The 56,439-nt window shown below is 66.7% G+C and carries 54 protein-coding genes and 1 tRNA gene (2 of these 55 cut by a window edge); 10 read left to right on the top strand and 45 right to left on the bottom strand.

Features of this window, described 5'->3' with window-relative positions; translation table 11 throughout:
* A protein-coding gene (locus tag AB4Y91_RS04800; protein WP_441417362.1) for an N-acetylglucosamine-6-phosphate deacetylase crosses the window boundary here: on the top strand, positions 1-887 show its 3' portion. 343 nt of this gene lie to the left of the window's left edge; the window shows 887 of its 1,230 coding nt (coding positions 344-1,230); the start codon falls outside the window, past its left edge; the stop codon is at positions 885-887.
* A 303-nt stretch (positions 888-1,190) separates the two neighbouring features.
* Positions 1,191-1,394 carry a cold-shock protein gene (locus AB4Y91_RS04795; RefSeq protein WP_011692441.1) on the top strand — a complete coding sequence of 68 codons (204 nt, stop codon included), beginning with the start codon at positions 1,191-1,193 and terminating at the stop codon, positions 1,392-1,394.
* A 154-nt stretch (positions 1,395-1,548) separates the two neighbouring features.
* Here AB4Y91_RS04795 and AB4Y91_RS04790 read toward each other — a convergent pair whose 3' ends face one another.
* The 26 genes from AB4Y91_RS04790 to argS form a co-directional block, all read right to left on the bottom strand.
* The gene (locus AB4Y91_RS04790; protein ID WP_441417361.1) at positions 1,549-4,056 is read right to left on the bottom strand and encodes a bifunctional lysylphosphatidylglycerol flippase/synthetase MprF; all 2,508 of its coding nucleotides are present in this window, start codon (positions 4,054-4,056) and stop codon (positions 1,549-1,551) included.
* The gene (locus tag AB4Y91_RS04785; protein WP_441417360.1) at positions 4,038-5,387 is read right to left on the bottom strand and encodes an alpha/beta hydrolase; all 1,350 of its coding nucleotides are present in this window, start codon (positions 5,385-5,387) and stop codon (positions 4,038-4,040) included. Before AB4Y91_RS04785 ends, AB4Y91_RS04790 begins: the two co-directional genes overlap by 19 nt.
* A gap of 5 nt (positions 5,388-5,392) precedes the next feature.
* Positions 5,393-5,824, bottom strand: coding sequence for a DUF2550 domain-containing protein (locus tag AB4Y91_RS04780; protein ID WP_441417359.1), 432 nt, complete (start codon positions 5,822-5,824; stop codon positions 5,393-5,395).
* Between the two features lie 10 nt (positions 5,825-5,834).
* A complete protein-coding gene (locus AB4Y91_RS04775; RefSeq protein ID WP_104172348.1) occupies positions 5,835-6,119 on the bottom strand; it encodes a F0F1 ATP synthase subunit epsilon in 285 nt (94 codons plus the stop codon).
* A gap of 1 nt (position 6,120) precedes the next feature.
* The gene (gene atpD, locus AB4Y91_RS04770; RefSeq protein ID WP_138768903.1) at positions 6,121-7,575 is read right to left on the bottom strand and encodes a F0F1 ATP synthase subunit beta; all 1,455 of its coding nucleotides are present in this window, start codon (positions 7,573-7,575) and stop codon (positions 6,121-6,123) included.
* A gap of 82 nt (positions 7,576-7,657) precedes the next feature.
* Positions 7,658-8,551 carry a F0F1 ATP synthase subunit gamma gene (locus AB4Y91_RS04765; protein ID WP_441417358.1) on the bottom strand — a complete coding sequence of 298 codons (894 nt, stop codon included), beginning with the start codon at positions 8,549-8,551 and terminating at the stop codon, positions 7,658-7,660.
* Positions 8,552-8,627: 76 nt separating this feature from the next.
* A complete protein-coding gene (gene atpA / locus AB4Y91_RS04760) occupies positions 8,628-10,265 on the bottom strand; it encodes a F0F1 ATP synthase subunit alpha (RefSeq protein WP_441417357.1) in 1,638 nt (545 codons plus the stop codon).
* A gap of 87 nt (positions 10,266-10,352) precedes the next feature.
* Complete coding sequence (locus tag AB4Y91_RS04755) at positions 10,353-11,177, bottom strand: F0F1 ATP synthase subunit delta (protein ID WP_441417356.1); 825 nt, start codon at positions 11,175-11,177, stop codon at positions 10,353-10,355.
* The gene (locus tag AB4Y91_RS04750) at positions 11,177-11,728 is read right to left on the bottom strand and encodes a F0F1 ATP synthase subunit B (RefSeq protein WP_175322873.1); all 552 of its coding nucleotides are present in this window, start codon (positions 11,726-11,728) and stop codon (positions 11,177-11,179) included. Before AB4Y91_RS04750 ends, AB4Y91_RS04755 begins: the two co-directional genes overlap by 1 nt.
* A gap of 53 nt (positions 11,729-11,781) precedes the next feature.
* Positions 11,782-12,000 carry an ATP synthase F0 subunit C gene (gene atpE / locus AB4Y91_RS04745; protein WP_003804776.1) on the bottom strand — a complete coding sequence of 73 codons (219 nt, stop codon included), beginning with the start codon at positions 11,998-12,000 and terminating at the stop codon, positions 11,782-11,784.
* Positions 12,001-12,080: 80 nt separating this feature from the next.
* Complete coding sequence (gene atpB, locus AB4Y91_RS04740; protein WP_175322872.1) at positions 12,081-12,881, bottom strand: F0F1 ATP synthase subunit A; 801 nt, start codon at positions 12,879-12,881, stop codon at positions 12,081-12,083.
* A gap of 91 nt (positions 12,882-12,972) precedes the next feature.
* Positions 12,973-13,326, bottom strand: a complete 354-nt coding sequence (locus AB4Y91_RS04735) for a hypothetical protein (protein ID WP_441417355.1) — start codon at positions 13,324-13,326, stop codon at positions 12,973-12,975.
* Positions 13,310-13,804, bottom strand: a complete 495-nt coding sequence (locus tag AB4Y91_RS04730; protein ID WP_441417354.1) for a hypothetical protein — start codon at positions 13,802-13,804, stop codon at positions 13,310-13,312. Before AB4Y91_RS04730 ends, AB4Y91_RS04735 begins: the two co-directional genes overlap by 17 nt.
* Positions 13,805-13,884: 80 nt before the next feature.
* The gene (locus tag AB4Y91_RS04725; RefSeq protein ID WP_441417353.1) at positions 13,885-14,910 is read right to left on the bottom strand and encodes an MraY family glycosyltransferase; all 1,026 of its coding nucleotides are present in this window, start codon (positions 14,908-14,910) and stop codon (positions 13,885-13,887) included.
* Positions 14,907-16,775: a polysaccharide biosynthesis protein gene (locus AB4Y91_RS04720; protein WP_441417352.1), complete on the bottom strand. Its 1,869-nt coding sequence runs from the start codon at positions 16,773-16,775 to the stop codon at positions 14,907-14,909. The genes AB4Y91_RS04725 and AB4Y91_RS04720 overlap by 4 nt, the downstream gene beginning before the upstream one ends.
* 101 nt (positions 16,776-16,876) lie before the next feature.
* The gene (locus AB4Y91_RS04715) at positions 16,877-17,851 is read right to left on the bottom strand and encodes a glycosyltransferase (RefSeq protein ID WP_441417351.1); all 975 of its coding nucleotides are present in this window, start codon (positions 17,849-17,851) and stop codon (positions 16,877-16,879) included.
* A 6-nt stretch (positions 17,852-17,857) separates the two neighbouring features.
* A complete protein-coding gene (locus AB4Y91_RS04710) occupies positions 17,858-18,766 on the bottom strand; it encodes a glycosyltransferase (protein WP_441417350.1) in 909 nt (302 codons plus the stop codon).
* A gap of 1 nt (position 18,767) precedes the next feature.
* Entirely contained in the window at positions 18,768-19,559 is a 792-nt protein-coding gene (locus tag AB4Y91_RS04705) for an L-threonylcarbamoyladenylate synthase (protein ID WP_441417349.1), read from the bottom strand.
* Positions 19,556-20,467, bottom strand: coding sequence for a peptide chain release factor N(5)-glutamine methyltransferase (gene prmC, locus AB4Y91_RS04700; RefSeq protein WP_441417348.1), 912 nt, complete (start codon positions 20,465-20,467; stop codon positions 19,556-19,558). The genes AB4Y91_RS04705 and prmC overlap by 4 nt, the downstream gene beginning before the upstream one ends.
* 34 nt (positions 20,468-20,501) lie before the next feature.
* Positions 20,502-21,575, bottom strand: coding sequence for a peptide chain release factor 1 (prfA, locus tag AB4Y91_RS04695; RefSeq protein ID WP_441417347.1), 1,074 nt, complete (start codon positions 21,573-21,575; stop codon positions 20,502-20,504).
* A 233-nt stretch (positions 21,576-21,808) separates the two neighbouring features.
* Positions 21,809-23,920: a transcription termination factor Rho gene (gene rho, locus AB4Y91_RS04690; protein WP_441417346.1), complete on the bottom strand. Its 2,112-nt coding sequence runs from the start codon at positions 23,918-23,920 to the stop codon at positions 21,809-21,811.
* Between the two features lie 309 nt (positions 23,921-24,229).
* A complete protein-coding gene (gene thrB, locus AB4Y91_RS04685; RefSeq protein ID WP_441417345.1) occupies positions 24,230-25,216 on the bottom strand; it encodes a homoserine kinase in 987 nt (328 codons plus the stop codon).
* Between the two features lie 2 nt (positions 25,217-25,218).
* Entirely contained in the window at positions 25,219-26,325 is a 1,107-nt protein-coding gene (gene thrC, locus AB4Y91_RS04680) for a threonine synthase (protein WP_441417344.1), read from the bottom strand.
* Positions 26,326-27,642 (bottom strand): homoserine dehydrogenase, encoded by a 1,317-nt coding sequence (locus AB4Y91_RS04675; RefSeq protein WP_441417343.1) that lies wholly within the window; start codon positions 27,640-27,642, stop codon positions 26,326-26,328.
* On the bottom strand, positions 27,643-29,109 hold the full coding sequence (gene lysA / locus AB4Y91_RS04670; protein ID WP_441417342.1) for a diaminopimelate decarboxylase: 1,467 nt from the start codon (positions 29,107-29,109) through the stop codon (positions 27,643-27,645). It lies immediately after the preceding gene.
* 5 nt (positions 29,110-29,114) lie between these two features.
* The gene (gene argS, locus AB4Y91_RS04665; protein ID WP_441417341.1) at positions 29,115-30,779 is read right to left on the bottom strand and encodes an arginine--tRNA ligase; all 1,665 of its coding nucleotides are present in this window, start codon (positions 30,777-30,779) and stop codon (positions 29,115-29,117) included.
* Between the two features lie 170 nt (positions 30,780-30,949).
* Here argS and AB4Y91_RS04660 point away from each other — a divergent pair.
* Positions 30,950-31,022 (top strand) — tRNA-Arg (locus AB4Y91_RS04660).
* Between the two features lie 58 nt (positions 31,023-31,080).
* On the opposite strand, the gene AB4Y91_RS04655 is transcribed toward AB4Y91_RS04660, so the two are convergent.
* Positions 31,081-31,686: a cysteine hydrolase gene (locus AB4Y91_RS04655; RefSeq protein ID WP_441417340.1), complete on the bottom strand. Its 606-nt coding sequence runs from the start codon at positions 31,684-31,686 to the stop codon at positions 31,081-31,083.
* Positions 31,687-31,797: 111 nt separating this feature from the next.
* Positions 31,798-32,775, bottom strand: a complete 978-nt coding sequence (locus AB4Y91_RS04650; protein WP_441417339.1) for a cation diffusion facilitator family transporter — start codon at positions 32,773-32,775, stop codon at positions 31,798-31,800.
* A gap of 138 nt (positions 32,776-32,913) precedes the next feature.
* Between AB4Y91_RS04650 and AB4Y91_RS04645 the strand changes: the two genes are divergently transcribed.
* Together AB4Y91_RS04645 and AB4Y91_RS04640 are read left to right on the top strand one after the other, a co-directional pair.
* The gene (locus AB4Y91_RS04645) at positions 32,914-33,960 is read left to right on the top strand and encodes a M4 family metallopeptidase (protein ID WP_441417338.1); all 1,047 of its coding nucleotides are present in this window, start codon (positions 32,914-32,916) and stop codon (positions 33,958-33,960) included.
* A 39-nt stretch (positions 33,961-33,999) separates the two neighbouring features.
* The gene (locus AB4Y91_RS04640) at positions 34,000-34,353 is read left to right on the top strand and encodes a protealysin inhibitor emfourin (RefSeq protein WP_441417337.1); all 354 of its coding nucleotides are present in this window, start codon (positions 34,000-34,002) and stop codon (positions 34,351-34,353) included.
* On the opposite strand, the gene AB4Y91_RS04635 is transcribed toward AB4Y91_RS04640, so the two are convergent.
* Positions 34,350-35,315, bottom strand: a complete 966-nt coding sequence (locus AB4Y91_RS04635; protein ID WP_441417336.1) for a GlxA family transcriptional regulator — start codon at positions 35,313-35,315, stop codon at positions 34,350-34,352. The two genes, AB4Y91_RS04640 and AB4Y91_RS04635, sit on opposite strands and share 4 nt — an antisense overlap.
* An 81-nt stretch (positions 35,316-35,396) precedes the next feature.
* Here AB4Y91_RS04635 and AB4Y91_RS04630 point away from each other — a divergent pair, with 81 nt between their 5' ends.
* Positions 35,397-35,564, top strand: coding sequence for a hypothetical protein (locus AB4Y91_RS04630; RefSeq protein ID WP_175322851.1), 168 nt, complete (start codon positions 35,397-35,399; stop codon positions 35,562-35,564).
* Positions 35,565-35,652: 88 nt separating this feature from the next.
* Positions 35,653-39,660, top strand: a complete 4,008-nt coding sequence (gene hrpA, locus AB4Y91_RS04625) for an ATP-dependent RNA helicase HrpA (protein WP_441417335.1) — start codon at positions 35,653-35,655, stop codon at positions 39,658-39,660.
* Between the two features lie 40 nt (positions 39,661-39,700).
* On the opposite strand, the gene AB4Y91_RS04620 is transcribed toward hrpA, so the two are convergent.
* From AB4Y91_RS04620 to AB4Y91_RS04605, 4 genes are all read right to left on the bottom strand, one after another.
* Positions 39,701-40,129, bottom strand: a complete 429-nt coding sequence (locus AB4Y91_RS04620) for an HIT family protein (protein WP_441417334.1) — start codon at positions 40,127-40,129, stop codon at positions 39,701-39,703.
* Positions 40,126-41,286, bottom strand: coding sequence for an NAD(P)-dependent alcohol dehydrogenase (locus tag AB4Y91_RS04615; protein ID WP_441417333.1), 1,161 nt, complete (start codon positions 41,284-41,286; stop codon positions 40,126-40,128). The genes AB4Y91_RS04620 and AB4Y91_RS04615 overlap by 4 nt, the downstream gene beginning before the upstream one ends.
* Before the next feature lie 85 nt (positions 41,287-41,371).
* Positions 41,372-42,457 carry a CU044_5270 family protein gene (locus AB4Y91_RS04610; RefSeq protein ID WP_441417332.1) on the bottom strand — a complete coding sequence of 362 codons (1,086 nt, stop codon included), beginning with the start codon at positions 42,455-42,457 and terminating at the stop codon, positions 41,372-41,374.
* The gene (locus AB4Y91_RS04605; RefSeq protein WP_441417331.1) at positions 42,454-42,981 is read right to left on the bottom strand and encodes an RNA polymerase sigma factor; all 528 of its coding nucleotides are present in this window, start codon (positions 42,979-42,981) and stop codon (positions 42,454-42,456) included. Before AB4Y91_RS04605 ends, AB4Y91_RS04610 begins: the two co-directional genes overlap by 4 nt.
* A 208-nt stretch (positions 42,982-43,189) precedes the next feature.
* Here AB4Y91_RS04605 and AB4Y91_RS04600 point away from each other — a divergent pair, with 208 nt between their 5' ends.
* Complete coding sequence (locus AB4Y91_RS04600) at positions 43,190-44,581, top strand: HNH endonuclease (protein WP_441417330.1); 1,392 nt, start codon at positions 43,190-43,192, stop codon at positions 44,579-44,581.
* A 580-nt stretch (positions 44,582-45,161) separates the two neighbouring features.
* Here the strand turns inward: AB4Y91_RS04600 and AB4Y91_RS04595 are convergent.
* From AB4Y91_RS04595 to AB4Y91_RS04575, 5 genes are all read right to left on the bottom strand, one after another.
* Positions 45,162-45,458: a hypothetical protein gene (locus tag AB4Y91_RS04595; protein WP_441417329.1), complete on the bottom strand. Its 297-nt coding sequence runs from the start codon at positions 45,456-45,458 to the stop codon at positions 45,162-45,164.
* Positions 45,459-45,492: 34 nt separating this feature from the next.
* The gene (locus AB4Y91_RS04590; protein WP_441417328.1) at positions 45,493-46,161 is read right to left on the bottom strand and encodes a hypothetical protein; all 669 of its coding nucleotides are present in this window, start codon (positions 46,159-46,161) and stop codon (positions 45,493-45,495) included.
* Positions 46,158-46,754 (bottom strand): RNA polymerase sigma factor, encoded by a 597-nt coding sequence (locus AB4Y91_RS04585; protein WP_441417327.1) that lies wholly within the window; start codon positions 46,752-46,754, stop codon positions 46,158-46,160. The genes AB4Y91_RS04590 and AB4Y91_RS04585 overlap by 4 nt, the downstream gene beginning before the upstream one ends.
* A 297-nt stretch (positions 46,755-47,051) precedes the next feature.
* Positions 47,052-47,363 (bottom strand): hypothetical protein, encoded by a 312-nt coding sequence (locus tag AB4Y91_RS04580; protein ID WP_441417326.1) that lies wholly within the window; start codon positions 47,361-47,363, stop codon positions 47,052-47,054.
* 208 nt (positions 47,364-47,571) lie between these two features.
* On the bottom strand, positions 47,572-48,462 hold the full coding sequence (locus AB4Y91_RS04575; RefSeq protein ID WP_441417325.1) for a sulfurtransferase: 891 nt from the start codon (positions 48,460-48,462) through the stop codon (positions 47,572-47,574).
* A 48-nt stretch (positions 48,463-48,510) separates the two neighbouring features.
* Between AB4Y91_RS04575 and AB4Y91_RS04570 the strand changes: the two genes are divergently transcribed.
* A complete protein-coding gene (locus AB4Y91_RS04570) occupies positions 48,511-49,605 on the top strand; it encodes a PLP-dependent cysteine synthase family protein (RefSeq protein ID WP_441417324.1) in 1,095 nt (364 codons plus the stop codon).
* Between the two features lie 13 nt (positions 49,606-49,618).
* On the opposite strand, the gene AB4Y91_RS04565 is transcribed toward AB4Y91_RS04570, so the two are convergent.
* Positions 49,619-50,275 (bottom strand): MBL fold metallo-hydrolase, encoded by a 657-nt coding sequence (locus AB4Y91_RS04565; RefSeq protein ID WP_441417323.1) that lies wholly within the window; start codon positions 50,273-50,275, stop codon positions 49,619-49,621.
* Positions 50,276-50,381: 106 nt separating this feature from the next.
* Here AB4Y91_RS04565 and AB4Y91_RS04560 point away from each other — a divergent pair, with 106 nt between their 5' ends.
* Positions 50,382-50,879 (top strand): Fur family transcriptional regulator, encoded by a 498-nt coding sequence (locus AB4Y91_RS04560; protein WP_441417858.1) that lies wholly within the window; start codon positions 50,382-50,384, stop codon positions 50,877-50,879.
* A 70-nt stretch (positions 50,880-50,949) separates the two neighbouring features.
* Here the strand turns inward: AB4Y91_RS04560 and AB4Y91_RS04555 are convergent, their stop codons facing one another.
* The 6 genes from AB4Y91_RS04555 to AB4Y91_RS04530 form a co-directional block, all read right to left on the bottom strand.
* The gene (locus AB4Y91_RS04555) at positions 50,950-51,828 is read right to left on the bottom strand and encodes a metal ABC transporter permease (protein ID WP_441417322.1); all 879 of its coding nucleotides are present in this window, start codon (positions 51,826-51,828) and stop codon (positions 50,950-50,952) included.
* Positions 51,829-52,644, bottom strand: a complete 816-nt coding sequence (locus tag AB4Y91_RS04550; protein ID WP_441417321.1) for a metal ABC transporter ATP-binding protein — start codon at positions 52,642-52,644, stop codon at positions 51,829-51,831. It lies immediately after the preceding gene.
* 64 nt (positions 52,645-52,708) lie between these two features.
* Entirely contained in the window at positions 52,709-53,626 is a 918-nt protein-coding gene (locus tag AB4Y91_RS04545; RefSeq protein WP_441417320.1) for a metal ABC transporter solute-binding protein, Zn/Mn family, read from the bottom strand.
* Positions 53,627-53,731: 105 nt separating this feature from the next.
* Complete coding sequence (locus AB4Y91_RS04540) at positions 53,732-54,793, bottom strand: hemolysin family protein (protein ID WP_441417319.1); 1,062 nt, start codon at positions 54,791-54,793, stop codon at positions 53,732-53,734.
* Positions 54,790-56,151, bottom strand: coding sequence for a hemolysin family protein (locus AB4Y91_RS04535; protein WP_441417318.1), 1,362 nt, complete (start codon positions 56,149-56,151; stop codon positions 54,790-54,792). The genes AB4Y91_RS04540 and AB4Y91_RS04535 overlap by 4 nt, the downstream gene beginning before the upstream one ends.
* A gap of 266 nt (positions 56,152-56,417) precedes the next feature.
* On the bottom strand, positions 56,418-56,439 hold the 3' portion of the coding sequence (locus tag AB4Y91_RS04530) for a GuaB1 family IMP dehydrogenase-related protein (protein WP_441417317.1). It continues 1,451 nt past the right edge of the window; the window shows 22 of its 1,473 coding nt (coding positions 1,452-1,473); its start codon lies off the right edge, out of view — the gene reads right to left on this strand; its stop codon occupies positions 56,418-56,420.

Genomic DNA, 56,439 nt, shown 5'->3' with positions numbered 1-56,439 from the left:
CGCTGCTGCACGGAATCGCCCTGCTCGCCGGACTGAGCGAGGAGGGCCTGCTGGCCGGAATCCATCTGGAGGGCCCCTTCCTCGCCGCGGCACGGTGCGGTGCGCAGGACCCGGACTTCCTGCGCGATCCCGATCCGGGACTCCTCGCCGAGCTGGTAGCCGCCGCACGCGGCACCCTCGCCACGATGAGCTTCGCCCCCGAGCTTTCCGGAGCGGACGGACTCGTCCCGATGCTGGCCGGGCACGGCGTGGTCCCCTCGCTGGGCCATACCGACTGCGACGACGCCACCGCCGCGGCGTCGCTCCGCTCGGCCGCGGCGGCACTGCGCACCTCGTCGTCCGTGCGCGGCACGCGGCCCACGGTGACCCACCTGTTCAACGGCATGCCGCCCCTGCATCACCGGGCACCGGGCCCTGTCTCCGCGTGCCTGCGCAGCGCCGCATCCGGCGAGGCCGTGCTTGAACTGATCGCCGACGGCACGCACCTGGACCCGGCCATGGTCGCCACGGTGTTCCAACTGGCCGGCGCCGCCAACATCGCGCTGGTGACCGATTCGATGGCCGCCGCCGGCCTGCCCGACGGCGCGTACAGCCTGGGCCGCTCCGCCGTCACCGTCTCGGCCGGCGTCGCCCGCCTCGACCCCGGCGGCGCCCTCGCCGGCGGCACCGCCACGCTGCTCGACGTCGTCCGCCGCACCGTCGCCGGCGGTGTGCCGCTGCCCGACGCCGTCCGCTCGGCCACGGCGGTCCCCGCCGCGGTCCTCGGGCTCGGCGCTGAACTGGGCTCCCTGCGCGGCGGGCTTCGGGCCGACGCCGTCGTCCTCAATTCCGGACTCGGCCTTTACCGCGTAATGCGCTGCGGGGAATGGCTGGCACCGCTTTCCTAATGTGTCTTTCGGCGCAGCGGCGGTTCCGAACGCTTTCTGCGGCCGGGATCTCGTTCATGAACTCTTTACATAAAATTTCTGGAATTATGCGCCGGGCCCGTTGACCTGACGCAGGCGGCATGAAATTCTTGTACCAGTCTTTGTGTAGGTGTTTTTCATGCTCGCAAGACATGTTGCGAGCGTGAAGCTCCTGCCGCCAAGGCCCGGTCAATCCGGGCGGAAGCCAAGGTTCTTCTCGCAGAGTGACCAAGCCCGGTGCAAAGTGCGCCGGACTTCTTCAAGATCCACAATGAGGAGAATTAAATGGCACAGGGAACCGTCAAGTGGTTTAACGCTGAAAAGGGCTTCGGCTTCATCACCCCGGATGACTCCGATGGCGATGTCTTCGTTCACTACTCCGAGATCCAGACCGGCGGATTCAAGACCCTCGACGAGAACCAGCGCGTTCAGTTCGAGATCGGCCAGGGCGCCAAGGGCCCCCAGGCTACCGGCGTCACGCTGGTCTAATCTCTCCGGCAATACTGCTTCCGGCAGTACCGCTGCACGAATGATCCCCGGCATTATTGCCGGGGATCATTTCTTTGCGTTTGACCCCTCCGGCGGCAGCATTGTTTGGGGGGATTCCCCTAAACGGCAGGCGGATAATGGCGCCGGCTCCGAATTAGCGCACCAGCGTGCGGAGCAGACGCGCACTCTGGCGGACTGAAAGGTCGGGAAGGTAAGCGCGGCTCAAAGCGCGCCCCATCGCCGGCAGCTGCAACGGATCCTGGTAGTACAGGTAGAGCGTGCGGTAATCCGGTTTGAATCGCGATTTGAACGTGGCCAGGGAACGGAATCCGTAAGCCGGTTCCAGCGCACGGCCCACCACGTCCAGAATTCCGGCGAGCCCCTCGCTGTCGCGCGGCCCTCCGTCGACGTCTCCCCGCGCCTCCTCCCTGGCGAGCGGGGAGCCGGAGAGCGAGATCACTTCCACCGAGTCCCGCAGCTCCAGCACGGCAGAGGCGATCAGGAACTCCATCACGCCGGGGAAGGCGTCACCGCGGCGGCGCATGACGTCCAGCGTCCAGCTCACCACCCGTCCGCCGTCGTAAACCGGCAGCCAGCTGGTGACCCCGTGCACGCGGTCCTCGGCGTCCACGGCAACGCAGCACAGCACTTCTTCGTCTTCGAGCTCGTCGAGGCTGCCCAGCGTGAATCCCATCTCCGGGACCGACTTGCCGGCCGCCCACTCTTCTGAGACCTCGCTCAACTGGGCACGCAGCGAAGGGGAGAATTCCCGATAACGGCCCCAGACCGCACGGACGCCGGTCTTGGCCGCCCGGTTCAGCGCCGTCCGGACGTTTTGCCATTCCTTGCCTTTGAACTCCAGTTCGCGGACCGCCAGTCGGGTCTCCAGCGCCACCGCAACCCTGCGGAAGCCGCGGCCCTGAAGCAGGGGCCACAGCTCGTCCGTGCAGGAATAGAAGCACGGGATCAGCGCATGCTCGGTGCAGTAGGACAGGAACAGCGCGGCAGTTTCCTCGCGGTGCGATGCCGGGCCGAAAGGTCCCGCCACCGTCAGCGCGACATTGCCGTGCTGCTGGTAGGCCACTCCCCCGCGGCCCTCGGGTGCAAACCAGTACGTGTTGGGTGCCCAGAGCGCCATCCAGGACAGCGAGTCGCCGCCTTGCCGGATGAGGCCGCGGGCCCTTTCCCGGTCCTCGGCCCCCGCATCCGTGCCGTGGTGTCGGCGCAGCAGCACCAGCCAGACCCCGGCCAGCGCCACGACCCAGAAGATGATGCCGGAGGAGGCGAACAGGAAAGCCTCGGCCGCGTTGCGGTTCTGGAACACGCGGTTGTAGATGCCGGGAATGGGCAGCGGCAGGTACTGCCGGGCGAGCTCCGCGGCGAGTCCCAGCCAGCCGCCGTCGCGCTCCAACCCGCCCGAGGCAAACCATGCGGCGCCATAGCCCCCGGCGAGCACCAGGAAGGTCCCCGCCACCGTCAGCGCGAGGATGCGGCGGGCCCGCCGCGTGGTTTCCACCCGGAACAGGCGCCGGTTGGCGAACAGCAGCAGCACCAGGCCCAGCGGCACTGCCACGAGTGGCAGGACGTGGACAAAGCCGGAACCCATTACGGCCGTGTGCGGCCGGCCGGGATAGTGCGGAATCCGGGCAAACAGGGCCAGGTAAACGGCTGCCAGGGCGGTAACACCCAGCTGCACCAGGATCGCGATCCGCAGTGCGAGCCGGCGCCCGTGCCGCATGCCGTCGGCGCAAATCAGCAGCAGCACCACCGGCACCACGGCCAGGGCCAGGCCGAGGGGTCCGGCGTACCCCTCCCGCCCGGCGCTGAGGCAGGTGATGTCGACGCCGCCTCCGCAGTTCTGCTCCAGCTGGTTCAGCGTGGGCAGCGGATTCAGCACCACGTCCCGCAGCAGGGCCAGCGGCCCGGTGGGGCTTCGCACCGCGGCCGTGATGATGGGGCCCACGGCGAAAATCGCCACCGTCAGCGCCAGGAGGTTGCGGGTCTCCCGGCCGGTGGAGCGGTGGCGGTGGAGCGTCCCCTTGTCTCCCTGGATCCACCAGCCGGCCATGAGTCCGGACAGGGCGCCGGACAGGCCCACCACCGTTTCCGCGTGCCCCACATACAAAACGAGCAACAGGGACCCGGAGACGACGGCGGTCCGCAGCCGCCGCTGCCACAGCGCCGGCAGGAGGGCGCCGGCCGCGAGCGCGACGGCAAGGATAGCCGCGTACGGGCCGATCAGCCGGTCCCCGGCCATCGGGCCGAGCCAGCCGTCGCCCGCAAAGAGAGCGAGTTGGGTGACGAGCAGGAACAGCGTCACCGCGGCGAACTGCCCGGCAAAGAAGAATACGGCTGTGCGCAGGGTTCCGAGCTGCCGTTCGGCGAGGCCCAGCAGCCCCAGAACCATCAGCGATGCCGCGAGGTAGGCCAGGGGGTTGGTCGCGAAGAACAGCGAGCTGAACATGGTCCACCACAGTCCGCCCTGCAACCCGGGGGCACTTACCGAGGCCGCCTCAAGCAGTGCTTCCGGCGGGCCGGTCAGGAAACTGCCGGTAGCTGCGCCGACTCCCAGGAACGCCGCCAGAAAGGCCAGCGAGAAGGGAATCCCCTGCAGGTAACGCCCGATCCGGCGAATGGCGTTCCTCACTTCTTGATCCCCCATCGCGGGGCCAGGAAGTCGAGGCCGGCGGACAGTCCCTTGGCAGCGACCGTCCAGGAATGGCCCGTGCGTGGAATCACCTGCTCGTCGACGGAGAACCCGGCCGAGCGGGCGGCACCAGCCAGCACGCCCATGTACTCGATGAACTCGGGATCCCGCTCGCCGGCTCCGAAGTAGAGGGCGTTGCCGTCAAAGCGGCGCTGCTGCATGAGGTGCAGCGGCGTCTGCCGTTCGAAGGCCGCGGTGTCGCCGCCGAACGACGCCTCGATGGTCTTATGCCGCTCCTTGGCGAGGGCGGGCTCCTGCTCGCTCGAAAACGCCAGTGCCGCGCTGTAAACGTCAGGGTGCCGGGTCGCCATTTGGACGGCGCAGGTGGCGCCGAAGGAGAACCCTCCGGCCGCCCACTTCCGCGGATCCGGGTCCACATTGAACGTCGCGCGGATCCAGCCGGGCACATCCTCGGCAAGGAAGGTGTCCGCCTGCGCGATTTGGCTGTCCATGCAGAGGACGTTGCCGTTGGGGGTGCCGTTGGGATCGACCACGATGACCACGGGGGCCACTCCGTGGTGGGCTGACGCGAAGCGGTCCATCCGGCTCCGCAGGGCGCCGCCGGTGACCCAGTCGGCAGGGCTTCCGGGCTGGCCGGAGAAGAGCACCAGCACAGGAAGTGCCGGGCGCGGTGAGGCCTGGTAGGCGGGCGGCAGATAAACGTAGGCATCCCGGCTGCGGAAGCCGGACACGGTGCCCGGGATAGAGGCCTTGCGGACAAGGCCGCCCGCGGGAAGGGTTGCCCGCGGTGTCCACCCGGCCAGGCCGACGGTGGCGGGCTCCCCGGCCTGGCGCTGGAGTCCGGCTTCCAGAGCCGGGATCCGTGCGACGGCGGTCCCGGTGAGGTCGCTCACGGTGTGGTTCAGCCCGAAGTAGGCGTTGATCTGGATCGCCGAAAGCGCGAGCACACCGGCAAAGGCGGCCGCGGCTGCCGTCACGGCCACCCTGCGGCGGCGGGCCGGACGTGGACGGGACCGCCACACGGTCCAGCCACGGTGGAGCGCCAGCAGCAGCGCGGTGACGGCCGGGACGGACCAGGCGAGGACCTCGGGCGGGAGCACGTCCGGAAAGAGAGCGAAGGGGTAAACGAGGAGCCAGTGAACGCCGAGCACCAGCGCGAGGGAAAGTAGGAGGGCAGCAGGCGGCACGGCCCAAGCCTTGCGACCGGGCGCGCGCTTCCAGCCGCTGTGCGGCCGGATCAGGTACAGCATCCCAACAACCCCGGCGGCGCACGCGGCCCATAGGACCGGGCCGTCGTCGATCCGGATGCCCTCGGCGAAACCCACCTGGACTAGCGCCAGGTGCCGACGCCGATGACCGGACCGGCCTCAAGCCACGAGGAGAGGCCGGTGTAGGCATCGAATCTCATCGCGAGCAGCACGTCGCGGCCCTCGTAGCGCAGTTCGACGATCACGGTTTCCGGCTGCACCTTGACGAGTTCGACTTCGGTGGGCTCGCGGCGCCCCAGCAGCTCAAGGGAGCTGCGGCGGAAGGTATGTTTCGGCCGCACGCTCAGCGAGGCAAGCCGGAACCATTCCAGGTCGTTGTCCTGATAACGACAAACCCCCATCTGCCAGCTGTTTCCAGCAATGCAGATAGAGGCGTCCACCGTGCCCAGGGCGCGCCGCAGATTGAAGCGGCGCACCCCGGAAAGGCACAGTGCAAAGACCAGCAACGCAAACACGGTTGCCAGGACGATGAACGGAAAACCAGTAACGTTCATCAAGGTCGGGCTAGCGGATCCCCGCAGTAGCCGCGTCGCCCATTTGGGCGTTGTCAGCAACAATGACGACCCTGTTGTTGTCGACGGAGAAGAACCCGCCGTCGACAACTACAGCAATGCGGTCACCGGACACCGGCTCAATCGCCAGTTCACCTTCGGCCAGAATCGCCAGCAGGGGCGAGTGGCCGGGCAGGATTCCGATTTCACCATCGCTGGTGCGGGCCTTGACCATCTTGGCCGCTCCGGACCACACGAAGTGGTCCGCTGCGACAATCTCAACCTCAAGCTCAGCCATATTACTTGGTCTGTTCCTGGATCTTGGCCCACTGGCGCTCGACGTCGTCCAGGCCGCCGACGTTGAAGAACGCCTGCTCTGCGATGTGGTCGAGGTCGCCGTCGCAGATCGCCGTGAAGCCTTCAACGGTGTCCTTGATGGACACGGTGGAGCCTTCGACGCCGGTGAACTGCTTCGCCGTGTAGGTGTTCTGCGAGAGGAACTGCTGGATACGGCGTGCACGCGACACGACGATCTTGTCCTCTTCGGAGAGCTCATCGACGCCGAGGATGGCGATGATGTCCTGGAGTTCCTTGTTCTTCTGCAGGATCTGCTTGACCCGGACGGCCGTGTTGTAGTGGTCGTGTCCGATGTACTGCGGATCCAGGATGCGCGAGGTCGACGTCAGCGGGTCAACGGCCGGGTACAGACCACGGGAAGCGATTTCACGGGAAAGTTCCGTGGTCGCGTCGAGGTGTGCGAAGGTCGTGGCCGGGGCCGGGTCGGTGTAGTCATCTGCGGGAACGTAGATGGCCTGCATCGAGGTGATGGAGTGGCCCTTGGTGGACGTGATGCGCTCCTGGAGCAGGCCCATCTCGTCAGCCAGGTTGGGCTGGTAGCCCACGGCCGAAGGCATGCGGCCGAGGAGGGTGGAAACCTCGGAACCTGCCTGGGTGAAGCGGAAGATGTTGTCGATGAAGAGCAGCACGTCCTGGTTCTGCACATCGCGGAAGTACTCCGCCATGGTCAGCGCGGACAGGGCCACGCGCAGACGCGTTCCCGGCGGCTCATCCATCTGGCCGAAGACAAGCGCGGTGTCCTTGAGGACGCCGGCCTCTTCCATTTCGACCCAGAGGTCGTTGCCTTCACGGGTACGCTCGCCAACACCGGCGAACACCGAGGTGCCACCGAAGTTGCGGGCAACACGGGTGATCATTTCCTGGATCAGCACGGTCTTGCCGACGCCGGCACCGCCGAACAGGCCAATCTTGCCACCCTTGATGTACGGGGTGAGAAGGTCGATCACCTTAATGCCGGTTTCCAGCATCTCGGTGGAGCCCTCGAGGGTCGCGAAGGCGGGTGCCTTGCGGTGGATCGGCCAGCGTTCGCTGATCTGCAGCTCGGACTCGGTCACGTCCAGGGGCTGGCCCAGCACGTTGAAGATGTGGCCCTTGACGCCGTCGCCGACGGGGACGGAGATCGGGGCACCGGTGTCAACCACGTTGGTGCCGCGGACCAGGCCGTCGGTTGCCTGCAGGGAGATGGCGCGGATGAGGTTGTCGCCGAGGTGCAGCGCAACTTCGAAGGTGATGGTCTTGGTCTCACCGTTGAGAGTAATCTCCGTGGTGAGTGCGTTGTAAATCGAGGGGATTGCGTCAGCCGGGAATTCGACGTCGACAACCGGGCCGATAACACGTGCAATACGGCCGGTGGCACCGGACGTTGCGGCTACGTGTTCGGTAGCAGTGGCAGTCATCTCTCTCACTTCACTCAGTAGATGGCGTGGGCGGTTAAGTTTGTTCTTTGGTGCAGGTAAAGCTGGGTCCGGACCGGGCGGGCTAGGACGCGTTCAACGCGTCGGCGCCTGCCACGATTTCGGAAAGCTCCTGCGTAATCTCAGCCTGGCGGGCAGTGTTGCGCAGACGCGTGTACTTCTTGATGAGGTCCGTGGCGTTGTCGCCGGCGGATTTCATCGCCCGCTGGCGGGCTGCGAGCTCGGAAGCTGCTGCCTGCAACATTGCGGCGAAGATACGAGACTCGATGTAGCGCGGCAGCAGGGCATCGAGAACCTGCTCAGCTTCCGGCTCGAATTCGTAAAGCGGCAGGAGCTCCGACTCGGAGGCGGCCTGCTCTTCGACGACCTCGAGCGGGAGCAGGCGGATAACCGTCGGCTCCTGCGTCACCATGGACTTGAAGCGGGTGTAAACGACGTGGATCTCGTCGACGCCGCCCTCTTCGTAGGCCGTAGCGAAGTCTGCCAGCAATGCTTCGCCGACTTCCCGCGCCGTCTCGAACTGCGGTGCGTCCGTGTTGCCGGTCCACACCCGCTCGTAGGGGCGGTTACGGAAGTCGAAGTATGCCTGTGCCTTGCGGCCCATGACGTACGTCTTGACTTCCTTGCCTTCCTCGTGGAGCAACTCGGTGAGGCCTTCGGCCTGCTTGAGCACGGTTGCCGAGTAGGACCCTGCAAGGCCGCGGTCGGAGGTGATGACCAGGACGGCGGCGCGGCGGATCTGCTCCGGCTCGGTAACCAGCGGGTGGTCGATTTCGCTCTGGCTTGCGACAGCAGAAACGGCACGCGTGATCGCGTTTGCGTAAGGCAGTGAAGCCGCTACGCGTGCGCGGGCCTTGCCGATGCGCGAGGTAGCGATCAGTTCCATCGCCTTGAAGATCTTGCGCATCGACGTCGTCGAGCTGATCTTCTGGCGGTAGACCCGGATCTGGGCTCCCATACTTATCCTTTCCTAAGATCCCGGTGGCCGGGACTGCCGGAACCCGCTGGGGTTCCGGCAGTCCCTGCCAGCGAAACTAGCGCTTCTGCTTGACGATTTTTTCCTGGTCGACCTTGTCCTCGTCGATCGGGGCGTACTCCTCGTGCCCTGCACCGACCAGGAGGCTGTCGCCCTCGCCGAAGAAGCCCTTCTTGAAGTCCACGATCGCGGTCTTCAGCGCCTCTGCCGTGTCATCGTCCATGACGTTGGTCTGGGCCAGCGTCGTCAGGATGGAGGACTTGTGCTTGAGGTGCTCCAGGAACTCGGTCTCGAAGCGGTTGATGTCTTCAACCGGAACGTCGTCGAGGTAGCCGTTGGTGCCGGCCCAGATGGAGACAACCTGGTCCTCGACCGGGAACGGCGAGTACTGGCCCTGCTTGAGCAGTTCCATCAGGCGGGCGCCGCGGGTCAGCTGCTGGCGGGAAGCCGCGTCGAGGTCCGACGCGAACATCGCAAATGCCTGCATGTCGCGGTACTGGGCGAGTTCCAGCTTCAAGGTACCGGAGACCTTCTTCATGGACTTCACCTGTGCGGCGCCACCCACGCGGGACACGGAGACACCCACGTCGACGGCGGGACGCTGGTTGGCGTTGAAGAGGTCCGACTGCAGGAAGATCTGGCCGTCGGTGATGGAGATGACGTTGGTCGGGATGTAGGCGGACACGTCGTTCGCCTTCGTCTCGATCAGCGGCAGCCCGGTCATCGAACCTGCGCCCAGCTCGTCGGAAAGCTTGGCACAACGCTCAAGCAGACGGGAGTGCAAGTAGAAGACGTCGCCCGGGTAGGCTTCGCGTCCCGGCGGGCGGCGCAGCAGCAGCGACACCGCACGGTAGGCCTCAGCCTGCTTGGAGAGGTCATCGAACACGATGAGGACGTGCTTGCCACCGTACATCCAGTGCTGGCCGATGGCCGAGCCGGCGTACGGTGCCAGGTACTTGAATCCGGCGGGGTCGGACGCGGGGGAAGCCACGATGGTCGTGTACTCCAGTGCGCCGTTGTCCTCGAGCGTCTGGCGGACAGCCGCGATCGTGGACGCCTTCTGGCCGATGGCTACGTAGATGCAGCGCACCTGCTTGGTGACATCGCCGGAAGCCCAGTTGGCCTTCTGGTTGATGATCGTATCGATGGCGATGGCCGACTTGCCGGTCTGGCGGTCGCCAATGATCAGCTGACGCTGGCCGCGGCCGATCGGGATCATGGCGTCGATAGCCTTCAGACCGGTCTGCATCGGCTCGTGGACCGACTTGCGCTGGGTCACGCCGGGCGCCTGGAGTTCCAGGGCACGGGTGGTTTCGGCCTTGATCTCGCCAAGGTCGTCGATGGGCTGGCCCAGGGGGTCAACCACGCGGCCGAGGAAGGCGTCGCCAACCGGAACGGACAAAACCTGTCCGGTGCGGTGGACTTCCTGGCCCTCTTCGATGCCGGTGAAGTCACCGAGGACGATGACACCGATCTCGCGGACGTCGAGGTTCTGGGCCAGGCCCAGCGTGCCGTCTTCGAAGCGAAGCAGCTCGTTCGCCATGACCGAGGGAAGGCCCTCAACACGGGCGATGCCGTCACCTGCGGTCGTTACACGGCCAACCTCTACGCGCTCTGCGTTTCCGGGTTCGTAGGACGCCGCGAACTCGTTCAACGCAATACGGACGTCGTCGGCGTTGATGGTCAATTCGGCCATCTGCAGTCCCTGCTCTCCTGTTTTCGTGATCATCGTTGCTCACGATGACCGGGGTTTCTTGTCGGTAAGTTGTGCTTGTCCGGCTAACTAAGCAATCTGACGCTGGAGCTGGCCCAGACGGGCGAGAACCGAAGCGTCAACCACTTCGTCGCCGATCTGGATCCGCAGGCCACCAATCAGTGCCGGGTCAACGTTCATGTTGATCTTGAGCTCACGGCCGTACAGGGCGTTGAGCCCTGCCTGCAGACGGCTGGTCTGGGTCTCCGTCAGCGGACGGGTGACGCTGACGGTAGCAATCCAGCGCTGCTGGCGCTTGGCCGCAAGCTCGGCAAAACGGCTGACGAGCTTGGTGACCTTGAGGCCGCGGGGCTGCGAAACTGCCTGTCCGATGAGGACTTTCGCTTCCACGCTGGCGCGGGGCACGAGCTTTTCGGCGAGGGCAACCTTGGCAGCCTGGCTCGCCTGCGGCTCGGACAGAGCACGCTGCACCTCGTGGCTGGAATCGACGGCCTGGTTGAAGGAGAACAGATCGTTCTCCAGCGCTTCCAGTCCGCCAATGCCCGAGGCAGAGACGGCCGACTTGTTTTCAGCAACGGCAATTACCACCGAAGCGGCAAGAGTCTCGAGTGCATCGCCGATGTCACGAGCCGACGCCCAACGTGAGCTGGCCAGCCCGCTTGCGATCTCCACAGCATCAGCGGAGACTTTGCCGCTGAAGAGCTGCTTGACCAGCGCCGACTTTTCGTCACCGCTGCGGGACGGGTCAGTCAGGGCACGGCGCAAGCCAGCCGAGCTGTCCACCGTTCCCAGGATTCCGAAGAGTTCCGTAGCCAACTGCAGCGACGCGTTGGGAAGCTTGGCTTCCAACGCGACGAGTGCCGCGGTCAGCGATTCGCTCGATACACCTGCCATTACTTAGCTGCACCTGCGTTCTGGTTCTCCAGATCTGCCAGGAAACGGTCAACCACACGGGCCGAACGCGCGTCATCGCTGAGCGCCTCGCCGACGATGCGGCCTGCCAGCGTGGTAGCCAGCGTGCCGACCTCGGCGCGGAGCGACACAACGGCCGCCTGGCGCTCGGACTCGATCTGCGCGTGTGCCTGGGCGGTGATGCGGGCAGACTCAGCAGCTGCCTTCTCCTTCAGATCCGCCAGGATCTGGGCGCCTTCGGCGCGGGCTTCCTCGCGGATGCGGTTGGCCTCGGTGCGGGCGTCGGTGAGCTGCTGCTTGTACTCTTCGAGTGCTGCAGAAGCCTCTGCCTGCGCCTTTTCGGCCTTGGCGATGCCGCCTTCAATGGCCTCGGCGCGCTCTGCGAAATTCTTCTCGAACATCGGGACGACGTACTTAGTCACGATGAACAGGAGGACAGCAAAGCCCACGAGGACGACAAACATTTCCCAGATATTGGGAACGAGGGGGTTGGTTTCGCCCTCGGTGGCGGCTGAGATGATCAGCTGCTTCATATTTCACCCGTCCTTATCTACTCGGTTCTGGATGTTCGCTGGGTTCTGAAGGTTTACTTGAGAACGAATGCGAAGACCAGGCCGAGGATGGCGAGGGCTTCAGTCAGCGCAAGGCCGAGGAATGCGATCGGCTGCAGGACGCGCTGTGCTTCCGGCTGACGTGCCACACCGTTGATGTAAGCAGCGAACACGAGACCCACACCGATACCACCGCCGATGGCGGAGAGGCCGTAGCCGATGAGGTTGAGGGAGCCGTTGATGGAGCCTTCCATTTTTCTTCCTTTCAAGATGCCACCCGTGTGGCAGGTTGTTTGGGTTGCTTCATCCCCGCGAGGGGAAGTTTGTGGGTGCCTTAGTGGCTGTCGGCGTGCAGTGCGCCTTCGATGTAGATCGCGGTCAGCAGCGTGAAGACGTACGCCTGCAGCGCCATGATCAGCGCCTCCAGCATGTACATCGCAATCGAGCCGGCCAGGACAAGCACGGAGGCGCCCTTCAGCAGGACGTTCTCCTGCATGACGAGGAACTCGATGCCGGAACCGGCGATCATCACGATCAGGTGGCCGGCCAGCATGGTGGCGAACAGACGGAGGCTGTGCGTGACAGGCCGGACCAGGAAGTTGGAGATGATCTCGATCGGGATAACGATCGGAAGGATGTAGATGGGTACGCCGCTCGGCACGGTGGCCAGCTTGAAGTACTTCAGGCCGTTCTTCTTGACGCCGATGGCGATCCAGGTGATGTACACGATCGCTGCCAGCACGTAGGCGCCGCCGACGTGCGAGAAGCTCGGCAGCTGGATCACGGGGATCGCGCCGTAGATGTTGTTCACGAGGATGAAGAAGAAGAGGCTGAAGAGCAGCGGGACGTACTTCATGAAGTCTTTGCCGCCGATGATGTCCTTGGCGATGCCGTTGCGGACGAAGCCGTAGGCTGCCTCGCCTGCGAACTGCAGCTTGCCGGGAACGAGCTGCTGCTTACGCGCAGCAATCACAAAGAATGTGGCGATAATGACGACCGAGAGGATCACCAGCAGCATCTGCTTGGAGAATCCTTCGGCTTGACCCCAGGGCAGGATAGCCGGCAGGTGCAATTGTTCAATTCCAGGAGGAGTGAACTCTCCTGAATCTTGGGCCGGGAGCGCAAGCGCGATCAACGCGTTTCCTCTCTGCAGTGTCCATCATTGGGCGTTGGGCGGGGAGCGGCCGCATTTCTGTCAGCCATTCCCCCTGTGAAATTTTTTGGCATTACTGTTCCGCGTCCTTCGACGGGCCACCTGCAGCGCCGTCTCCGCCAGCCGAATTCCGGTGACTGGTGAGACCGTGCATATGAGAAAGATAGAACCCTCCCGCAGCTCCAAGCAGGGCGCCTGCGAGCACAATCCAGCGGGTTCCCCACAGATTATCCAGACCCCACCCTATCAAACTCCAGACGATGATTCCGCCAACAATGTAGCTAAAGACGGCTATTCCGGCGTTGTATCCGCCGTCGTTGCCGTCCTGCGAGACACCGGGGGCGCCACCTGTGGTTTTGGGGGTCCGGGCCTGGTTTTTGGGAAGGTTCTTACCTTCGTTGTTGCCTGCATCATCGCGGCTGGGCATGGGTGCCGCCTTCCTGCGGGTCAGGGTCGTTGTAGATTTGCAGCCGTGCCTTGCCGAACCCGATGATCTCCGCCGCCTGCCAGGCGACCACGCAGACGACGGCGCCGATCAGGAACCAGCGTTCGTGCAGCCAGGCCGGCGCTCCGAGGACAAAGAGCACCACGGCGAAGCCGACCACTTTCACGAAGTAGGTGGCAACGAACATGCCGATGGCTCCGGACGGGTTGTTGCGGCCGACAAAATGTCCGATCGCCAGGCTGATCGCGAAGAACGCCATCACCAGCGCGCCGCCGAAGAGGCTGGACAAGGCACCGTAGCCGCCGTTGAAGGCGAAGGCCAGGACCGCGGTCAGCAGCAGGGCCGCCCCCGCCGCCGCCGAACTGAGGGCCAGCAGCTTCAGCCACAGCGACCTGGTGGGACCGGAGCCGCCAACGGAGCCGCTGCCGGACGTGCGTCCGGACTCGGCGTTGGAGCTCATGGGATCCCAATCGTCGCAGGGGGTAAGGGCAGGAACGCGGCGACAAGCCGCCCCTGAATTCTACACGAGATAGAACAGGGCTAGGCCACCGGGATGCGGGTGACCTTGGGACGGTGCCGGAACCGACGGATCAGGTCCGGCGAGACCAGATACAGTCCGAGCACCAGCAGGCTGCCGGCCACGCAGAGGGCGACGACGGGCAGCGGGGCCGTGGCGGCGACGAAACCGAGGACGATGACGGCGATGGTGCAGACCGTGACCACGGCTGCCGCCTGCAGGTGGGAGAAGCCGACGTCGGTGAGCCGCTGGTAAACGTGCTCGCGGTGGGACGCGTACCAGCGCTCCCCCGCCTTGATCCGGCGCAGCAGGGTATAGCCGGTGTCCGCGGCATAGACCAGGATCGGCGAGAGGACGTATTCGACGTAGACGCCGCTTAGGAAGCCCGCCACGGCGAGGGCCGCGATCGAGGCGCCGAGGAGATAGCTGCCGACGTCGCCCAGGAACACCGAACCACGGCCGAGGTTCCAGGGCAGGAAGCCAAGGAAGGCCATCGCGAGCACCGTGCCCCCGGCGGTTAGCCAGGGCTGTCCGGCCAGCATGCCGGCCAGCGCGTAGGCGCCGCCAGCGGTGACGCCGTGCAGGCCGGAGATCCCGTTGATCCCGTCCATGAAGTTCGCGATGTTGACGTAGGCCGCGATTGCCACGGCAGCCAGCGGCAGCCACCAGAACGACTGCGACGTCAGGACGATCAGCGCAGCGGAGCCGGCGGCACCGATTCCCAGCTGGGCGGCGGCGCGTGCCCCGATGGACAGACCGCGCAGATCCTCGATCCAGCCCACGGCGGCACTGGCCGCAATGATCCCCAGCACCACCGCGAAAACCGAACGGTCCACGGTGACGAGGTTTAGGAGCACCGCGGCGAGGTAGCCGACGGCGGTGGCCAGGGCGGCAGCCATCCCCATCCCCCGGATGGTCGCTTTATGGTGGGAGGAGCGGGCGGAGGGAATGTCGACGACGCCCATCCGGACCAGCCACGGTTTCACCGCGAAGGGAAGCAGCAGGCTGGCCAGCAGGGTGATTCCGGCCAGGATGGCGAGCGGCATCATGACGCGACCCGGATCGAGCCCGCTTCATCGGCCTCGTCGTCCGGGATGTCGGCGATGTTAATGCCCTGCTCGGCCTCGCAGCGGGCCAGCCAGACGTTCAGGTCCAGCTTGGCCGGATCCTGCTCGGTGGCCTTGGTGTGCGAAATCTTCGGGTGCAGGGGACGCTGGTCCAGTTCGCCGGTGCCGACGAGCTCTTCATGCAGCTTTTCTCCCGGCCGCAGGCCGGTGTAGATGATATCGACCTTTTTGCCGGACATGGCGATCATCCGCTGGGCGACATCGAGGATCTTCACGGGCTCGCCCATGTCCAGGATCATCACGTCGCCGCCCGAGCCGATCGCACCGGCCTGGATCACCAGCTGGCAGGCTTCGGGAATCGTCATGAAGAACCGCGTGACCTCGGGATCGGTGACGGTGACCGGGCCCCCGACGCGGATCTGCTCGGTGAAGAGCGGGAGCATTGAGCCGCGGCTGCCCATCACATTGCCGAAGCGGACGGATACGAACTTGCTGCCGGTCTGGCCGGCCATCCAGGCGGTCAGCTTCTCCGCGACGCGCTTGGAGTGGCCCAGGGCGGTGGTGGGGTTGGCTGCCTTGTCGGTGGAGATATTCACAAAGTGTGAGACACCGGCGTGCCGGGCGGCGCGCAGCACGTTCAGGGTACCGCAGACGTTCGTCTTCCAGGCCTCGACGGGGTACTGCTGCAGCAGCGGTGCGTGCTTCAGGGCGGCGGCGTGGAACACGACCTCGGGCCGGCGGTCTTCGAAGATGTCCTGCAGGGCTTCGCCGTCGCGGATGTTGGCCAGCACCGTGTCGCGGCCGGCCAGCAGCCCCCGGCCGGTGATGGAGATCTGTGTCTGCTGCAGCCCGGTCTCGTCGTGGTCGAGCATGATGAGTTCCGCGGGGGCGAACTGGACAATCTGGCGGCAGAGTTCCGAACCGATTGAGCCGCCCGCGCCGGTCACCAGCACCCGCTTGCCCTTGATATACCCGGCGATTTCGTCGACTTTGATGTCGACGGGCCGGCGGCCGATCAGGTCTTCGACCGCCACGTCGCGGAAGTCCGAGAACCCGTCGGGCGCCCCGCCGCCGAGCATGTCGCGCAGCGGAGGCAACACCAGCACACGGATATTCATGCCGGCCACAGCGTCCGAGATACGGCGCACGACGGCGGCCTCGACATTGGCGAACGCCAGGACCAGCACCCTTGCGCGGGTCCTGCGGATGATCGCCGGGAGGTCCTCTCCCCTGCCAAGGACCTGGACTCCGGAGAGCCGCAGGTGCTTCTTGGCCGGGTCGTCATCGATCAAGCCGACCGGGAAGTACGGGGAATCCGGGTCCTGCAGCATCCGGGTCAGCAGCGAGTTGCCCAGGAACCCCGCGCCGTAGATCAGGGTGTTCTGCGCCTCGTCGCCGGGCCGGGTCTTGCCCTCGACGTAGAGCCGCTTGGCGTAGCGTGCCGCGCCCATGAAGAGGCAGGCGAAGGGGAAGGCGATCAGGCCCACGCTGCGGCCGATGTTGATGGCCCCGTACAGCACCAGCAGCGTCACGGTGATCGAGGCGGCCACAATCACGGTGACGAAGACCAGTGCCCGCGCCTCCTGGAAACTGCCGAAGGGGTACCGGCCCCGGTAGAGGGCCAGCGCGTAGCCGGCGACGATCTGCGCGATGACGGCGAGGGCAGCGATGAAAAAGGCGCCCAGGAACTGTTCCGCCCGGATACCCATCTCGTAGCGCAGCAGCAGCGCCAGGACGACCGCCACGATCCAGGACATGGAGTCGAGGAACAGCTGGATCCAGATCCAGAGGGCGGGCTTCTCTTCCCGTGCTGCGGCAGATCCGCGCGCTTCAGATTTCGTACTCAACAGAGATTGCAACCGACTTCCACTACCACGGCGGCCATGCGCCTGTTTCAAAAAATACCCCGCCGCAAAACTGTCGGACAGCGGCGGAGCCTAAAACGATACTAATCTCTTTCGGCTCCGCTGCCTGAGTCAGCTGCCCCGGCCGGCAAAAGCGGCGGCATCGGTTTCCAGCTGCGGTCCGCGAGGATGGCGCGCGATTCGCGCCATCCTCGCCAGAGCGCGCCGGTCCCCTTCAGGGTCCGCTCGACGAGCACCAGGCGGGCAATTTCCTTCAGGAAGGTCAGTGCCGTGCCGGCCCCAAAACCGAGCCGGCTGAACTTCCCGTAGGCCCGGAGGTACTGCGCGACGTGCCCGCGGTTGCGCATCACGTAGCGTCGGCTGAGGTCACTGGAGTCATTGAGGTGGCGCAGGCCCAGGTCCACCTGGCGCTGCGCGCGTACCTTCTTGATGACGAAGGCGTTGACGTAGACCACCGGTGTCTGCTGCGCGGCGAGCCAGCCGTAGATCAGGTCGTCCCAGGTGATGAAGAAGCGTGGATCAGGCAGCCCGATGGTCCGCGCCACCGAGGCCTTGATCAGCATGCCTTCGAAGTTTCCGACATTGGTGCGGAAGACCTCGGAATGCTTGAAGACATCGCGCGAGACGGGGAGGAAGACGCCGAGCGCCTCGACGAAGTGGTGCTGCCAGAAGAAGGGTTTGCCGTTGGCGTCGTAGCGGCGGCCGATCAGGCAGGAATACTCCGGGGTGAACTTCTCCAGCGCCTCCACCGCTCCGGGGAGGACCTCGACGTCGTCGTCCATCAGCCAGAGCCACCCGGCACCGGCTTCCAGCGCCAGGTCGACGCCGCGGGAGAAGCCGCCCGCGCCGCCGACGTTTTCCGGCAGCCGTTCGTACTCGATCGGCGGGCCGCCGGCTGACCTGGCCCGGGAGACGACCTCGGCTGTGTGGTCGCTGCTGGCATTGTCCACCACGATGATCCGCACCGGCGGGGTGCTGAGGCGGGCGAAGGAACCGAGCAGGTTCTGCAGGAAGTCGGCACGGTTGTAAGTGACGACGACGGCGTACAGGTTCTCCACGGCAGCCTAGCTGTTGGTGGACATCAGTTGCGCGGGAGAGCCGAAGCCCTTGCCGCGGAAACCGGTGGAATAGGCACCGAACCAGTGCGCCAGGCCCTTCAGGTCCCCGGTCTTCAGGAAGTAGTACGGGAAGCCGACCATGTCAGCTCCGAACCAGCGCAGGTTCCGGTACTTGCGGGTCAGGTAGCCCCGGTTGCGGAAATAGCAGTAGCGCTTGAACTCGCCTTCCGGGATGACGGGCGTGATGAACCCGCCGAAGACGGGCTTCATCTCGGTCCAGGTGGCGGGGTGCTGCACGGCAACGGTGGCCAGCGTGCCGTACTTCAAGCCGGCCTTCTTCACCCGGGAGAGGAAGTCGACCTCGTCGCCGCGGATGAAGAACTTCACGTCCGGAATGCCGATCTTGTAGAAGACCTCGGTGCGGATCAGGGCCCCGTTGAAGAAGTGCACCATGTCCGGCAGGTAGCCCATCGGCGCCAGTTTGGCGCGGTCATTGGTCAGCAGGCCGTTGATCCGGAAGTTGAAGGACAGCCGGTTCGGGTCTGCGGTGGCGGCGACGAGCGGGCTGACGATGTCGAGCTGGTGTTCCTCGGCCGTCTTCAGCAGCCCGGCGAGGCAGTTGCCGTCCTCGGGGTGGCCGTCGTCATCCATCATCCAGATCCACTCGGCGCCGCTGGCCATGGCGGCCAGGATCGCGTAGGCAAAGCCGCCGGCTCCGCCGAGGTTTGCCTCGGAGCGCAGGTAGTTGATGTTCGCTCCCCCGGCGGCGACGACCTCGGTGGCCGGAACGGTGCCGGAGTCCACGAGCGCGATCGAGTGGATCGGCGCAGTCTGCGCGGCAAGGCCTTTGAGCAGGAGGGCAAGTTCCTCGTGCCGGTCGAAGGTTACGGCCGCGACGGCGACTTTGGGCTGCATGTCAGTTCCTCGGAGGGTCGTCGGAGGCGGTGGGGACAGTGTGGCCGGGTGCCTCCCCGGTCGCGGCGTCAGCCGGCACCGCTTCGGCATCCGGCTCCGCTTCGGCATCCGGCTCCGCTTCGGCGGCCGGCTGTTCGCCGGCCCCGAGCACATCCGGGACAACTTCACGCAGGCGCTCAAGGCTGATGGCGCCCTGGCGGACCACGCGCAGCGGCAGGGCCGTGGCGTCAATGATCGTGGACGGCTCGGCCCCGTTGCCTTCGACCGGCCGGTGCCCGCCTTCGAGGTAGACCTCCACCGACTCCGCAAGCTGCGCCTCGGCGTCGGCGGCGCTCTGTGCGGCGGCCTGGCCGGTGCGGTTGGCGGAGGAGACCGCCAGCGGTCCGGTGAGGGTAAGCAGGTCCTGGGCGACGTCGTCGTCCGGGAGGCGGAGGGCCACTGTGCCCTTGGTTTCGCCAAGGTCCCAGTCGAGCGAGGGCTGTGCGTGCAGGATCAGGGTCAGCCCCCCGGGCCAGAACGCCTCGGCCAGGCGGCGGGCCTCGGCCGGCACATCGGTGGCCAGGCCGTCCAGGGCGTTCAGCCTGGGGATCAGTACGGGCGGCGGCATTTGCCGGCTCCGGCCTTTGGCCGCGAGCAACAGCGTCACGGCCTGCGGCGAGAACGCGTCGGCGCCGATGCCGTACACGGTGTCGGTGGGGAGGACCACGCACTTGTGTTCCCGGATGGCCCGCTGGGCGTGTTCAAGTCCTGCGGCGCGTTGCTCCGCGTCCGCGCAATCGTAGCTAGTCGTCACTGGCCTATCCTTTCATCACTGACGGCCTCGGGTTTGCGGACGGCGCTGGTGGCGCGTTCGCGTCCGTTGAGGTCCAGGTGCGTCGTCACTCCGGACCAGTGTCCGGAACGCTCCAGCATCGCGGCGATCCAGCCGGCCTGGACCTCGGCGTGCTCCATGACGAAGTAGCCACCTGGCACGAGAAGCCGGGCCGCGGAGGCCGCCGCCGCCGTCGGGAGTTCCATGCCGTCCGCTCCCCCGCCATAGAGCGCCTCGGGCGGGTCATGCAGCGCCACCTCGGGCTCGTTGGGTACCGCTTCGGCCGGGATGTAGGGCGGGTTGGACACGACGACGTCGAAGCTGCCGTTGTGTTCGGGCAACGCGTCCCGCAGGTCGCCGCGCACCAGGTGGACGCCCAGCGGCAGCAGGTTCTTGGCCGCCCAGGCGTGCGCAAACTCGCTGAACTCCACGGCGTGGACCTCGGCGTCGGGAACCTCATGCGCGATCGAGCCGGCAATCGCCCCCGACCCGGTTCCGAGGTCGACGACCTTGGGCCGCCCGTGCAGCCGTTCCGTGTCTTCGGACCGGGCCGCCAGCCAGTCGATTACCAGCTGAACGACGGATTCCGTTTCCGGACGCGGGATGAATACGCCGGGCCCGACGGCCAGTTCGAGGTAGCGGAAGTGCGCCACGCCGGTGATGTGCTGCAACGGGATACGCTGCGCGCGCTCGGCCACCAGCTCGGCGTAGCCTGCCGGCGCCGGCGTGTCACCGAGGACCATGGCGCGGAGCCGGCCCGGGCCGACGCCAAGCAGGTGGCCGGCAAGGAGTTCGGCGTCGACCTTCGGGCTCGGCACGCCGGCGGCGGCCAGCACGGCCGTGGCCTCGCGGACGGTGTCGGCGAGGCTCAGCGCAGCATCAGAAGTCATCAGGCTCAGGTGTCATCGGGGCGGACGATCCGTACTAGTCGCCGATGGCGTCGAGGCGGGCCTGTTCGTCCATCTCGATGGCGGACTGGATCACCGGCTCCAGGTCGCCGTTCATGACCTGGTCCAGGTTGTACGCCTTGTAGCCGGTGCGGTGGTCGGCGATCCGGTTTTCCGGGTAGTTGTAGGTCCGGATGCGCTCGGAGCGGTCCATGGTGCGGATCTGCGACTTGCGCTGGGCCGAGTTCTCGGCGTCGATCTGCTCCTGCTGGTGGGCCAGGATGCGGGCGCGCAGCACGCGCATGCCGGCTTCACGGTTCTGCAGCTGGGACTTCTCGTTCTGCATCGCCACCACGATCCCGGTGGGAAGGTGGGTGATGCGCACGGCCGAGTCGGTGGTGTTGACCGACTGGCCGCCGGGGCCGGAGGAACGGTAGACGTCGATCTTGAGGTCGTTCTGGTTGATTTCGAGCTCTTCGGGCTCGTCCACTTCGGGGAGCACCAGGACGCCGGCCGCCGAAGTGTGGATACGCCCCTGGGACTCGGTCACCGGCACGCGCTGCACCCGGTGCACGCCGCCTTCGAACTTCAGCCGCGCGAACACGCCCTCGGCGGGATCGTTGGAGTTCCCCTTGACGGCCATCTGGACGTCCTTGTAGCCGCCCAGGTCCGATTCGGTGGCGGAGATAATCTCGGTTTTCCAGCCACGGGATTCCGCGTAACGGCTGTACATGCGCAGCAGGTCCGCGGCGAACAGCGCGGCCTCGTCGCCGCCTTCGCCGCCCTTGACCTCAAGGATCACGTTGCGGGCGTCGTCCGGGTCGCGCGGGATGAGCAGGCGGCGCAGCTTGGCCGCGGCCGTCTCCAGGGCAGCCTCAAGCTCGGGCACCTCAGCGGCGAACTCCGGATCCTCGCCGGCCATTTCCTTCGCGGCCGACAGGTCATCGCTGATGCTTTCCCAGCGGTGGTAGGCCTCCACAATGCCGTTCAACTGCGCCGACCGCCGCCCCAGCTTCCGGGCCAGCTTCTGGTCAGCATAAACAGCAGGATCCCCAAGCTGGGCCTGGATAGCAGCATGCTCATCCAACAGCCCCTGTACGGACTCAAACATTTCAAAACCTCTTTCGACTTGGAACCAAGTCTAGTTACGACAACAAAACTGGACCGCGGCTGGCGACTTAACGACGAAGCCGCACGGATTTTTCCGCCCCGGGAGTGGCTTCGGGCCTGCCGGAGCCGGGTGGCGTGCGATCGTAGATCGAACGCCACCCGGCGGAGGGGCGGGGGCGGAAAATCCGTGCGGCGTTAGCGCGCGGGACCGCCAGAATCTAGCGGTTAATGCAGCTACTTGTCGTTATCGGACTTCGCACCAAGCGTCGTCTTCTGCACCTGCATGAGGAACTCGACGTTGCTCTGGGTCTCCCGGATCTTGTTGGTCAGCAGCTCAAGGCTCTGCTGCGTTTCGAGTCCGGAGAGGACACGGCGCAGCTTCCACATGATCTTGACTTCCTCGGGGGACAGCAGGTTCTCTTCGCGGCGGGTACCGGACGCGTTGACGTCCACGGCCGGGAAGATGCGCTTGTCCGCGAGCTGGCGGGACAGGCGCAGTTCCATGTTGCCCGTGCCCTTGAACTCTTCGAAGATGACCTCGTCCATCTTGGACCCGGTCTCGACGAGCGCGGTGGCCAGGATGGTGAGCGAGCCGCCGTTTTCGATGTTGCGGGCTGCACCGAAGAAACGCTTCGGCGGGTACAGCGCGGCGGAGTCGACACCGCCGGACAGGATGCGGCCAGAGGCGGGCGCGGCCAGGTTGTAGGCGCGGCCCAGTCGGGTCATCGAGTCCAGCAGGACCACAACGTCCATGCCCATTTCCACGAGGCGCTTGGCACGCTCGATGGAGAGTTCGGCCACGGTCGTGTGGTCATCGGCGGGGCGGTCGAAGGTGGAGGCAATGACCTCACCCTTGACCGTGCGCTGCATGTCGGTGACTTCTTCGGGGCGTTCGTCAACGAGCACCATCATGAGGTGGACCTCAGGATTGTTGGTGGTGATGGCGTTGGCGATGGACTGCAGGATGAGCGTCTTGCCGGCCTTCGGCGGCGAGACGATCAGGCCACGCTGGCCCTTGCCGATCGGGGCGACCAGGTCGATGACGCGGGGGCCAATCTTCTTGGGGTCCGTCTCGAGGCGCAGGCGCTCGGAGGGGTACAGCGGGACGAGCTTGGCGAATTCGACGCGGTCCTTGAGTTCCTCGGGGGTCTTGCCGTTGACCGAGGTGACGCGGACCAGCGCGTTGAACTTCTGGCGGGCCGACTGCTGGTTGCTGCGGTCTTCGCCTTCACGCGGGGCGCGGATGGCGCCGACGACGGCGTCGCCCTTGCGCAGGTTGTACTTCTTGACCTGGGCGAGCGAGACGTAGACGTCGTTCGGACCCGGCAGGTAGCCGGAGGTGCGGATGAACGCGTAGTTCTCCAGCACGTCCAGGATGCCGGCAACGGGCAGCAGGACGTCGTCCTCGGTGACCTCGACGTCGTCGACGTCGGGTCCCTGGGAACGGCCGCGGCGGCGTTCGTTGCGGTCGCGGAAACGGTCGTTGCGCGGGTTGTTGTCGCGGTTGTCCTGGCCGCCGGAGCGGTCGTTGCGATCGTTGCGGTCACGACGGTTACGGCGGTTGCGGCGGCTGCCGCCGTCGGAATCGTCGTTGTCGCGGGTGTTGTCGCGGGTGTTTTCGCGGGTGCCGGACGTGTTGTCGCGGGTGTTGTCCTCACGGTTGCCACGGCCGCGGGTGTTGTCGCGGCGCTGGCCGTCGTCGCTGCCCTGTTCGGCCTGGCGTTCCTGGCGCTGTTCGACCGGGGCCTGCTCGGCCGGGGCTTCCACGGCTGCTGCCGGCTTGGCTTCGCCCTGGCCGGTGGCCTGGGCTGCTGCCTCGCCGCGGCGGCGGTTGCGGGTCCGCGGCTGGCGGGTGCGGTCGCTGCCTTCAGTGCCCTGCTCTGCCGGGGCGGACGGTGCCTGCGCCGGGGCAGCGGCGGACTGCGCCTCTACCGCGGCGGCGGGTGCCTCAGCAGCAGGGGTGGTGATGACGCCGTCGCTGCCTGCGCGGCGGCTGCGGCCCCGGGTCCGGGCCCGCGGGTTTTCCTGGGCCGGAGCCTCGGCTCCGTCAGTTGCGGGAGCCACGGCCGGGGCCGAGGCGTGGGCAACAGAGCCGTTGTCGCTCGCCTTTTCGGCGGCGCGTTCGGGTGCCTTGCTGACCGGGGTACCGGCACGGTGGGCGGAAATGGCGGTCACCAGATCACCCTTGCGCATCCGGGAGCCGCCGGAGATCCCCAGCTGGCTGGCCAGGGCCTGGAGCTGGGCGAGCTTCAGGCCGGCGAGGCCGCTGCTCTTGGCGGGTGCTGCCGTTGCGGCAGCAGAAGATGATGTTTCCACAGCTGAAGACAGCTCAGTGGTTTCGGTCACGAAGGATCCTTCCCCCTCGACGGCGTCCAGGCTAGGAGCTGGACGCGGTGATTTGATCTGGGCTGCAGTTCAGATCTGCAGCCGGGATTTCGGCCTTGCCGGTTGGATTTCGGCCGGCAGGGCCGGTTACTGCTACACCAAGACACGCCCCGAAATTGAGGAACGGCCGGCTGACACTTCAGGGGTACAGAGGAATTCTGCAGCTTCCTGCGTCAGACCGAAAGCAGGTGGCACCGGAAAATATTGCGCAGTGAAAGATGAGAGAGGGCAACTTGGCCAACATCGCGGTCTTATAAAAAGCTTGCGTGATTACCGCCGGTGCACTTCCACTTTAGCACCCTCAGTGTCTACAGCCAGCTTCATCACACGCCAGGCGACCTCCGGCGTGTTGTCCGCGGTGAAAGCTCCGATGAACTCGACGACGTCGGCCGCTTCCTCTTCCCCCGCGGCCAGGACCAGCACGGTGGGTCCCGCGCCGGAGACGACGGCGGCATGGCCGGCGCGCCGCAGCGCAGCGATCAGCTCCGCGCTGGGCCGCATGGCCTGCGCCCGGTAGCTCTGGTGCAGGTAGTCCTCGGTGCCGGGCAGCAGGAATTCAGGCTTCTGCGTCAGCGCGTGGATCAGGAGGGCGGCGCGGCCCGAGTTCATCGCGGCGGCGTGGTGCCCCACGGAGGCCGGAAGCAACGCCCGGGCGGCCTCGGTGGAGAGCTCGAAGTCCGGCACCGCGACGACCGGGACAATGCCGGCGTCGACCGTCGCGCAGGTGCTGCTGTACTGGTCACTGTCCTGCCAGGACAGCGCCAGTCCGCCGAAAAGGGCGGGTGCGACGTTGTCCGGATGGCCCTCCAGCCGGCTGGTGAATTGCAGGATCCAATCCTTGCCGCGCCGCGATGCCGCCGGGACAAGGGCGTTCGCGGCGCTGGCGGCGGCAACCACGGCGGCGGCCGAGGATCCGAGGCCGCGGCCGTGCGGGTTGACGTTGTCCGCGGTGATCCGCAACCCCTCGTGGCGGAAGCCCAGCAGGTGCAGCGCTTCCGTGAGGGCCTTGGCCACCAGATGGCTCGCATCGCGGGGCAGGGTATCCGCGCCCTCGCCGCTGAGCTCGAATTCAAGCTCGCCGCTCTCGAGGGTCTCCACCGTCAGCGTGTCGTGCAGCGACAGGGCCAGGCCCAGGCTGTCGTAGCCCGGGCCGAGATTGGCGCTGGTGGCCGGGACCCGGACGGTGACCACTTGCCCGGCCGGAACCGCCGGAATGTCGGCGGGAGATTCGGCCGGGACGGTGAGGGTGGTTTCCAAGGCTATTTTTCTTCCAGTCCCAGTTCGGCGGCCACCGTGACGACGTCGTTGGCGACCTTGACCGGCTGCACGTCGCTGCCGTCCTCGGTGCGCAAGGCCCACTGCGGGTCCTTGAGGCCGTGGCCGGTGACCGTGATGACGATGGTCTTGCCCTCCGGAACCTCGCCCGCGGCGTGCTTCTTGATCAGGCCGGCGACGCCGGCGGCGGAGCCGGGTTCGACGAACACGCCCTCGCGGGCGGAGAGCCAGCGGTGCGCGGAGAGGATTTCCTCGTCGGTGACGGCCTCGATCACACCGCCGGATTCGTCCCGGGCGGCGACGGCGGTGTCCCAGGACGCGGGGTTGCCGATCCGGATGGCGGTGGCGATGGTGTCCGGCTCCGTGATGGGGTGGCCGGCGACGAACGGGGCGGCACCGGCGGCCTGGAAGCCCCACATCACCGGCGTCTTCGTGGCGACTGCGGTTAGGGTGCCGGCGGTGGCGGAGTCGTAGGGCGCTGCGTACTCCTTGTAGCCCTTCCAGTAGGCGCTGATGTTGCCGGCGTTGCCGACCGGGAGCACGTGGATGTCCGGGGCGTCGCCGAGCGCGTCGACGACCTCGAAGGCGCCGGTTTTCTGGCCCTCGATCCGGGCCGGGTTGACCGAGTTGACCAGGAACACGGGGTAGGACTCCCCCAGCTTGCGGGCGATGTCCAGGCAGTCGTCGAAGTTGCCGTCCACCTGCAGCAGGGTGGCGCCGTGCGCGATCGCCTGGCTGAGCTTGCCCATCGAGATCTTGCCCTCGGGCACCAGCACGGCGCACTGCAGTCCGGCCGACGTCGCGTAGGCCGCGGCCGAGGCGGAGGTGTTGCCGGTGGAGGCGCAGACCACGGCCTTGGCACCGGAGGCCACCGCCGCCGTCATGGCCATGGTCATACCGCGGTCCTTGAAGGATCCGGTCGGGTTCATGCCCTCGACCTTGAGGTAGACGGTGCAGCCGGTGAGCTCGGAGAGCTTCTGCGCGTGCACCAGCGGGGTGCCGCCCTCACCCAGGGTGATGACCTTGGTGGCCTCGGTGACGGGCAGGCGTTCGGCGTATTCGCGGATGACTCCGCGCCATTGGTGAGCCACTTAGACCCCTTCTACCCGCAGTACGGATGTGACGGAATTGATGACGTCCAGGCCCTTGACGGCCTCGACGGTTGCTGCCAGTGCGGCTTCGCTCGCACGGTGCGTGACGATCCGCAGCTCCGCCGACTCCGATTTGGAGGCCGAGTCGCGGTGGATGGTCTGACGCATGATTTCGATGGACACGCCGTGTTCGGCGAAGAGCTGCGCGATCCGGGCCAGGACACCGGGCTGGTCCGCCACGTCGAGGCCGATGTAGTAGCTGGTGATGGCCGCGTCGATCGGCAGCGCGGGGACGTGGCCGGTGGTGGTTTCGGTGCGTCCCGGACCGCCCAGGACGATCCGGCGGGCCGCCGAGACGAGGTCTCCCAGCACGGCCGACGCCGTCGGGGTGCCGCCGGCGCCCTGGCCGTAGAACATCAGCTCGCCGGCGTTCTCCGCCTCGATGAAGACGGCGTTGAACGCGCCGTGCACGGCCGCCAGCGGGTGCTCGCGCGGCAGCAGCGTGGGGTGGACCCGGACGGACACGCCCTCCTTGCCCTCGGGATCGGTGAGCTTCTCTGCTATCGCCAGCAGCTTGATCACGAAGCCGGCGTCCTTTGCCGCGGCGATGTCCGCGGCCGTGACGGAGCTGATGCCCTCGCAGTAGACGTCCTCGAGCGCGAACCGCGTGTGGAAGGAGAGCGAGGCGAGGATCGCGGCCTTCGAGGCGGCGTCAAGGCCCTCGACGTCGGCGGTGGGGTCCGCTTCGGCGTACCCCAGCCGCTGGGCCTCGGCGAGGGCGTCGGCGAACTGCGCGCCCGTCGTGTCCATCTGGTCCAGAATGAAGTTGGTGGTGCCGTTGACGATGCCCAGCACCCGGGTGATCCGGTCGCCGGAGAGGCTGTCCCGGATCGGGCGCAGGATCGGGATGGCCCCGGCGACGGCGGCCTCGTAGGAGAGCTGAACGCCGGCCTTGTCCGCCTCCTCGTAGAGGGTCGGGCCGTCCTGGGCGAGCAGGGCCTTGTTGCCGGTCACGACGGACGCGCCGTGCCGGATCGCGGTAAGGATCAGGATCCGTGCCGGCTCGATCCCGCCCATCAGTTCGATTACCAGGTCGGCGTCCTTGACCAGCGCGTCGGCGTCGGTGGTGAAGAGCTGGTGGGGCAGTTCGACGTCGCGCCGGGCGTCGAGGTTGCGCACGGCGATGCCGCTCAGTTCGAGGCGGGCCCCGGTGCGGGACGCCAGCGTGTCGGCGTCGTCAATGAGAATCCGCGCAACCTGGGCCCCGACGTTGCCACAGCCCAGCAGGGCCACTTTCAGGGTTCGCAATTCCGTCATTCAGACTCCCATGTCGCGGTTCAGCAGATCTTGTTCGGTTTCGCCGCGGACAATGAGCCGGACTGATCCATCGCGTACCGCGACAACGCCCGGCCGGGCCAGATAGTTGTAGTTGCTTGACAGGGCCCAGCAGTAGGCGCCGGTCCCCGGTACAGCGAGCAGATCACCGGCTGCCACGTCCTCGGGCAGATATACATCTCTAACAACTATGTCGCCGCTCTCGCAATGTTTGCCCACCACTCGGGACAGCTGCGGGGCCGCGTCGGAGCTGCGGGACGCCAGAACCGCCGAATAATCCGCGTCGTAGAGCACCGGGCGGGCGTTGTCGCTCATGCCGCCGTCCACCGACACATAGCGGCGCGGGTACGTAACGTTTTCTGCGCCGTTTTCCGGCGCATCCACCCGGACGGTCTTCAGGGTGCCCACCTCGTAGAGCGTGAAGGTGCTGGTGCCCACGATCGCCCGTCCGGGCTCGATCGAGATCCGCGGTGCGGCGATGCCGAGCTCGGCCACCTTGGTGCGGACGACGGCGGCCATCGCCCGGGCGATTTCCGCCGGCGGCCGCGGCGTGTCCACCGGGGTGTAGGCGATGCCGTAGCCGCCGCCCAGGTCCAGCTCCGGCAGCACGATCGAATACTTGGACTGCATCGCGGCGAGGAAGTCGAGCAACTTTTCCGCGGCCAGGGCGAAGCCGTCCGGTTCGAAGATCTGCGAGCCGATGTGGCAGTGCAGGCCCAGCAGTTCGATGCTGTCATGCCCGGCGGCGGCCGCAACTGCTTCCTCCGCGGCGGACAGCCCGGCCTGGTCGGTCGAGTCCCCGGCCATCGAGAGTCCGAACTTCTGGTCTTCATGCGCGGTGGCGATGAATTCGTGGGTGTGCGCGTGCACGCCCGGCGTCAGCCGCAGCATGACTTTCGCCGTTTCGCCGCGGTTCGCCGCGATCGCCGCGACCCGTTCCAGTTCGGCGAGGCTGTCGATGACGATCCGGCCCAGCTTCATGTCGAGGGCGCGGTGGATCTCGCCGTCGGACTTGTTGTTGCCGTGCAGCGCGACGGCGGCGCCGGGGATGCCGGCGCGGGCCGCCACGGCGAGCTCACCGCCGGAGGCGGTGTCCAGCCGGAGCCCTTCCTCCTCGACCCAGCGGACGACGGCGGTGCACAGGAACGACTTGCCGGCATAGTAGACGTCCACTCCCCCGCAGATGTCCGCGAAGGCCTCGTTGAAGGCATCCTGGAAAGCCCGGGCGCGGGCCCGGAAGTCAGTCTCGCTCATCACGAACAGCGGCGTGCCGAACTGCCGCTGGAGTTCGCTGACGGTGACGCCGTCAATGGCCAGTTCGCCACCCTCGTTGCGCTCAACACCGGCGGCCCACATCGGCTTGTGCAAGGCGTTGAGGTTCTCCGGGACGGCCAGCCAGTCCGGGGCCAGCGGGGAAGCTGAAACGCTGTTGTTCTGGTTCGCGGTCATGGCGTTCACATCCGTTCCGGCGCCGAGACGCCCAGCAGTTCCAGTCCGTTGGCGAGCACCTGGCTGGTGGCATCGTTGAGCCACAGCCGGGTGCGGTTCAAATCGGTGATGGCTTCCTCGCCCAGCGGCGCGATACGGCAGGCGTCGTACCAGCGGTGGTAGGCCCCGGCGATGACTTCGAGGTGGCGGGCGACGCGGTGCGGTTCGCGCAGCTCGGCCGCCTTGGCCACGATCGAGGGGTAGCTGCCGAGGTGCGAGAGCAGCTCGTTTTCCGTCGCATGGTCCAGCAGGGACGCGTCGAAGGCGTCTTCGCCCTCCACCCGGCGCTCGACACCGGCGGCTACGGCGTTGCGCGCGGCGCCACGGGAGCGGGCGTGGGCGTACTGGACGTAGAAGACCGGGTTCTCGTTGCTGTGCTTCTTGAGCAGTTCCGGGTCCAGGGTCAGCGGAGAATCGGCCGGGAAGCGCGCCAGGGAGTATCGGACGGCGTCCTTGCCCAGCCAGGAGATCAGGTCCTTGAGCTCGATGATGTTGCCGGCCCGCTTGGACAGCTTGGCGCCGTTGACGGAGACGAGCTGGCCGATCAGCACCTCGATGTTGACCTCGGGATCGTCGCCGGCCGCGGCCGCGATCGCCTTGAGCCGGTTGATGTAGCCGTGGTGGTCAGCGCCGAGCAGGTAGATCTTCTCGGTGAAGCCGCGGTCCTTCTTGGACAGGTAGTACGCCGCGTCGGCGGCGAAGTACGTCGGCTCGCCGTTCGCGCGGATCATCACCCGGTCCTTGTCGTCGCCGAAGTCCGTAGTGCGCAGCCAGACCGCGCCGCCGTCGTCGTAGACGTGGCCTTGTTCCCGCAGGCGGGCGACGGCGTCCGCGATGGCGCCGGCGTCGTGCAGCTCCTGCTCGGAGAAGAAGACGTCGAACTCGACGCCGAACTCCGCGAGGGTCTGCTGGATGTCGTGCAGCTGCGCCTTGTAGGCGGCGCCGCGGATCACCGGCAGCGCGGCGACGTCGGTGAGTTCGCGGATGTCCGGGTGCTGCGTCAGGACCTCGTGGCCGAGGTCGGCGATGTACTCGCCCGGGTAGCCGCCCTCCGGAACGCCGCGCCCGTGCAGCCGGGACAGCACCGAGTGCGCGAAAACGTCCATCTGCGAGCCGGCGTCGTTGATGTAGTACTCCGCGGTGACATCCGCTCCGGAGGCCCGCAGGACGCGGGCGATCGAGTCGCCCAGGGCGGCCCAGCGGGTGTGGCCGATGTGCAGCGGGCCGGTGGGGTTGGCCGAGACGAACTCCATGTTGACCGTGCGGCCCGCGAGCGCCGTATTCGTGCCGTACGCGGGGCCCGCCTCGACAATGGCCTTGGCGAGGGCACCGGCGGCGGCAGCGTCGACGGTGATGTTCAGGAACCCCGGTCCGGCGATGTCGACGGCGGAGACTCCCTCGATTGACGCCAGCCGGGCGCTCAGCAGCCCGGCGAGCTGGCGCGGGTTGGTGCCGGCCGTCTTTGCCAGCTGAAGGGCGATGTTGGTGGCCCAGTCGCCGTGGTCCCTGTTCTTGGGCCGCTCCACGCGCACCGAGTCCGGAATGTCGGCGGCGGCAAGGGCGATTTCACCGGCGGTGACGGCGTCCTTCAGGCAGGCGGATATGGCGAGGGAGAGTTCTTCTGGGGTCACAGTTCCAGCCTACCGGTGGCCCGCGGTCCCGCGGAATTTTGCGGCCGTCATCTTGGCCTGCCGGGTTCCCGGGCAGGTTGCCGGCTTTCCCGGCCCGGCGATTTTCCATTGGAGCCCACCTTCCTGCTAAGCTCTAGGACGTCCCGCCGGAAACGGCAGGATCCCTGATTGCCCTCGTAGCTCAGGGGATAGAGCGTCTGCCTCCGGAGCAGAAGGTCGTTGGTTCGATTCCAATCGAGGGCACAGACAAAACCCCGCCGTTTCAGCGAAACGGCGGGGTTTTTGCGTTCATCGGCAAAGCTCAGGACAGCCCGCTGGAAAATTCCTCGGCCGTCATCGGGGTGGAGAACATCGGGTAGTCGTACGCGATCGCGTTGTCGTGTTCCTCAACGGATGTTGCAGCGACGCAGTCGCTCAGCGTCACGACCTGGTACCCGTTCTCGTAGCCGCTGCGCATGGTTGATTCGACGCAGCAGTTAGTCAGGAAACCGCCCAGGGCGATGGTGGTGATGCCCTTGCTGCGCAGGATGAAGTCCAGGTTGGTGCTGGCAAAGGTGTCCAGGCCCCGCTTGCCTTCAATCACGATGTCGCCCTCTGCCGGCGCCAACTCGTCAATGATGGCCGCGCCCCAGGTTCCCTTCACGAAGACGCCGCCGTCCACGACCCCCTTGAGGATCCCGTACGGATGCTTGCCGAGTTCGTTATAGCCCTCGGCAAACGTGATGGGAGCATGCATGACAGTGACGCCGGCCGTGCGGGCTGCCTCTACAGCCCGGGCCGTGTTGGCGAGCATGTCCGTCTTTTCCATGACCGGCCGGACGGCGTCATGCAGCCCGCCGCCGTCGGAGGTGAAGTCGTTCTGGTACTCGATGAGCACAAGGGCGGTGGTGTTCGGATCAAACTTCAAGGCATCCTCCTGATCGGCGGTGGAACGCCGGCGGCGCTGCCGGCGGTCGAGGTCACAGTATCCGCCGGCCCCGCGCAGGACAAGGGCAGTTGGTCCGGCTTTAGCCGCGGGTCAGGCGCCGGCTCGGCTTTGTCCGGCGTCGAAGTCCAGGGCGGCTTCGTCCGGAGTCGACAAGGTGAGCACGGCTTCCTCCACCGTTTCGTGGTCCTCCAGTTCGCGCTCTATCCGGCGCAGCGCCACCGCCACTTCGTGTTCCGGGTGGTCGCCCTGCAGGTCCACTGCCGCGACCAGGTAGAGCCGGCGCGGGCCGACAAATTCCAGGTGCAGGTACGTGAGCCGGGCGATGTCCCGGTGCTCCAGCACCCGGCGGGCCATGGACTGTTCGATGTCCGGGGTAACGCCCTGGCCCACCAGGAAACGACGGTTGCGGTCGATCAGCACGACGGCGACGACGGCCAGCAGCACACCGACGATGATCGAACCGATCGCGTCCGGCAGCGGCGAGCCCGTGACCTGGTGCAAGAACACGCCGGCAAAGGCCACGACCAGGCCGACGAGTGCTGCGGCGTCCTCGGCGAAGACGGCCCGCAGGGTGGGATCGGAGCTGATCAGGACCTGCTCGAGGGTGTGCCGTTCCAGTTCGTGCGCCGCCTTCCGGGTCTGCCGGAACGCCTGGATGAAGGAGATTCCCTCGAAGACGAAAGCGACGGCCAGGACCACGTAGGCCACTGCGAAGTCGGCTGCCGGCTCCGGCGCAATGATCTGCTGGATGCCGTGCATGATGGACACCACGGCACCCGCAGTGAACAGCCCGAACGCCGCAAACATCGACCAGACGTAGGCTTCCCGTCCGTAACCCATGGGGTGGCTCTTGTCCCGCGGCCTGGCCGAGCGCCGTTCCGCGAAGAACAGGAACACCTGGTTTCCGGTATCCGCCCAGGAGTGGGCCGCCTCGGCGGTCATGGAGGCCGATCCGGTGAGTACGGCGGCCACCGACTTCGCCGCAGCCACAAGGATATTGGCCACGAAGGCGATGATGACCGTCAGCAGGGTCGAGCCGGGTTTCTTTTTCTTCTCCGTTTGCGCCATTGGCCTACCGTATCCAACGGGCAGCCGGACGCGGACCATCCAGCGGACCCCGGAGGGGAAGATCGCCGCGTCCGGCCCTGCCAAATGTCGGTGGCCCCTCGTAGGCTGTTCGCATCGGCAGAAGCAAAGGGGTCTCACATGTACTGCTCCATCATCCCTCCCTACATGTTGCGTCGGCTGGCAGCGCAGCATCATGAACCACGGCTGCTGATCGCAGCCCGTGCCGCCAAAGAAGCCCTGCAGCACGTCAAGAGCTTCCAGGCATCCCGCGCGGCGCCGGTGCCCGCGGCACCCCCGGGACTGCGGCAGCTCACGCCCGGGCCGCCGCAGCGGACCGTATACGACGCGAAAGCCTCGGAGAACCTGCCCGGTGTTCTGGTGCGCAAGGAAGGCGAACCCGTCACCGGCGACCCGGCGGCGGACGAGGCATATGACGGCCTGGGCCACACGCACCGGCTCTACGCCGAGGCATTCGGCCGCAACTCGATTGACGGCAACGGCCTGCCGCTGGATGCCACGGTGCACTTCGGCCAGCGCTACGACAACGCGTTTTGGGACGGCAAGCAGATGGTCTTCGGCGACGGCGACGGCCAGGTCTTCAACCGCTTCACGGCCTCCTTGAGCGTGATCGGCCACGAGCTGGCGCACGGCGTCACCCAGTACACCGCCGGGCTCGCCTACCGGAACCAGGCGGGAGCCCTCAACGAATCGCTCTCGGACGTCTTCGGCGCCCTCGTGGAGCAGTACGTGAAGCAGCAGTCCGCAACCGAGGCGAGCTGGCTGATCGGCGAAGGCCTCTTCACCGACCAAGTGCAGGGAACGGCGCTGCGCTCCATGAAGGCCCCGGGCACCGCCTACGACGACGATGTGCTGGGCAAGGATCCGCAACCGGACTCGATGGACTCCTATGTCCACACCAGCGCGGACAACGGCGGAGTGCACCTGAACTCGGGCATCCCCAACCGGGCCTTCTACCTGGTCGCGACGGCCCTGGGCGGTAATGCGTGGGAAACTCCCGGACGCATCTGGTACGACACCCTGACCGGAGGCTCCCTGCCCGCGGCCGCGACCTTCGGGGCTTTCGCGAAGGCCACCGCGGCATCCGCGAAGGAGCTGTACGGTGCCGAGTCGGCGGAGCATGACGCCGTCCGGCGGGCATGGGAAACTGTCAAAGTGAGGCTGTAACCAGCGCCTGCCTAAGGATCACCCAGTGGAGTCAAGCCAGTGAAGATAACCGTCCAGCGCAGCGGTGGCGTTGCCGGGATGGAGCGCGTCTGGAGTGTGCAGGCGGTGACGCCGGATGACCGGGACCAGTGGCAGCCCTTGATCGAGGCCTGCCCCTGGGACGACCTGCCCGGCCCGGCAGCAGCCGAGTCCGGCGGAATTCCCCAGCCGGACCGCTTCGTCTACCGGATCCGGGCCGGCCAGCGCCGCGCCACCCTGCCGGAGCGGGACCTCGTCGGACCCTGGCGGACCCTGGTGGACAGCATGCGCGCCGCCGCGGAGTCGCTGGCTCAGCCGGAACCGGCGTCGGGCGGTGCCGAGACCCGGGACCGCCCGGACGGGCAGCCCGGTTAGACCGCCGCCAGGTGCCCGCGGAACGTCCGCCGGTAGGACTGCGGGCTGGTGTCCAGCACCTTGGCGAAGTGGTGCCGCAGCAGCACCGAGTGGCCGAACCCGGCCTCCCGGGCGATCTCGTCGATGTTCAGATCCGTGGTCTCGAGCAGCTCCTGCGCCCGCAGCACCCGCTGCGAATTCAGCCAAGCCGCGGGGGTCGCACCGGTCTCGGCCCGGAACCGCCGCGCAAAGGTCCGCGGCGACATGTGCACGCGGGCGGCCAGCTCGTTGACGGAGTGCTCCTCGTCCAGGTTCCGGACCATCCACCGCAGCAACTCCTCCATCGGCTGCGAGCCGCACCTGGGCATGGGCCGGTCGATGAACTGGGCCTGGCCGCCGTCGCGGTGGGGCGGAACCACCATGTCCCGGGCGATACTCGCGGCCACGTTGGCGCCCAGCTCCACCCGGACCAGGTGCAGGCTGGCATCGATGCCGGCGGCCGTGCCGGCGCTCGTGATGATCCGCCCGTCCTCTACATAGAGCACGTTTTCATCAACCAGCGCGGCCGGGTAACGGCTGGCGAGCTCCTGCGAGTAGTGCCAGTGCGTGGTGCAGCGGCGCCCGTCCAGCAGCCCTGCCCGGGCCAGGGCGAAGGCGCCGGAGCAGATCGACATGACCCAGGCTCCCCGCGCGTGCGCCGCCCGCAGCGCCTCCAGCACGGACTCGGGGACATCGGAGTCCTTGCCGAACGGGGTCATGATGACCAGGTCCGCGTCCGCGGCGGCCTCCAGCCCGAGCGGCACGTGCATCGACAGGCCTGACTTCATGGGAACGTCGCCGGGCTCCGGCGTGCAGACCCGGAAGTCGAAGGCCGGCACGCCGGTGCCGCGGTCCGATCTGTCGACGCCGAACACCTCGAATGCGGTGCCGAACTCGAAGACCGAGAAGTTGGGAACCACGATCATCGCCACTGAATTGATCATGTCTCCAGTGTGGCAGAAATTATAGCCTTTTGGGCATTTCTGCCACTTTTTTTGCATCCCCCACCGGAGAACCATGGAGGTATGGAACTCATCGGAATCGCCCTCATCGTCCTGATCCTCGCCGCCGTCGCAGCCACCCTCCGGGCTCTCCGCAAAGACGGTCTGGGCCACAACCCGCCCGTCCGTTCGGAAGAGTACTGGATGGCCCACGACCTCCCCAGCACCAGCTACACGCTGCGGTTCTTCTAGCCCGCTCCCCCGCCAACCGCTGCCCGGCCCCGCCCAGGGACCGGGCAAACCTATGTCCGGCTGCTGGGCCAGTAGACTGTTTTCAGCCATGACACTGCATATTTCCTACCCCGCCGAGCTGCCGGTCTCCGAGCGCCGCGAGGACCTGATGGCCGCCATCGCCGCAAACCAGGTGACCATCATCGCCGGCGAGACCGGTTCCGGTAAGACCACCCAGATCCCCAAGATGTGCCTCGAGCTTGGCCTGGGCGAAAACGGCCTGATCGGCCACACCCAGCCGCGCCGGCTCGCCGCCCGCACGGTCGCGGAGCGCATCGCCGAGGAACTCGGCGTCGAGATCGGCCAGGAAGTCGGCTTCCAGGTCCGTTTCACCGGAGAGGTCAGCCGCTCCACCAAGGTGAAGCTGATGACCGACGGCATCCTGCTGGCCGAGATCCAGCGCGACAAACTGCTGCGCAAGTACAACGCGATCATCATCGACGAGGCGCATGAACGCAGCCTCAACATCGACTTCATCCTCGGCTACCTCAAGCGGATCCTCCCCCAGCGCCCGGACCTGAAGATCATCATCACCTCGGCCACCATCGATCCGGAGCGCTTCGCCAAGCACTTCGGCAGCGAGGAGGAGCCCTCCCCCATCATCGAGGTGTCCGGCCGCACCTTCCCGGTGGAAATCCGCTACCGGCCGCTCTCCCAGCCCGCCGGCGGCCCCGGCGCAGCTGGCGATGATGCGGACAATTCCTCCGACGACGAGCTCGAGGAGGACCGCGACCCGCTGGACGCGGTGTGCGACGCCGTCGACGAACTCGCCCTCGAGGCCCCGGGCGACATCCTGATCTTCTTCTCCGGGGAACGCGAAATCCGCGACGCCGCCGAGGCGCTCAACGCGCGCATCCAGGCGAACCGGCGGCTGGCCGGCACCGAGGTCCTTCCCCTCTTCGCCCGGTTGAGCCTGCAGGAGCAGCACAAGGTGTTCCACCCCGGCAGCAAGCGCCGGATCGTGCTGGCCACCAACGTTGCCGAAACCTCGCTCACAGTGCCCGGCATCAAGTACGTCGTCGACACCGGCACCGCACGCATCTCGCGCTACTCGCACCGCACCAAGGTCCAGCGCCTGCCGATCGAGCGGGTCTCGCAGGCCTCTGCCAACCAGCGCTCCGGCCGCTGCGGCCGTGTCTCCGACGGCATCGCCATCCGGCTGTACTCGGAGGAGGACTTCGAATCCCGGCCGCTGTTCACCGACCCGGAGATCCTGCGCACCAACCTTGCCGCCGTCATCCTGCAGATGACGGCTATGGGTGTGGCCCGCGGTCCTAAGGACGTGGAGAACTTCCCGTTTGTGGAGCCGCCGGACTCCCGAGCCATCAACGACGGCGTCACCCTGCTCCGCGAGCTCGGCGCTCTGAGCGCCGCACGGCAGCCGGAAGCAGCGGACGACGCCGGGACCCGGGCCGGTCGCCGGCCCGCCGGCGGCCGCGGCGGCGGGCTCACCGCCGTCGGGCAGCAGCTTGCCCAGCTGCCGGTGGACCCACGGCTGGGGCGGATGATTGTCGAGTCCGGCAAGCGCGGCTGCGTCCGCGAGGTCATGATCCTGGCCGCGGCGCTGACCATCCAGGATCCGCGCGAGCGCCCGACGGACAAGCAGCAGCTTGCCGCGGAGAAGCACGCGCGGTTCCGGGACGAGAACTCGGACTTCACCGGCTTCCTGAACCTCTGGAACTACCTCCAGGAGAAGCAGCAGGAACTCTCTTCGACCGCGTTCCGCCGGCTGTGCCGCAACGAGTTCATCAACTATTTGCGCGTCCGCGAATGGCAGGATCTTTTCGCCCAGCTGCGCCAGCTCGCCCGGCCGCTGGGCATCAGCCTGGACAACAAGCGGCTTACCGACCCGGTGGGCAACCACGAGGGCATCCACATCAGCCTGCTGTCCGGGCTGCTGAGCCACATCGGCATCCTCGACGAACGCAAGCGCGAGTACGCGGGCGCCCGCGGCAGCCGCTTTGCGATCTTCCCCGGCTCGGCGCTGTTCAAGAAGTCCCCCACGTTTGTGATGGCCGCCGAGCTGGTCGAAACCAGCAGGCTCTGGGCGCGGGTGGCCGCAAAGTTCGATCCGCTCTGGGCCGAGCAGGTGGCGCCGGACCTGGTGAAGCGCAGCTACAGCGAACCGCACTGGTCCAAGAAGATGGGCTCGGTGATGGCGCATGAGAAAGTCACCCTCTACGGTGTGCCGATCATCCCCAACCGGCGGGTCAACTACGGGCGGGTGGATCCGGAGCTCTCCCGCGAGCTGTTCATCCGCCACGCCCTGGTGGAGGGCGACTGGCAGACGCACCACAAGTTCTTCCACCGCAACCGTGCCCTGCTCCAGGAAGTCGAAGAGCTCGAGGCACGGATGCGGCGCCGCGACATCCTGGTCGACGACGAGACCCTGTTCGAGTTCTACGACGCGCGGATCGGTAAGGGCGTGGTTTCCGAGCGCCATTTCGACAAGTGGTGGAAGGAAGCCCGCCAGCAGGACCCCACGCTGCTGGACTTCGACCAGTCGCTGCTGATCAGCGAGGACGCCGACGCGCTCGACGATTCGGCGTACCCGAAGACCTGGCTGCACAAGGGCTTCGAACTGCCGCTGAGCTACGAGTTCCATCCGGTGGCGCCCGGCTCCCCGCCGAACCCGTCCGACGGCGTCACCGCCGAGGTCCCCGTATTGTTCCTGAACCAGCTGGACGACGCCGCGTTCCACTGGCTGATTCCCGGCCAGCGGGTGGAACTGGTTACGGCCCTGATCAAGTCCCTGCCCAAGCAGGTGCGGAAGAACTTCGTTCCCGCACCGGACGTCGCCCGCCAGGCCGTGGCGGCGCTAGAGGCCGATTTCGATCCCGCGGCGGATGAGCTGGAGCCCTCACTCGAACTCGTACTGCGCCGGCTCCGCGGCCAGGTCATCCCGCCGGGGTCGTGGAACTGGGACGCCGTCCCGGCGCACCTGCGGGTCAGCTTCCGCGTGGTCGACTCCCGCGGCAAGGTCCTCGACGAGGGCAAAGACCTCGCGGTGCTCCAGGAAAAGCTGGCACCGGCCACCCGGCGCGCGATCGCCGAGTCCCTCGGGGCCACGCCGGCCACGACGGCGCCCAAGGCGACAACGGCAGGCACCGCCGGCGGCGGGGCGAACGGCAGATCCTCCGGGGCTCCTGCCGCACAGACGCAGCTCGTCCCGGCTCCGGCCGGCTTCAGGGAGCTGTCCGGCCTGAAGGATTGGACCTTCGGCACCGTGCAGCGCCAGGTCCAGGGCACCGTGAAGGGCCACACCGTCACCGGCTACCCCGCACTGGTCGACGAGGGCGCCTCCGTGGCCCTGCGGCTCTTCCAGACCTCCGGAGAGCAGGAACAGGCCATGCGCGGCGGGGTCATCCGGCTGCTCGCCCTGAAAGTCCCGCCGCCGGACCGCTATGTCCTGGAGCACCTGAACAACACCGAGAAGCTGACGTTCAGCCAAAACCCGCACGGCTCCGTTTCGGCCCTGATCGCGGATTGCGCCCTGGCCGCGATCGACAAGCTCACCCCGGCCGCGCTGCCGTGGGATGCGGCGGCGTTCAAGGCGTTGTATGAGCAGGTCCGGGCGGAACTGATCGACACGGTCTTCACGGTGACCGCCGTCGTCGAGCGGATCCTCGCCAGCACACGGCGCATCGAGAAGCGGCTCAAAGGAACCACCAGCCTGGCCCTGATCAGCGCCCTCAACGACGTCAAGGCCCAGCTGGAGCAGCTTGTCTTCCCCGGTTTTGTGGCACGCACGGGCTACGCCCAGCTGAGCCAGCTGCCCCGCTACCTCGCGGCCATCGAGAAGCGCCTCGAAAAGCTTCCCGTGAACGTCCAGCGCGACGCGCAGCACATGGCGGTCATCCAGGCCCTCGAGGACGACTACGACGACGCCGTCTCCGCGTTGCTGCCCGGCCGGCGGATCGGCACGGAGTTAACCCAGGTCCGCTGGATGATCGAGGAACTGCGGGTGAGCCTTTTCGCCGTCGAACTCGGCACCGCCTATTCGGTGTCCGAAAAGCGGATCCGGACCGTGCTGAACAAAGCGCTGGCGCCGGCGTAGACCCCCTGGGGAGTGCTGCGCCGGCGCCAGTTCCTGGAAGTTAAGCCTCCGGGACGTGCTCCGCGTGGCCGGCCTTCCGCAGGCCCTCGCGCAGCGTCTCCGCGTTGGCGTCCAGCCGGGCCGGGTCCGGGTGCTGGTCGACCGAACCGAAATCAAAGTCCGCCATCGAGTTGGACGGCCAGACGTGCACGTGCAGGTGGTTGATTTCGTAGCCGGCCACGATCAGGCCCGCCCGGGCGGCGTCGAACACGTCCACCTGGACCGCACCGATCTTGCGGGCAACTTCCATGACGCGGCCCAGCACCTCCGGCGAGGCGTCCGTCCAGCGGTCCACCTCTTCAGTGGGAACCACGAGCGTGTGCCCGTCGGCCAGCGGGCCCACGGTCAGGAATGCTACAACGTCGGGCTCGCGCCAGACGAAGCGGCCCGGGATCTCGCCGTTGATGATCTTGGTGAACAGGGTGCTCATACATCAGCCTTTTCCGCCGGGGACCCCAGGGTGCTGGTGTCCAGAACAAATCGGTACTTTACGTCGCCGGCCACCATGCGGTCATAGGCCTCGTTCAGCTGGTCCGCACGGACCACCTCGACGTCGGACACCACGCCGTGCTCGGCGCAGAAATCCAGCATCTCCTGGGTCTCGGCGATTCCACCGATCAGCGAGCCGGCATAGGCGATCCGGCGCCGGATCAGCGCACCGGGGTTGACCGGCGGCATAGCTTCCGAGGGCAGGCCCAGCTGGAAGAGCGCCCCGTCCACGCGAAGGGTGCGGAAGTACGGGTTGAGGTCGTGCGGCGCGGCGACGGTGTCGATGATGACGTCGATGCTGCGGTCCGCTGACTCCATGGCCTCCGGATCCGTGGACAGGACGACGTGGTCGGCACCCAGCTCGCGGGCCGCCGTGAACTTCTGCTCCGACGTCGTGAAAACCGTCACCTCCGCGCCCATGGCCTTGGCGATCTTGACCGCCATGTGGCCGAGGCCGCCGAGCCCGACAACGCCGACGACGTCGCCCTCCTCCACCTCGAAGTGGTTCAGTGGGGAGTAGGTGGTGATGCCGGCGCAGAGCAGGGGCGCCGCGGCGGCCGGATCCATGCCCTCCGGGACCCGCAGGACATAGTTGCGGTCCACGACGATCGCGGTGGAGTAGCCGCCCTGGGTGATGGCGTTGCCGTTGCGGGCATCCTTGGCGCCGTAGGTTCCGGTCATGCCGTTTTCACAGTACTGTTCGAGGCCGTCGAGGCAGCTGTCGCATTCACGGCAGGAATCGACCATGCAACCGACGCCCACGCGCTCACCAACGGTGAAATCGTCGACGGCGGAGCCCACCCGGGTGACCCGGCCGACGATTTCGTGTCCCGGAATCAGGGGGTAGTTCTGGGTTCCCCATTCGCCGCGGGTGGCGTGCACGTCCGAGTGGCAGAGGCCGCAGAACTCGATGGCGATCTCGACGTCGTCCTCCTTGGGGGCGCGCCGGGCCACGGTCAGCGGAACGAGTCCGCTGTCGCTGGCCGTGGCGCCGTAGGCGGCGGCGAGCGTGGGACGGTCGGTGCCGGCGTCGCTGGCATCGTTGAGGTCGGGAAGCGGCTTGGCGAAGGGCGGCGGTACGGGGCGTCCTGGAGTCATGGTTCGACGCTACCCCCGGGAGTGGATGCGGTGCCACTTTGGGCCGGCGGCCCGGCGCGTTCCGCGCGGCTGGAAGTTGCACGAGCTAGGGTGCCGTGTTGCTGACGGACGTTTCAATCGCGGTCCAGGTCGTTGCTGTTCCTGCCGGAAATCCGATTTGGGCTTGGGAGAGGACGGACCGTTCGCCGATCAACAGCCCCGTCTCGGGGTCGATGATGAGCTCCTGGCGTGTTTGAGCCGGGCCGTCCTCGAGGCGTCCGATGGCCACCCCGGTGCGGCCGTCCAGGTTGGCTTGGCTTTCGGTGACCGTCACCCCGGGGATCATGGCCGCGGCCTTGTAGAGCGCGGCCCGCAGGTCGGCAGGCACCAGCCCGGTCCTCAGGAGGTCCGCTATGAACACGAGCGCTTCACCGTCAACGGACTGGCCCCGCCCCAAGGTTTGTTTGTAGAGGCTGTTCAGCAGCCGGTAGGGATCGCGGGGCAGCTTCGACAGGTCCGCGGCAGTCCACGAGCCGGGGCTTCCGTAGAACGCCCCGTTGCGCGCGCGCAGCAGCTCGGGCGAAGGCTGAATGTCCTGTTTCTGGGCGTACGCCTTTGACTTCGCGTCAAAGAAGGTTGTGGGGACGCGTCCTGAGCGTTGCCACACCCACTCCCCAGACCTGTCTGAGGGGATATACATGTCGGATTTTTCCGTATCGAGCCATCGATACTCGGATCCGTCCTGCTCCGAGGTGTACGAAGCCCAAACATTGGTGCTTTTGATCCGCAGGTACTGGCCGGGTTTGACCTCCGGATCAGTCGTTTTGATGGTCATTCGGGCAGCATTGTTGAGAACCTCCGCGGCCTGGGCGGTGGCTCCGCCTCTCCAGCCAGCAAGGCCGATGACATCTCCCGCGATCAACGCAGCGACCACCGCAGCGGCTGCGGCTGACATTAGAAGGATCCGTGCCCGACGCGAACGCCTGCCGGAAAGCTTCGTTGGCACCGGGTAGGTGGACGTTTCGCCCGGAAGGGCGATGCCGTCGGCCTCCGGAAGCATCGCGGCGGCCGGCTGCATGGCCGCCAGGGAGCGATCGCGGCTCCGGGCCAATTCGTCGTCGGTGATGCGTGCCGCCGGATCAACGGATGAGAGCTGACGCCGGATCCGGTCTGCGGTTGACTTCGTTTTCATAGCTCTGCACCCTCTACCTGTGGCTGTGTCTGAATGAGGTGGCTCAACGCCTTGCGTGCCCTGTGAAGTCGCATCCTGACGGCCGTGGCACTCGTATTGAGCAGGTCGGAGACTTCCTGGGACGTGAAACCATCCCAGTAGGTCAGGAGCAGAACTTCGCGTTCGTCCGGGCTGAGCCGCTCGAGGGCCTCCTGGACGTGCGAGTCCTGGGCGGGGGCTGCGTCCCGGCGTTCGGCCCGGAGAGCACCGAGGAGGTCTGCGGACCGGGACGCAGAGCGGTCGTGGTTCCTGAGGACATTCTTAGCCACGCCAAAAAGCAGCATGACGGACAGTTCGCCGCTGCCGGCCAGCTTCTCCCAGGCGATCCTGAAAACCTCGGAACAGAGATCTTCTGCGGTGGCGGCGTCCGCTGTTCTCCGTCGAAAATAGCGGTAGATGCGGTCATGGCTGGCCGTATGCGCCGCCAAAAAACGCTTTTCCCGTTCCACATGGCCGGGATCTCTCCGGACTGCTTGCAAGCTCATACCCCGTTAATGTCCGGCATCACGGAAAGTGTAACGACAGGGCTCAACAATTTGCTGGCTACCCTCGTGCGTCGCGGCCGCCCGCGACGGCCCTTTCTGGCTGGGTGGCGTCGGCGGCCCCTGCGCAGTGCGGCGAAGCGACCGGCCGTTGGAGGAACCCGGAAGATGCCACGCTAATAATGTCGTACCCCGGACAGAGACTTGAATCATGGACGGCAAGCAAGGGTCCGACGTGGCTCTGGATGCAGCACTTGGTGTTGCGGCCCGGGAATCGGACCGCAGCCTGGCCAGCGCCATGACGGCCGCCGACAGTGCGGTGGTCATCGACTGGCTGCGCCAGCTTGAGGATCTCAAGTCCGCCGCGGCAGCGTTGCAGGCCCGGCTCTCTGTCGCCTTCGACCTGGCCCAGCGCCGTGAACAGGCCTCCGCGGGGATGCCCGCAGACCAGCTCGGCGCCGGGGTCGCGGCCCAGATCGCCCTCACCCGGCGGGAATCCCCGGCCAAGGGCGGACGGCTCCTCGGACTGGCGAAAGCTTTGGTCATCGAAATGCCGCACACCCTCGCGGCCCTGGAAACCGGACAGCTCAACGAATGGCGCGCCACCCTCCTGGTCCGGGAGACCGCCTGCCTCTCGTCCGCCGACCGGGCCGCCGTGGACGAGGAACTCTCCGCCGATACCGGAACCTTCGACGGCGCCGGGGACCGGTCCCTTGCCGCCGCGGCCAGGGCCGCGGCGTACCGGCGGGACCCGCGCACGGTCACCGAGCGTGCCGCCCACGCCGAGGGAGAGCGCCATGTCAGCCTCCGCCCCGCACCCGACACGATGTGTTACCTCACGGCGCTGTTGCCCGTCGCGGCAGGGGTCGCCGTCCACGCGGCCCTGACCCGGGCCGCCGAGGCCCTGCGCTCCGCCGGGGACCCCCGCTCCCGCGGGCAACTGATGGCCGACACGCTGGTCGAACGCACCACCGGCAGGGCCGGCGGGATCAGCGGCATCGAAATCCAGCTCCTCATGACCGACCGCACCCTGCTCCAGGGCGACAGCGAACCCGCGACGCTGCCCGGCTACGGTGTTGTCCCCGCCGGGTGGGCCAGAAGTTTACTCAAAGACTTCGGTGGTGCAGCCCCGGAGACCGGCCCTGTAGGTGCGGCGAGCGGCACCGGAGGTGCGGGCGCCTTCACCGCCTGGCTCCGGCGCCTCTACACCGCACCAGGCACCGGCGAACTCATCGGGATGGACTCCCGCGCCCGGCTCTTCCCGCCAGGGCACCGCCGCTTCATCCACGCCCGGGACCACACCTGCCGCACGCCGTACTGCGACGCCCCGATCCGCCACCTGGACCACATCATCCCCTGGCACAACGGCGGCACCACCAGCCTGGGCAACGGCGCCGGACTCTGCGAAGCCTGCAACCATACCAAAGAAACCCCCGGCTGGAACGCCCAGCCCCGCCCCGGACCCCGCCACACCCTCCAACTCACAACACCCACCGGCCACAGCTACCACTCAACCGCTCCGCCACTGCCGGGAACGGACGCCAGCGGGCCGCCACGCCCGAGGGGACATGGCTACGGCGGCGACTCCAAGAAAGCCGCTTAGGAGCAGAAAGCTAAGACGCGGCGCCAAGCTGGAGCGCCTGACGAGAGTTGCGGTGGGACTTGGCCCGGCAGTGCGCCTGCGGCCTAGCGCACGCCCGCGTCCGGGCTGAATTGGTCCAGCGCCGCTGAGATGAGGTCCGGTGCCAAGTTTGGTTAGGTGGGCGGTTTCTCACCAACGTCGCAACATCAACAGAAAGTGGTGATGAGTCATGCGGAGTTCGATGCGCCGATCGCTGTAGATGGGCTTTATCTCAGCAGAGAGGGCACCCCGAGGTTGGTGCAGGTGTCGGGTGGGCCTGGGATGACGCTGGCGGTTCCCTCAACAACGCATTTCGTGGGGTGGGGAACGTAGTGTCCGGTGTGGTGCTCGGATTGCCCTGCAAGGAGTGGGTTGCCTTCGGCATCAAGGTCTTTTCCGTTCCAGCCGCCGGCCGTTCCCTGCGGAGCGGTGACCCCGGCCGGGATGAGGTCTGAGGTGATGCAACCGGGGTTCATGAAGTTCCTGTCCCAGAGATCGGTGCAGGCCGCAATGGGTCGACGACCCTAAGCATCCCGGCTTGTGGATCTTGGGGCGTTGGGTTCTAGTCACCGTTAAATCCAGGGACCATGGTGCCGGTCCGTGTGTAAGGAGGCATGGTGATGCCTGGGGCGTTGGGTGCCGGGTAGGTGCGGTCGAGGTCGGCGCGGAAGTAGCAGCGGGTGTCCCTTGTGTCTTCTACGGCTTCCGGGGTGCTGGTCGCCGTGGCGGGTACGGTCGTACCGTTCGTCGCTGAGTCGCCTGGGGATGCTACTGCGTCCGTCAGTGTTGATGCTGCCGTAGAGAGGCCGACGGCGGCCACGAGGGCTGCCACGGTAAGTGTTGTGGTCGAAGTTTTCACGGGCTCCTACATTCGTTGGTGGGGAGGGTACCGGCTACTTTTCGAGCGCAGGAATGCCGAGTTCGGCGCAGACCTCGGCTGGGCCCGGGATGACCGCCACAGAGCTCTCAACCACGCACTCGGTGAGGTGAGGGACGTAGTTGCCGAATACCTTGGTGGCTGGATCCGGCCAGAGAGATTTGCCGTTCTGGTCTTTGTCCGCCCCTTCGGGGACTGGACGGTCCCCGGGCGGTCCAGGAGGAGGGGCCACGAAACCATCGGGGATGAGGTCATCGGTGATTCCGCCCGGGTTCATCTCACCCATGTCCCATAACCTGCTGCACTGGTTTATGGGGTCGGCGACCTGTTGCATTCCTGCGTTCTTGTCGTCGGGGTTGGGGTTGTTCTTCGAGTCGAATCCGGTGACGAAGATGCCGGTGCTGATGTACGGCGGTCTCGTGACACCCGGAGCGCCGGCGACCGGATACGTTGTGCTGAGGTCGGCGTGGAAGTAGCAACGAATGTCCCGTTTGTCTTCGACAGGCGCCAAGGCCACGTAGACGCCGGCGCCGGTGGTGCCGGCCAGAGCCAAGCCGGCGAAGGTGAGCGCAGCCGGTTTGCGCCACCAAGGGGTTGGTTTTGCTTCCCGTTTAGCTTCTTGAATGAGTAGGTTTCGGACCGCCGCCTTCGTATCGGCAGGATAGCGAACGTCTGAAAGATTCATGACAGCCTCGATTCCAGGATGGTTGCGGAGTCCCCGGCGTGGTCGAGGAGGTGCGGGGCGGCGGCACGGAGTTTCTTCTTGGCCCGGTGGACTCGGGAACGGACGGTGCCGATCCGGATGCCCAGTGATGAGGCGGTTTCCTCGTAGGTGAGCCCGTTCATGAGGCACAGCAGGGTTACGTCCCGCTCCCCGTCGGTGAGGCCCGCAGTTCGGGCGAGTAACTCCCTGACTTGCCGTTCGGTGTCCATCCGCTCATCCACCGCGGTGGAATGGTCCGGAACAACCGATGAATGCGGAAGCCGGCCCAGGAACTGTTCATGCCTTCGGATGGAGCGGGCTTTGTTTCTGGCCGCGTTGGTGGCTACCCCAAGCAGCCAGGGAAGTAAGGAATCCCGCTGGAGCGTTAGGCCCCTGCGTTGCCGCCATGCCTCCAGGAATGTGATGGAGACGAGTTCCTCGGCGTCGTGCCACGATCCTGTCCTGCTCAGGCAGTAGCGGAAAACCGCATCTGAGTGCCGGTCGAACAAGACACCGAGAGCGCCGGAGTCACCGTCTACGCATCTCTTCCACAGCTCATCATCTTGTTCCCCCATTTGGTTCATACCTAGTAGTGTCCGGTCCTTACAGGAAAGTTCCCGCTCGTGGAATTCTCTTCGCGCTCTCGTCGTGTGGCACAACCTGCAGAGCCGCTCCCACAACGATGGGTGCGGGCTCCGGCGAGCTCCTGAGCAGGAGGTACTGGATTGAGAGGCGCAGGTCAGTTAGGCAAGCCACCGCCACCTGGTCCGCGCGAACGACATTCGGCGCGGCCGGGATGATTCGTGTGCTCATCTGCGGGCCCCCTTTATAGCCGTGCAGCCCCGGATGGTGTCTGGCAGGTCTTGAGAGAGCTATTTGGAGGTCGTCGTGGAGTCGGGGTAGTAGCGCTGGATCTCGTCGACAGTCCTACCGGCCGCAACCATCTGTTCTACGGATACCAGGGAGCGGACTTCTTCGTCTGAAGACTTAGTGCTATTCCACGGACCTATCGTCTTGTAGCAAAAGTCATTCGGATCGTTGAGCTTCGTCTCGTTGTAGCACTCTGGGTGATCCATTTTTTCATATGCCACGTCGGACGTACCCGAGGCAGATGGCCCGAGAGCGGTCGAGGCGCCGAGCGCAAAAAGTGGCGTGAGCGCAAGGGCCGCGATACCGGTCTTCATTCTCTTATCCATCATTCCCCCAAGTTGTCGATAGTTTCGTGAGCCTACGGCAAGGCCGAGCGGCAGAATGAGACCGGATGTCGTCCCCTTCGAACCGGCCGCTATGGGCCGGCCGCCGGCTTCTCCGCAGGACAGCCGGGTAGTTTCACGACAGACCTGTTGCGACGTTGGTGAGAAACCGCCCGGCCGGTACCGTCAGTTGGCCTAGTTAGTTGCCCTGCGTAGTCGCGGCCTGGACACCGCCATCCGCCCCCGCGCCGCCGTCGGCGGCAGCGCCGGTCACCACGACATTGGAAGGATCGTTAGACCACTCCGAGAACGATCCCGGGTACAGGGCCGCGGGGAAGCCCGCGATCTCCAGCGCCGCAATCTCGTGGGCCGCGGTCACCCCGGAGCCGCAGTACACGGCGGTCGGCAGACCCGCCTGCACGCCCAAGCCGGTGAAACGTTCGCGGAGCGTGGCTGCCGGGAGGAACTTGCCGTCCGCCGCCAGGTTCCGGGTGGTGGGTGCACTCACGGCGCCGGGAATGTGTCCGGCGCGGGGGTCCACGGGTTCTATCTCGCCCCGGTACCGCTCCCCGGCACGGGCATCCAGCAAGAGGCCGCTGCCGGACCATGCGGCTGCCTCAGCCGCGCCGATCACCGGCATGGCCCCGTCGGAGAGCACGACGTCACCCGCCTCCACATCGGGTTCGCCGTTCTCGACGTCGAATCCCTCCGCGCGCCAGGCGGCCAGGCCGCCGTCGAGCAGGCAGACCGTCGGGAAGCCTGCGTTGCGCAGCATCCACCAGAGCCTGGCCGCCGCAAGGTTGCCGGTGGCGTCATAGGCCACCACCAAGTCACCGTCCCGGACGCCCCAGCCGCGCGCGGACTCCTGGAACTGCTCCAGCGGCGGCAAGGGATGGCGTCCCCGGCTGGGATCGGCCGGGCCGGCGAGTTCGGCGGCGAGGTCTACAAACACCGCGCCGGGGAGGTGCGCCTCCAGATAATGCTCCCGGCCGTGCGGGTCGCCAAGCGTCCAGCGGACGTCCAGCAGCACCGTCCGCGCGCCGGAGTCCATCCGCTCCTTGAGTTGGGCCACAGTCATCAGGGTGTCCATCCGCCCACTCTAACGCTGGACCGGCACCGCCGCGGGTAGGCTGGTGCGGTGACAAGAGTGCGCCAGCAGGACCGGGTTTGGGCCGACGAAGCCATCCGCCGGATCAATGCCGAGAACAACAGATCAGCCGACACCCACCTCTATTCGGTACCCCTGCCGGAGCACTGGGGCGTCCAGCTGTACCTGAAAGACGAATCCACCCACCGCACAGGAAGCCTCAAGCACAGGCTCGCCCGTTCGCTGTTCCTCTTCGGCCTGGTCAACGGCTGGATCCGCCAAGGGACCACCATCGTGGAAGCCTCCAGCGGCAGCACGGCCGTCTCAGAGGCCTACTTTGCGCAGCTGCTGGGGTTGCCGTTCATCGCCGTCATGACCCGGACCACCAGCCGCGAGAAGATCGCGCTGATCGAACAGTTCGGCGGCTCGTGCCACTTGGTGGACCACGCCTCCGAGGTCTACGCGGCGGCCGAGGACCTGGCCAGCAGCACCGGCGGCCACTACATGGACCAGTTCACCTACGCAGAGCGCGCCACCGACTGGCGGGGCAACAACAACATCGCCGAGTCGATCTTCGGCCAGCTGGCGCTCGAAGAGCACCCGGTCCCCCGCTGGATCGTCGTGGGCGCCGGCACCGGCGGGACCAGCGCGACGATCGGCCGCTACCTGCGCTACCAACGGCACGACACCGGCCTCGCCGTCGTCGACCCGGAGAATTCCGCGTTCTTCCCCGGCTGGATAGCCAGCCGGGACGACGGCGCTACAGCTGGTGCGACCGGCCTGCCGTCCCGGATCGAGGGCATCGGCCGGCCCCGGCTGGAGCCGAGCTTCGTGCCGGCCGTGATCGACCACATGATCCAAGTGCCGGATGCCGCCTCGGTGGCGGCCATGCGCCACCTGCGCGATTACGCCGGGCTGCACGCAGGCCCGTCCACCGGCACGAACCTCTGGGGCGTGTGGCAGCTCATCGCCGAGATGATCGCCGAGGGGCGCCGCGGCAGCGTGGTGTCATTGATGTGCGACGCCGGCGACCGCTACTCCGGCAACTACTACAGCCCGGAGTGGCTGCAGGAACAGGGCCTGGATCCGGCACCGCACGAGGCCACCCTCCGCGAGTTCTTCGCCAGCGGAACCTGGCCCGCCTAACCGGTAGCGGAACCTACACCTCCACCGAATCGCCGCTGGAGAGATGCCGGTATTCGGTGCCGTACCTGGCGCCGATCCTCGTGACGTGCCCTTCCACCAGACCGCGTCCCGTGTCGTTCAGCAGGGCGTCGTGGATCGGGAAAGCCCGCGGCGCGCGCACGCCGATCACGAAGTCCACCACTTCACCCACCTTGTTCCACGGGGCGTGGATCGGCACCAGCAGGGTCTGCACGTCGACGCCGTCCGGGATCGCGAAGGAATCGCCCGGGTGGTAGACGTTGGAGTCGACCAAATAACCGACATTGGCGACCACCGGGATCTGCGGATGGATGAGGGCATGCTGGCCGCCGAAGCTCCGGATGGCAAAACCGGCCGTCTCGAAGTCTTCCCCCGCTGCCACAGTGTTGATTCGTTCCGCAGCCGCGGGCGCTTTGCCGCGCAATTGGGACGCCACGCCGTCGGGAGCGAAGAGCTGCAGCTCCGTGTTCTCCAGCAGGGCGTCGGTGACTGCGTCGACGTCGACGTGGTCCGCGTGCTCATGGGTGATCAGGACCGCGTCCACGCCGGCGAGGGCCTGCTCAGCCTCGGAAAAAGTCCCCGGATCCAGCACCAGCACGCGGCCTTCCTTTTCGAGACGGACGCAGGCGTGGGTGAATTTCGTCAGCTTCATCCGGCCAGCCTATGGTGCCTTGCGAAGCGGTGTCCACGTGGCCCGGCTGGTAATCTGGGAGCCTGCCACTACCCGCAGCAAGACCCCCAGCGAAGCGAGTTCCCCCATGTCCCAGGGCGCCACAACCAGCGGCAGCCAGGCACCGGCCGAGGCCGCAGCCGCCGCCGGCAGCAAGGAACAGCCGGCGGGCAAGGAACCGGGCAAAGAGCAACGCGTCACTAAGCAGCGGCTGGCCGTCAGCGCCGCGCTGGACGAGCTGGCCGACTTCGTCAGCACGCAGGAGCTGCACCGCATCCTGCAGGAGCGGGGCACCTCGGTGTCGCTCGCCACCTCTTATCGGATCCTGCAGTCCCTCGCCGACGACGGCCTGGTGGACGTGCTGCGGAACGCCGACGGCGAGGCTGTCTACCGGCGCTGCGCGGTCACCGGACACCACCACCACCTGCTGTGCCGCAATTGCGGCAAGGCCGTCGAAGTGGAAGCACCCGCCGTCGAGGCCTGGGCGGCGCGGATCGCGAGCGAGCACGGCTTCACCGCCGTCGAGCACACTGTGGAGATCTTCGGGCTGTGCCCCGACTGCACGGCCCTGCAGGCCGGCCGCTAGAAAAAGACGGTTGGCCCTGTCACCCGGGTTCCCAGCCGAGGGTCAGCCTCCCGGACGGCAATCCCATTACTCATGTTGTCTCCGGCACCATCCGGCCGCTGTCACCGCGCCGGTCCCGGATGCCGCCGATCACCCGGCACACCACGTAGATCAGGAAGGACAGCGTGGTGACGTAGGGGCTGATCGGGAGCCGCCCGCCGAGCGCCAGCAGTATCCCGCCCACCGTTGCCGTCACCGCGAAGACCACGCTGAGGAGCACCACGAGCCGCGGCGACGAGGTCACCCGCAGTGCGGCGGCGGCCGGAGTGATCAGCAGCGCCAGTACCAGCAGCGCGCCGACGATCTGGATGGACAGGGCCACGCTCACGCCCAGCAGCAGCATGAAGCCCAGCGCCAGCCCGCGCACCGGGACACCCCGCGCGGCGGCCACCCGGGGGTCCACGCTCGCGAAGGTCAGCGGCCGCCAGATGGCGATCAGCGCCAGCATAACGACGACGGCGGCAACCGCCAGGACCTGCAGCTGCACGGTGCCTACGGACACGATCTGGCCGGTGAGCAGGCCGAACTTGTTCGCGGCCCGGCCCTCGTAGAGCGAGAGGAAAAGAATGCCCAGGCCCAGGCCGAACGGCATGAGCACCCCGATGGTGGAGTTCTTGTCCCTGGCCCGGACCCCCATCAGGCCCAGCAGCAGCGCCGCCACCACCGATCCGGCGAGCGAGCCGAACACCACGTCGGCGCCGACCAGCAGGGCGAAGGCCGCGCCGGCGAAGGAGAGCTCGGAGATGCCGTGCACCGCGAAGGCGAGGTCACGCTTCATCACAAAGGTGCCCACCAGGCCGCCGAGCAGGCCCAGCACCGCGCCGGCCCAGATGGAGTTCTGCACCAGCACCAGTAGTTCGCCGTAGTTCTCGAAGTTGAAGATCGCATGGAGCACGCTGTCCAGATCCATCTAGCCCACCTCCCCTGCGATCGAGTGGGCGTCCTCGTGGTGGTGCGTCGTCGCGTCCGGCAGGCCCACCACGATCAGCCGGCCGTTGGCGCGGATCACTTCCACATGGCTGCCGTACAGATCCGACAGCACCTCCGTGGTCATGACTTCCTCGGGCGTGCCCACCCGGAAACGGCCGCCGGCCAGGTAGAGCACACGGTCCACGTAGTCCATGATCGGGTTGATCTCGTGGGTCACAAAGATCACCGCACTGTCCTGCTCGTGGCACTGCTTATTGATCAGCGCGCTGACCGCCTGCTGATGATGCAGGTCCAGCGAAAGCAGCGGTTCATCGCACAGCAGCACCCTGGGCTCCGTGGCGAGGGCCTGGGCCACGCGCAGCCGCTGCTGCTCACCGCCGGAGAGCTTTCCCACCGGGACCTTGGCGTAATCCTGCGCACCTACCTCGGCAAGCAGCCCGTCGATCCTGCGGTTCACCTTGGCCCCGCCGAGGCGGATCCCCCAGCGGTGACCGTCGACGCCGAGCCCCACCAGGTCCCGGGCACGCAGCGGGGTGTCCGGGTCGAACGATTCCTGCTGCGGGACGTAGCCGATCCGCCGGCTGCCCCGGGCAATGGGCCGGCCGTCCAGCACGGCGGTCCCGGAGCTCAGTTCCTGCAGGCCGAGCAGGACCTTGAGGAAGGTCGTCTTGCCGCTGCCGTTGGGGCCGAGGACGGCAAAGAATTCCCCGGGGCTGATATCCAGGTCCAGGTTCTCCCACAAGGTCCGGTTGCCGAACGTGAGGGAGGCTCCGCGCAGGCTCACTACGGGTGTCAACTGGGTATTCCTCGATTTCTGCTTAGGCCAGGTGCCCACGCCGTTGCGATTATCTTAGGCCGGGCTAGCCCCGGGCAAGGGCCTTGGCCAGGTTGTCCACGTTGTCGGACATCCACTGCAGGTACCCTTTGCCCTCGGGCAGGGTCTCGCTGAAGTCCACCACGGGAACACCCGCGGCGACGGCGGCGTCCTTGAGCGCGCGGGTCTGCGGTCCCTCCGTCTGCGGGTTGTAGGCCAGCAGACGGATCCCGCCGGACTTCACGACGTCGATTGCGGAGCGGAGCACGGCGGGTGGAACATCCGAGCCGGCTTCGATGGCGGCGCTGTATTCGGCCGGCGTCCGGTTCTGCAGGCCCGCGGCTTCCAACAGGTAGAGCGGCACGGGTTCCGTGACGGCGACGCCGCCGCGGGCCGCCGAGGCCTTGAGCGCCGACAGCCGGGTTTCCAGTCCGCCGAGCTCCTTCTTCAGGGCCGCGGCGTTGTTCCGGAAGTCTCCGGCCGAGGAAGGCTCGAGGGCGCCCAGCTTCTCCGCCAGCGCGTCGGCCAGCCGGCTCATCGCGGCGGGGCTGTACCAGACGTGTTCGTTGAACGCGGTTGAGCTCCCGGAGTCCAGCCCCGAGACCTTGACGGCGTTGAGCAGGTCCTTCCCGTCCAGCCCGGTGTCCCCGGCCAGCTTGTCCAGGAAATCGTCGTAGCCGCCACCGTTCTCCACCACCAGTTCGGCCTTGGAGACGGCCAGTTTGTCCTGCGTGGTGGCCTCGTAGGAGTGCGGATCCTGGCTGGTCCGGCTGATGATCGAGGTGACCCGCACCTTGTCGCCGCCGACGCTGCGGACGATGTCGCCGTACACGCTGGTGGAGGCCACCACCTCAACGACGCCATCGCCCGCACCGGGCCGGTCGCCGGCCGAGGTCGGACCGCAGGCCGTCAGCAGGAGGGTGCTGAGGCCGGCAAGGAGAAGAGCGGCGGCAGAACGGCGCACGGAAATACCTCGGATCTGTTATTGAGAAGCATTAGCAATACAACGAGTCTAACCCTAAATGGGAATCATTCCTATTTAGGGTCAGACCCGTGTTGCCTGCCTCCGCTAGTCCTGTCCGAGCCTGCGGTAGCCGGTTGCCTGCGTGGCGTCCCGGATCTCCCCCACCAGCTGCTCGATCACGTCCTCCAGGAACAGCACGCCCTGGGTGTGCCCATCAGGACCAATCACACGGGCAAGGTGTGAACCGGTGCGCTGCATGACGGACATCGCCTTCTCAATCTCGTCTTCCATAGCCAGGTTGGCCAGGGAGCGGATGCGGCTTTCCGCGATCGGGTGCTGGTAGCCGGCCTCCGGGATCGACAGCACGTCCTTGATGTGGAGGTAGCCGGAGAGCATGCCCTCGTCGTCGAGCATCGGGAAGCGGGAAAAACCGGTGCGGCTGACCGCCTTCTCGAACTCCTCCGGCGTCGTGGCGGCTTTGAGCATCACGAGTTTGTCCAACGGAACCATGACCTGGGACGCAGTATGTTCAGAGAACTCCAGCGCACCCGTGATCAGTCCCGCGTCGTCGTCCACCAGGCCGTGCCGGGTGGACTCCTGCACGATCGACTGGACTTCCTCAAGCGTGAAGGAGGAGGTCACCTCGTCCTTCGGCTCGATCCGCATCAGCTTCAGGATGTGGTTCGCGGACCAGTTGAGGGCCACGATCGCCGGCTTGACCGCCCGGGCAATGAAGATCAGCGGCGGGGCCAGCAGCAGGGCCGCCTTGTCCGCCACCGAGACGGAGATGTTCTTCGGCACCATCTCGCCGAAAGTCACGTGCAGGAAGGTGACCGCCAGCAGCGCGATGGCGAAGGCCACGACGTCGGCCATCTCCATCGGGACACCGAGCGCCTCCAGCGGAACGGCCATGAGGTGGTGGATGGCCGGCTCGGCCACCTGCAGGATCAGTAGCGAGCAGACCGTGATCCCGAGCTGGGCGCAGGCCAGCATGAGCGAGACGTTTTCCATGGCCCGCAGCGTGGTCTGGGCCCGCTTGGACCCGGACTCGGCGAGGGGCTCGATTTGGCTGCGGCGGGCGGACATGACGGCGAATTCCGCCGCGACGAAGAACGCGTTGCCCAGCAGCAGTATCGCGAGCCAGAGTATTCCCAGCCAGTCGCTCATGCGGCACCGGCCTTTCCGGCAGCGTCAATGCGCCCGTTGTTGCCGCTGTGCGGCTCGTGCTCCGGCGGCGCGGGCTTGAAGCAGATGCGGTCGATCCGGCGTCCGTCCATACGGGTGACGCTGAGCTTTCCGCCGCCGACGTCGACGGTGTCGCCCACGGCCGCGATGCGTCCGAGCTGGCTCATGACGTAGCCGCCGACCGTCTCGTAGGCCGCCTCATCCGGCACGGTGAGGCCCGGGATCTGTTCGGAGAGTTCGTCCGGGCGCAACAGGCCCGGGAAGTACCAGTCCCCCGAAGCGCTCTGCAGCAGCCCGGGGCGGACCTTGTCATGTTCGTCGGCCACTTCCCCGACGATTTCTTCCACGAGGTCTTCCAGGGTGGCGATCCCGGCAGTTCCGCCGTACTCGTCCAGCACCACGGCGAGCTGCAAATTGCCTTCGCGCAGTTCGGCGAGCAGCCCGTCCAGGTGGATGGTTTCCGGCACGCGGAGCACCTCGGTCATGATCGCTCCGGCTTCAAGGTTGGCGCGCCGGTCCACCGGAACGGCGATGGCCTTCTTGACGTGCACCACCCCGCGGATGTCGTCCGAGGACTCGCCGATCACGGGAAAGCGGGAGTAGCCGGTGCGTTTGGCTGCCTCCACAATGTCCGAGACCGGCTGATGTCCGTCAATGGTCTCCACCCGGATCCGGGGCGTCATCACGTCCGCGGCCGTCCGCCCGGAGAACTTCAGGGTGCGGGAGATGAAGTTGGCGGTCCGTTCGTCCAGGGTTCCCATCGCGGCCGAGCGGCGCACCAGCGAGGCGAGCTCGGCCGGGGTGCGGGCGCCAGAGATTTCCTCTTTGGCCTCGAGGCCGAAAACATTCAGTACCTTGTTGGAGAAGCCGTTGAGCACGACGATGGCGGGCTTGAAGATTGCGGTGAAGACCAGCTGCGGCCGCGCGAGGGCCTTGCCGACCGGGAAGGAGAGTGCGATCGCCATGTTCTTCGGGACCAGTTCGCCGATCAGCATCGACAGCAGGGTCGCCAGAGCCATTGCGAGGACCAGCGAGACCGAGGTGGCGGCCGCTTCGGGCAGCCCGAGCGCGGCCAGCGGGCCCTCCAGCAACTTGCCCACCGAGGGTTCCATCACGTAGCCGGTGAGCAGGGTGGTCAGGGTGATGCCGAGCTGGCAGCTGGAGAGCTGCGTGGACAGGGATTTCAGGCACTTCAGCAGCGGCGCGGCGGCGGCGTCGCCGTTGTCCACGGCGCGCTGCACGGTGGCCTGGTCGAGGGCAACCAGGGAGAATTCAACGGCGACGAAAAAGCCGGTGCCGAGGATGAGGAGCAGTCCAGCTCCGAGCAGTAGCCACTCCATTTAGCGGCCCGCTTCGGAGCGGAGAAGAGCTGGCCGGGGGAAACGTCCCGGCGGAGGATGGTCAGCCGCGGCCGACCCTGTTTCCTGTAGGGCACTCTGTCCGTGGAACGATGCGTTCCGTGCAGCGGAAGAGTGATGGGCGCGTGAACGGGGTTTGCCGGCTCTGCGGGTGGACTGGGCGGGAACGGATTCCGTTCCGCGCTGACAGCCCCCAGGCCGGCACCTAGATTTACTGTCCATAAGAATTTCAGTCTACAGGTTTCGGTTCACCAGCTCTGCGGCACCGGG

This window comes from Arthrobacter sp. YAF16 (assembly GCF_052113385.1).
Lineage (GTDB): Bacteria > Actinomycetota > Actinomycetes > Actinomycetales > Micrococcaceae > Arthrobacter.
Note: the sequence above shows the minus strand (reverse complement) of the source record. Positions and strands in the feature narration are given on the sequence as shown.

Coding starts and splice junctions, on each gene's coding strand:
- AB4Y91_RS04795 (WP_011692441.1), top strand. CDS start 1,191: ATGGCACAGGGAACCGTCAAGTGGTTTAACGCTGAAAAGGGCTTCGGC.
- AB4Y91_RS04790 (WP_441417361.1), bottom strand. CDS start 4,056: ATGGGGGATCAAGAAGTGAGGAACGCCATTCGCCGGATCGGGCGTTAC.
- AB4Y91_RS04780 (WP_441417359.1), bottom strand. CDS start 5,824: ATGAACGTTACTGGTTTTCCGTTCATCGTCCTGGCAACCGTGTTTGCG.
- AB4Y91_RS04775 (WP_104172348.1), bottom strand. CDS start 6,119: ATGGCTGAGCTTGAGGTTGAGATTGTCGCAGCGGACCACTTCGTGTGG.
- atpD (WP_138768903.1), bottom strand. CDS start 7,575: ATGACTGCCACTGCTACCGAACACGTAGCCGCAACGTCCGGTGCCACC.
- AB4Y91_RS04765 (WP_441417358.1), bottom strand. CDS start 8,551: ATGGGAGCCCAGATCCGGGTCTACCGCCAGAAGATCAGCTCGACGACG.
- atpA (WP_441417357.1), bottom strand. CDS start 10,265: ATGGCCGAATTGACCATCAACGCCGACGACGTCCGTATTGCGTTGAAC.
- AB4Y91_RS04755 (WP_441417356.1), bottom strand. CDS start 11,177: ATGGCAGGTGTATCGAGCGAATCGCTGACCGCGGCACTCGTCGCGTTG.
- AB4Y91_RS04750 (WP_175322873.1), bottom strand. CDS start 11,728: ATGAAGCAGCTGATCATCTCAGCCGCCACCGAGGGCGAAACCAACCCC.
- atpE (WP_003804776.1), bottom strand. CDS start 12,000: ATGGAAGGCTCCATCAACGGCTCCCTCAACCTCATCGGCTACGGCCTC.
- AB4Y91_RS04735 (WP_441417355.1), bottom strand. CDS start 13,326: ATGCCCAGCCGCGATGATGCAGGCAACAACGAAGGTAAGAACCTTCCC.
- AB4Y91_RS04730 (WP_441417354.1), bottom strand. CDS start 13,804: ATGAGCTCCAACGCCGAGTCCGGACGCACGTCCGGCAGCGGCTCCGTT.
- AB4Y91_RS04725 (WP_441417353.1), bottom strand. CDS start 14,910: ATGATGCCGCTCGCCATCCTGGCCGGAATCACCCTGCTGGCCAGCCTG.
- AB4Y91_RS04710 (WP_441417350.1), bottom strand. CDS start 18,766: ATGCAGCCCAAAGTCGCCGTCGCGGCCGTAACCTTCGACCGGCACGAG.
- prmC (WP_441417348.1), bottom strand. CDS start 20,467: ATGACTTCTGATGCTGCGCTGAGCCTCGCCGACACCGTCCGCGAGGCC.
- prfA (WP_441417347.1), bottom strand. CDS start 21,575: ATGTTTGAGTCCGTACAGGGGCTGTTGGATGAGCATGCTGCTATCCAG.
- AB4Y91_RS04675 (WP_441417343.1), bottom strand. CDS start 27,642: ATGACGGAATTGCGAACCCTGAAAGTGGCCCTGCTGGGCTGTGGCAAC.
- lysA (WP_441417342.1), bottom strand. CDS start 29,109: ATGACCGCGAACCAGAACAACAGCGTTTCAGCTTCCCCGCTGGCCCCG.
- AB4Y91_RS04650 (WP_441417339.1), bottom strand. CDS start 32,775: ATGGCGCAAACGGAGAAGAAAAAGAAACCCGGCTCGACCCTGCTGACG.
- AB4Y91_RS04645 (WP_441417338.1), top strand. CDS start 32,914: ATGTACTGCTCCATCATCCCTCCCTACATGTTGCGTCGGCTGGCAGCG.
- AB4Y91_RS04635 (WP_441417336.1), bottom strand. CDS start 35,315: ATGATCAATTCAGTGGCGATGATCGTGGTTCCCAACTTCTCGGTCTTC.
- AB4Y91_RS04630 (WP_175322851.1), top strand. CDS start 35,397: ATGGAACTCATCGGAATCGCCCTCATCGTCCTGATCCTCGCCGCCGTC.
- hrpA (WP_441417335.1), top strand. CDS start 35,653: ATGACACTGCATATTTCCTACCCCGCCGAGCTGCCGGTCTCCGAGCGC.
- AB4Y91_RS04620 (WP_441417334.1), bottom strand. CDS start 40,129: ATGAGCACCCTGTTCACCAAGATCATCAACGGCGAGATCCCGGGCCGC.
- AB4Y91_RS04615 (WP_441417333.1), bottom strand. CDS start 41,286: ATGACTCCAGGACGCCCCGTACCGCCGCCCTTCGCCAAGCCGCTTCCC.
- AB4Y91_RS04610 (WP_441417332.1), bottom strand. CDS start 42,457: ATGAAAACGAAGTCAACCGCAGACCGGATCCGGCGTCAGCTCTCATCC.
- AB4Y91_RS04605 (WP_441417331.1), bottom strand. CDS start 42,981: ATGAGCTTGCAAGCAGTCCGGAGAGATCCCGGCCATGTGGAACGGGAA.
- AB4Y91_RS04600 (WP_441417330.1), top strand. CDS start 43,190: ATGGACGGCAAGCAAGGGTCCGACGTGGCTCTGGATGCAGCACTTGGT.
- AB4Y91_RS04590 (WP_441417328.1), bottom strand. CDS start 46,161: ATGAATCTTTCAGACGTTCGCTATCCTGCCGATACGAAGGCGGCGGTC.
- AB4Y91_RS04585 (WP_441417327.1), bottom strand. CDS start 46,754: ATGGGGGAACAAGATGATGAGCTGTGGAAGAGATGCGTAGACGGTGAC.
- AB4Y91_RS04580 (WP_441417326.1), bottom strand. CDS start 47,363: ATGAAGACCGGTATCGCGGCCCTTGCGCTCACGCCACTTTTTGCGCTC.
- AB4Y91_RS04575 (WP_441417325.1), bottom strand. CDS start 48,462: ATGGACACCCTGATGACTGTGGCCCAACTCAAGGAGCGGATGGACTCC.
- AB4Y91_RS04565 (WP_441417323.1), bottom strand. CDS start 50,275: ATGAAGCTGACGAAATTCACCCACGCCTGCGTCCGTCTCGAAAAGGAA.
- AB4Y91_RS04560 (WP_441417858.1), top strand. CDS start 50,382: ATGTCCCAGGGCGCCACAACCAGCGGCAGCCAGGCACCGGCCGAGGCC.
- AB4Y91_RS04555 (WP_441417322.1), bottom strand. CDS start 51,828: ATGGATCTGGACAGCGTGCTCCATGCGATCTTCAACTTCGAGAACTAC.
- AB4Y91_RS04540 (WP_441417319.1), bottom strand. CDS start 54,793: ATGAGCGACTGGCTGGGAATACTCTGGCTCGCGATACTGCTGCTGGGC.
- AB4Y91_RS04535 (WP_441417318.1), bottom strand. CDS start 56,151: ATGGAGTGGCTACTGCTCGGAGCTGGACTGCTCCTCATCCTCGGCACC.